General features: G+C 72.3%; 45 protein-coding genes and 3 pseudogenes. 18 read left to right on the top strand and 30 right to left on the bottom strand.

All coding sequences use genetic code 11. The features are described 5' to 3' along the window. The 5 genes from ACYVMZ_RS35785 to ACYVMZ_RS35765 form a co-directional block, all read right to left on the bottom strand. A partial coding sequence (locus ACYVMZ_RS35785; protein WP_461087055.1) for a helix-turn-helix domain-containing protein occupies positions 1-117 on the bottom strand: 117 nt, incomplete at its 3' end. A 13-nt stretch (positions 118-130) separates the two neighbouring features. After that, positions 131-1,276 carry an LLM class flavin-dependent oxidoreductase gene (locus tag ACYVMZ_RS35780; RefSeq protein WP_461087048.1) on the bottom strand — a complete coding sequence of 382 codons (1,146 nt, stop codon included), beginning with the start codon at positions 1,274-1,276 and terminating at the stop codon, positions 131-133. Positions 1,277-1,321: 45 nt separating this feature from the next. After that, entirely contained in the window at positions 1,322-1,876 is a 555-nt protein-coding gene (ssuE, locus tag ACYVMZ_RS35775; protein ID WP_461087047.1) for an NADPH-dependent FMN reductase, read from the bottom strand. 267 nt (positions 1,877-2,143) lie between these two features. Beyond that, the gene (locus ACYVMZ_RS35770; protein WP_461087054.1) at positions 2,144-2,221 is read right to left on the bottom strand and encodes a putative leader peptide; all 78 of its coding nucleotides are present in this window, start codon (positions 2,219-2,221) and stop codon (positions 2,144-2,146) included. Between the two features lie 148 nt (positions 2,222-2,369). Next, positions 2,370-2,537, bottom strand: a complete 168-nt coding sequence (locus tag ACYVMZ_RS35765) for a hypothetical protein (protein WP_381017570.1) — start codon at positions 2,535-2,537, stop codon at positions 2,370-2,372. A 254-nt stretch (positions 2,538-2,791) separates the two neighbouring features. Here ACYVMZ_RS35765 and ACYVMZ_RS35760 point away from each other — a divergent pair, with 254 nt between their 5' ends. Then, positions 2,792-3,232, top strand: coding sequence for an SPW repeat protein (locus ACYVMZ_RS35760; protein ID WP_461087046.1), 441 nt, complete (start codon positions 2,792-2,794; stop codon positions 3,230-3,232). Between the two features lie 116 nt (positions 3,233-3,348). Here the strand turns inward: ACYVMZ_RS35760 and ACYVMZ_RS35755 are convergent, their stop codons facing one another. Continuing rightward, a complete protein-coding gene (locus tag ACYVMZ_RS35755; protein ID WP_461087045.1) occupies positions 3,349-4,110 on the bottom strand; it encodes a phosphotransferase in 762 nt (253 codons plus the stop codon). A 213-nt stretch (positions 4,111-4,323) separates the two neighbouring features. On the opposite strand from ACYVMZ_RS35755, the gene ACYVMZ_RS35750 reads away from it, so the two are divergent. After that, positions 4,324-4,587 (top strand): GlsB/YeaQ/YmgE family stress response membrane protein, encoded by a 264-nt coding sequence (locus tag ACYVMZ_RS35750; protein WP_461087044.1) that lies wholly within the window; start codon positions 4,324-4,326, stop codon positions 4,585-4,587. Between the two features lie 108 nt (positions 4,588-4,695). On the opposite strand, the gene ACYVMZ_RS35745 is transcribed toward ACYVMZ_RS35750, so the two are convergent. Together ACYVMZ_RS35745 and ACYVMZ_RS35740 are read right to left on the bottom strand one after the other, a co-directional pair. Beyond that, positions 4,696-5,619, bottom strand: coding sequence for an NAD-dependent epimerase/dehydratase family protein (locus tag ACYVMZ_RS35745; RefSeq protein WP_461087053.1), 924 nt, complete (start codon positions 5,617-5,619; stop codon positions 4,696-4,698). A 97-nt stretch (positions 5,620-5,716) separates the two neighbouring features. After that, complete coding sequence (locus ACYVMZ_RS35740; protein ID WP_461087043.1) at positions 5,717-6,493, bottom strand: GNAT family N-acetyltransferase; 777 nt, start codon at positions 6,491-6,493, stop codon at positions 5,717-5,719. 123 nt (positions 6,494-6,616) lie between these two features. On the opposite strand from ACYVMZ_RS35740, the pseudogene ACYVMZ_RS35735 reads away from it, so the two are divergent. From ACYVMZ_RS35735 to ACYVMZ_RS35725, 3 genes and pseudogenes are all read left to right on the top strand, one after another. After that, positions 6,617-7,101: pseudogene (locus tag ACYVMZ_RS35735) on the top strand (nucleoside deaminase). A 134-nt stretch (positions 7,102-7,235) separates the two neighbouring features. After that, positions 7,236-7,673 carry a hypothetical protein gene (locus ACYVMZ_RS35730; RefSeq protein ID WP_461087042.1) on the top strand — a complete coding sequence of 146 codons (438 nt, stop codon included), beginning with the start codon at positions 7,236-7,238 and terminating at the stop codon, positions 7,671-7,673. 25 nt (positions 7,674-7,698) lie between these two features. After that, positions 7,699-8,436, top strand: a complete 738-nt coding sequence (locus tag ACYVMZ_RS35725) for a class I SAM-dependent methyltransferase (protein ID WP_461087052.1) — start codon at positions 7,699-7,701, stop codon at positions 8,434-8,436. Between the two features lie 94 nt (positions 8,437-8,530). Here ACYVMZ_RS35725 and ACYVMZ_RS35720 read toward each other — a convergent pair whose 3' ends face one another. After that, positions 8,531-9,220, bottom strand: coding sequence for a chaplin (locus ACYVMZ_RS35720; protein WP_461087041.1), 690 nt, complete (start codon positions 9,218-9,220; stop codon positions 8,531-8,533). A 274-nt stretch (positions 9,221-9,494) separates the two neighbouring features. On the opposite strand from ACYVMZ_RS35720, the gene ACYVMZ_RS35715 reads away from it, so the two are divergent. Beyond that, positions 9,495-11,066 (top strand): alpha/beta hydrolase, encoded by a 1,572-nt coding sequence (locus ACYVMZ_RS35715; RefSeq protein WP_461087040.1) that lies wholly within the window; start codon positions 9,495-9,497, stop codon positions 11,064-11,066. Positions 11,067-11,446: 380 nt separating this feature from the next. Here ACYVMZ_RS35715 and ACYVMZ_RS35710 read toward each other — a convergent pair whose 3' ends face one another. Next, complete coding sequence (locus tag ACYVMZ_RS35710) at positions 11,447-11,803, bottom strand: hypothetical protein (RefSeq protein ID WP_461087039.1); 357 nt, start codon at positions 11,801-11,803, stop codon at positions 11,447-11,449. Positions 11,804-11,930: 127 nt separating this feature from the next. On the opposite strand from ACYVMZ_RS35710, the gene ACYVMZ_RS35705 reads away from it, so the two are divergent. Beyond that, positions 11,931-13,025 (top strand): baeRF3 domain-containing protein, encoded by a 1,095-nt coding sequence (locus ACYVMZ_RS35705; protein WP_461087038.1) that lies wholly within the window; start codon positions 11,931-11,933, stop codon positions 13,023-13,025. Between the two features lie 297 nt (positions 13,026-13,322). Further along, complete coding sequence (locus tag ACYVMZ_RS35700) at positions 13,323-14,741, top strand: PP2C family protein-serine/threonine phosphatase (RefSeq protein WP_461087037.1); 1,419 nt, start codon at positions 13,323-13,325, stop codon at positions 14,739-14,741. Positions 14,742-14,847: 106 nt separating this feature from the next. Here the strand turns inward: ACYVMZ_RS35700 and ACYVMZ_RS35695 are convergent, their stop codons facing one another. Continuing rightward, a complete protein-coding gene (locus ACYVMZ_RS35695; RefSeq protein WP_461087036.1) occupies positions 14,848-16,344 on the bottom strand; it encodes a DNA-binding protein NsdB in 1,497 nt (498 codons plus the stop codon). A 234-nt stretch (positions 16,345-16,578) separates the two neighbouring features. On the opposite strand from ACYVMZ_RS35695, the gene ACYVMZ_RS35690 reads away from it, so the two are divergent. Continuing rightward, positions 16,579-17,718 (top strand): aminoglycoside phosphotransferase family protein, encoded by a 1,140-nt coding sequence (locus ACYVMZ_RS35690; RefSeq protein WP_461087035.1) that lies wholly within the window; start codon positions 16,579-16,581, stop codon positions 17,716-17,718. A gap of 111 nt (positions 17,719-17,829) precedes the next feature. Here ACYVMZ_RS35690 and ACYVMZ_RS35685 read toward each other — a convergent pair whose 3' ends face one another. From ACYVMZ_RS35685 to ACYVMZ_RS35645, 9 genes and pseudogenes are all read right to left on the bottom strand, one after another. Next, entirely contained in the window at positions 17,830-20,058 is a 2,229-nt protein-coding gene (locus tag ACYVMZ_RS35685; protein WP_461087051.1) for a glycoside hydrolase family 95 protein, read from the bottom strand. 282 nt (positions 20,059-20,340) lie between these two features. Next, on the bottom strand, positions 20,341-20,838 hold the full coding sequence (locus ACYVMZ_RS35680; protein ID WP_461087034.1) for a hypothetical protein: 498 nt from the start codon (positions 20,836-20,838) through the stop codon (positions 20,341-20,343). Between the two features lie 57 nt (positions 20,839-20,895). Further along, positions 20,896-21,177, bottom strand: a pseudogene (locus tag ACYVMZ_RS35675) (CGNR zinc finger domain-containing protein); the annotation flags it as partial. A gap of 260 nt (positions 21,178-21,437) precedes the next feature. Further along, entirely contained in the window at positions 21,438-22,340 is a 903-nt protein-coding gene (locus tag ACYVMZ_RS35670) for a universal stress protein (protein WP_461087033.1), read from the bottom strand. Positions 22,341-22,492: 152 nt separating this feature from the next. Further along, complete coding sequence (locus tag ACYVMZ_RS35665; RefSeq protein WP_461087032.1) at positions 22,493-22,735, bottom strand: DUF397 domain-containing protein; 243 nt, start codon at positions 22,733-22,735, stop codon at positions 22,493-22,495. Between the two features lie 108 nt (positions 22,736-22,843). Further along, the gene (locus ACYVMZ_RS35660) at positions 22,844-24,010 is read right to left on the bottom strand and encodes a thiolase domain-containing protein (RefSeq protein WP_461087031.1); all 1,167 of its coding nucleotides are present in this window, start codon (positions 24,008-24,010) and stop codon (positions 22,844-22,846) included. Further along, positions 24,007-25,056, bottom strand: a complete 1,050-nt coding sequence (locus ACYVMZ_RS35655) for a thiolase domain-containing protein (RefSeq protein ID WP_461087030.1) — start codon at positions 25,054-25,056, stop codon at positions 24,007-24,009. Before ACYVMZ_RS35655 ends, ACYVMZ_RS35660 begins: the two co-directional genes overlap by 4 nt. Continuing rightward, on the bottom strand, positions 25,053-25,994 hold the full coding sequence (locus ACYVMZ_RS35650) for a Zn-ribbon domain-containing OB-fold protein (RefSeq protein ID WP_461087050.1): 942 nt from the start codon (positions 25,992-25,994) through the stop codon (positions 25,053-25,055). The genes ACYVMZ_RS35655 and ACYVMZ_RS35650 overlap by 4 nt, the downstream gene beginning before the upstream one ends. Positions 25,995-26,063: 69 nt before the next feature. Beyond that, positions 26,064-26,864, bottom strand: coding sequence for a crotonase/enoyl-CoA hydratase family protein (locus ACYVMZ_RS35645; protein WP_461087029.1), 801 nt, complete (start codon positions 26,862-26,864; stop codon positions 26,064-26,066). Between the two features lie 174 nt (positions 26,865-27,038). Between ACYVMZ_RS35645 and ACYVMZ_RS35640 the strand changes: the two genes are divergently transcribed. Then, positions 27,039-28,664, top strand: a complete 1,626-nt coding sequence (locus ACYVMZ_RS35640; protein ID WP_461087028.1) for an acyl-CoA synthetase — start codon at positions 27,039-27,041, stop codon at positions 28,662-28,664. Between the two features lie 179 nt (positions 28,665-28,843). Next, on the top strand, positions 28,844-30,811 hold the full coding sequence (locus ACYVMZ_RS35635) for an alkaline phosphatase family protein (protein WP_461087027.1): 1,968 nt from the start codon (positions 28,844-28,846) through the stop codon (positions 30,809-30,811). A gap of 99 nt (positions 30,812-30,910) precedes the next feature. Here the strand turns inward: ACYVMZ_RS35635 and ACYVMZ_RS35630 are convergent, their stop codons facing one another. Beyond that, entirely contained in the window at positions 30,911-31,702 is a 792-nt protein-coding gene (locus tag ACYVMZ_RS35630; protein WP_461087026.1) for an alpha/beta fold hydrolase, read from the bottom strand. 186 nt (positions 31,703-31,888) lie between these two features. Here ACYVMZ_RS35630 and paaK point away from each other — a divergent pair, with 186 nt between their 5' ends. From paaK to ACYVMZ_RS35615, 3 genes and pseudogenes are all read left to right on the top strand, one after another. Then, positions 31,889-33,184, top strand: coding sequence for a phenylacetate--CoA ligase PaaK (paaK, locus tag ACYVMZ_RS35625; protein WP_461087025.1), 1,296 nt, complete (start codon positions 31,889-31,891; stop codon positions 33,182-33,184). 147 nt (positions 33,185-33,331) lie between these two features. Further along, positions 33,332-34,432, top strand: a complete 1,101-nt coding sequence (locus tag ACYVMZ_RS35620; RefSeq protein ID WP_461087024.1) for a serine hydrolase domain-containing protein — start codon at positions 33,332-33,334, stop codon at positions 34,430-34,432. 160 nt (positions 34,433-34,592) lie between these two features. After that, positions 34,593-34,829, top strand: a pseudogene (locus tag ACYVMZ_RS35615) (AMP-binding enzyme); the annotation flags it as partial. Here ACYVMZ_RS35615 and ACYVMZ_RS35610 read toward each other — a convergent pair. Further along, positions 34,819-35,037 carry a hypothetical protein gene (locus ACYVMZ_RS35610; RefSeq protein WP_461087023.1) on the bottom strand — a complete coding sequence of 73 codons (219 nt, stop codon included), beginning with the start codon at positions 35,035-35,037 and terminating at the stop codon, positions 34,819-34,821. The pseudogene ACYVMZ_RS35615 and the gene ACYVMZ_RS35610 sit on opposite strands and share 11 nt — an antisense overlap. 271 nt (positions 35,038-35,308) lie before the next feature. On the opposite strand from ACYVMZ_RS35610, the gene ACYVMZ_RS35605 reads away from it, so the two are divergent. Continuing rightward, positions 35,309-35,806 (top strand): MarR family transcriptional regulator, encoded by a 498-nt coding sequence (locus ACYVMZ_RS35605; protein ID WP_461087022.1) that lies wholly within the window; start codon positions 35,309-35,311, stop codon positions 35,804-35,806. Positions 35,807-36,078: 272 nt separating this feature from the next. Here ACYVMZ_RS35605 and ACYVMZ_RS35600 read toward each other — a convergent pair whose 3' ends face one another. Both ACYVMZ_RS35600 and ACYVMZ_RS35595 read right to left on the bottom strand, forming a co-directional pair. Continuing rightward, positions 36,079-37,632 (bottom strand): acyl-CoA synthetase, encoded by a 1,554-nt coding sequence (locus ACYVMZ_RS35600; protein WP_461087021.1) that lies wholly within the window; start codon positions 37,630-37,632, stop codon positions 36,079-36,081. Beyond that, positions 37,629-38,738 (bottom strand): NAD(P)H-dependent flavin oxidoreductase, encoded by a 1,110-nt coding sequence (locus ACYVMZ_RS35595; protein WP_461087020.1) that lies wholly within the window; start codon positions 38,736-38,738, stop codon positions 37,629-37,631. Before ACYVMZ_RS35595 ends, ACYVMZ_RS35600 begins: the two co-directional genes overlap by 4 nt. A 142-nt stretch (positions 38,739-38,880) precedes the next feature. Here ACYVMZ_RS35595 and ACYVMZ_RS35590 point away from each other — a divergent pair, with 142 nt between their 5' ends. Beyond that, entirely contained in the window at positions 38,881-40,671 is a 1,791-nt protein-coding gene (locus ACYVMZ_RS35590) for a serine hydrolase domain-containing protein (RefSeq protein WP_461087019.1), read from the top strand. 12 nt (positions 40,672-40,683) lie between these two features. On the opposite strand, the gene ACYVMZ_RS35585 is transcribed toward ACYVMZ_RS35590, so the two are convergent. From ACYVMZ_RS35585 to ACYVMZ_RS35570, 4 genes are all read right to left on the bottom strand, one after another. Continuing rightward, complete coding sequence (locus tag ACYVMZ_RS35585; protein ID WP_461087018.1) at positions 40,684-40,875, bottom strand: DUF2795 domain-containing protein; 192 nt, start codon at positions 40,873-40,875, stop codon at positions 40,684-40,686. 99 nt (positions 40,876-40,974) lie between these two features. Beyond that, entirely contained in the window at positions 40,975-42,552 is a 1,578-nt protein-coding gene (locus ACYVMZ_RS35580; RefSeq protein ID WP_461087017.1) for a phytoene desaturase family protein, read from the bottom strand. Between the two features lie 85 nt (positions 42,553-42,637). Next, positions 42,638-44,863, bottom strand: coding sequence for a serine/threonine-protein kinase (locus ACYVMZ_RS35575; RefSeq protein ID WP_461087016.1), 2,226 nt, complete (start codon positions 44,861-44,863; stop codon positions 42,638-42,640). After that, positions 44,845-45,774, bottom strand: coding sequence for an oxygenase MpaB family protein (locus ACYVMZ_RS35570; protein WP_461087015.1), 930 nt, complete (start codon positions 45,772-45,774; stop codon positions 44,845-44,847). Before ACYVMZ_RS35570 ends, ACYVMZ_RS35575 begins: the two co-directional genes overlap by 19 nt. 275 nt (positions 45,775-46,049) lie before the next feature. Between ACYVMZ_RS35570 and ACYVMZ_RS35565 the strand changes: the two genes are divergently transcribed. Together ACYVMZ_RS35565 and ACYVMZ_RS35560 are read left to right on the top strand one after the other, a co-directional pair. After that, complete coding sequence (locus ACYVMZ_RS35565) at positions 46,050-47,579, top strand: ABC transporter substrate-binding protein (RefSeq protein ID WP_461087049.1); 1,530 nt, start codon at positions 46,050-46,052, stop codon at positions 47,577-47,579. A gap of 6 nt (positions 47,580-47,585) precedes the next feature. Then, positions 47,586-49,355: an ABC transporter permease subunit gene (locus ACYVMZ_RS35560; RefSeq protein ID WP_461087014.1), complete on the top strand. Its 1,770-nt coding sequence runs from the start codon at positions 47,586-47,588 to the stop codon at positions 49,353-49,355. A gap of 38 nt (positions 49,356-49,393) precedes the next feature. Here ACYVMZ_RS35560 and ACYVMZ_RS35555 read toward each other — a convergent pair whose 3' ends face one another. Both ACYVMZ_RS35555 and ACYVMZ_RS35550 read right to left on the bottom strand, forming a co-directional pair. After that, the gene (locus ACYVMZ_RS35555; RefSeq protein ID WP_461087013.1) at positions 49,394-49,921 is read right to left on the bottom strand and encodes a PaaI family thioesterase; all 528 of its coding nucleotides are present in this window, start codon (positions 49,919-49,921) and stop codon (positions 49,394-49,396) included. Positions 49,922-50,004: 83 nt separating this feature from the next. After that, positions 50,005-52,937 (bottom strand): type I polyketide synthase (locus ACYVMZ_RS35550; RefSeq protein WP_461087012.1); only part of this gene is annotated, 2,933 nt, incomplete at its 5' end.

The raw sequence follows: 52,937 nt of genomic DNA, 5'->3' as shown, positions 1-52,937 counted from the left end.
TCTCGTCCGCCACCGGGCCACGGTCCCGCGGTCGGTGTCCAGCCGCGCGGCCACGGCGGTATTGCTCAGACCCCGGGCACACATCAGCACGATCCGCAACGTGGCGAAGCGAGACATCAAGACCGGCTCACTAGCTCGCGAACGGCACTGGTGCCGGCGCGGCCTCCCGTGTGGCGAACGGATGCCGCCACAGGCACTGCGCGGCAAGGCGCGGCAGCACGCCCTCGCCGAACCAGTACGCCTCCTCCAGGTGCGGATAGCCGGAGAGGATGAACTCGTCGATGCCGAGGGCGTGGTACTCCCGAATGCGCTCGGCGACCTCGTCGTGGCTGCCGATCAGGGCGGTGCCCGCGCCGCCGCGTACCAGGCCGATGCCGGCCCACAGGTTGGGGTGGATCTCCAGGCTGTCCCGGTTGCCGCCGCCGTGCAGGGCGAGCATGCGCCGCTGCCCCTCGGACTCGCTGCGGGCGAGCCCGTCCTGGATGGCCCTGACGCTCTCCGGGTCGAATCCGTCGAGGAGCCGGTCGGCCTCCGCCCAGGCCTGTGCGGCGGTGTCACGGGTGATGACGTGCAGCCGGATGCCGAAGCGCAGGGTGCGGCCCGCCCGGGCCGCCAGCGACCGGATCCAGGCGATCTTGTCGGCGACCTGCGCGGGCGGCTCGCCCCAGGTGAGGTACACGTCGGCATGGCGGGCCGCGACGTCTCCGGCGAGGGGCGAGGAGCCGCCGAAGTACACCTCGGGAACCGGATCGGGCACCCGGGCCAGCCTCGCGTCCGCCACCTGCAGGTGCTCGCCATGCCGGTCGACGGTCCGGCCCGCCCACAACTCCCGTACGATCCCCAGGAATTCGCCGGTACGGCGGTAGCGGGCGTCCTTGTCGAGGAAGTCGCCGTAGGCGCGCTGCTCGTGGCTCTCGCCGCCGGTGACGACGTTGAGCAGGAGCCGTCCGCCGGACTGCCGCTGGAAGGTGGCGGCCATCTGCGCGGCGAGCGTGGGCGAGACGAGGCCCGGCCGGAAGGCGACCAGGAACTTCAGGCGTTCGGTGTGCCGGCTGACCATCGCGGTGGTCAGCCAGGCGTCCTCGCACCAGGCGCCGGTCGGGGTGAGCGCGCCGGCGAAGCCGAGGTCCTCGGCGGCGCGGGCGATCTGGCTCAGGTAGGCGACCGTGGGCGGCCGGTCCTGTCCGAAGGCGGTGGCCGGGGTGCCGTGGCCGCCGCCGACGACGTGGCGGCTGTCGCCGTTGGTGGGCAGGAACCAGTGGAAGGTGAGGGGCACGGGGGTTCTCCGATCAGGGTGTCCGTGACGGGTGCGGGACGCCGGTCAGCTCGCCGCGGCCAGGACCGGGACGCCTCCCAGGGCCGCGGAGAACTGGTCGACCACCTGGGCGAGGGCCTCGGTGGCGGCGGGCGCGACGGTGAGGGAGCCGTCCTGGTGGAACGTGAGGTCCTGGTCGAGGGTGAACCAGCCCTGTACGACGTGGGCGGCGCCCATCGAGGTCAGGACCGGGCGGAGCGCGTAGTCGATGGCCAGCACATGGGCGGTGGTGCCGCCGGTGGCGAGCGGCAGGACGGTCTTGCCGGTCAGGGCGTACTGCGGCAGCAGGTCCAGGAGCGCCTTGAGGACACCCGAGTACGAGGCCTTGTAGACGGGGGTGCCGACGACGACGCCGTCGGCGCGGGCGAACAGTTCGGTGGCCTCGACGATCGCCGGGTGCCGGACGTCCGCGCCGAGCAGGGCCTCGGCGGGGATCGTACGGACATCGAGCGGGACCACCTCGTGGCCCTGTGCGATGAGCCGCTGGTCCAGGTGGCGCAGCAGGCGGTTGGTGCGGGAGGAGGCGGAGGGGCTGCCGGAGACGGACAGGACGGTGGCCATGGATCCTCTTTCGGAGAGGCGGGCGTCGGCGGGCGCTCCGAGCGGTGTGGAGAGCCAGGTGGGTTCAACCAGTGGGAGTCACCGGCAGGTTCGGCGCGGACGCGGGTGACTGGCAGGTGAGGACGCGTGAGTGGGTGACGGCCGGGGACGCCGGATGCGAACGGCGTGGCAGGGCGAAGCGCACTCAGGCGGTGAGACGAGAACGCGCGCACGACTGTCCGACGACAGATGCGGCGTGAGAAGAAAGACGCGGTGGGCCGGGGGGAATCAGGCCATGGTGCGACAGGATGCGCTGGAGACGCGCGCGAGGTCGACGTGGCGTCGCCGCGTGAGGTCCAGTCGCATGATCATGCCGTCGATCGTGGCAGCCACGGCTCGAAGCCGTCAAGGAAAACCCGGCCCATCTCGGATGACGGACCACCGAACTGACGCAGGCGGGCCGCCAGAACCCGGGAAGCGCAGGCGAGTTCGCCCGCTTTCCGCGGCGGGGCGGTCAGTCGTCGTCCTGTGACGGGACCACCACGAGGAACGCGTCCGACTTCAGGTCCATGACGACCGTCGCGGGCTCACCCTCGGCGCGGCGCGCCGCCGCGTACTCCTCCGCCGGCCACGATCCGCGCGGAGCTCCCGCAGGAAAACGCTCCAACACCTTCGCGCCCATAGCGGCAGACACCTCCAGAGTCGACATTCCACTCGAACCGATATCTCTCTCTCCTACCGTCCGGCTGCCCTCGATCGGCTCGAACATGCCAAGGGACGCGGGTGGCCCGCCGGCCGATCCCCTCCGTCACAGGGACTTCTTCAGCACCTCTGACCTCTACACATAAAGGAGAAATAAGCGCAAAATGAAGATACGCGGCGCTTACCGCAAACCGCACCAGACGCGGTCAGGCCTGCAGTCAAAGGAGACGAGTCATGGCCAACGTGCAGCCGACCAGAGGTGACATAACCAGCCACCCTGATGCCTACGAGATGCGGGAACGCTACGCCCGCGTGCTCGGCGGTCGCGATGTGGCGCTCGTGGACGGACCGGTGTTCCTGCTCGGTCTGTACTGCGCCGTATCCCCCTGGGTGGTCCACTACACGACGAGCCAGCCCGCCCTCGTGCCCCACAACCTCATCGTGGGCATCGCCATCGGGCTGCTGGCCCTCGGGTTCACGCGCGCCCCGGAGCGTATGTACGGCCTGAGCTGGGCCATGTGCGCCATGGGCGTGTGGATGATCATCTCGCCGTGGATCGTCGGCGAGGGCCCGGACGCCGGAGTGATCTGGAACAACGTCATCATCGGCGCCCTGGCCGTGGTCCTCGGGCTGGTGTGCGCCGGTACGGCGGCGAAGAGCGCCCCGAAGCCGTAGGAGGGACCTCAGGAAAGGACGAGAAGACACGCAGACCGGTCCGCGCTCCGCGGACCGGTCGTTTTGGTGGGGCCGGCCACCAGGCCGGGAACCGGGCCCGGCTCCGGCCCTGGACGTCACCGCAGGCAGGCGCCCAGCTCGCGGCGGTGGGCGGCCACCCAGGCGTGGGCGGCCCGCACCTCGTCCACGACCCCGCGTGCCCGCAGCCGGACCATGGCCGCCTCACCGCGTCGCGCGCCGGCGTCGATGCCCCGCCAGCACCGGTCCTGCCACCACAGCACCGTGTCGAGCAGCCGGTCGCGCCCGGTCAGCCCGTACGCCTCGCAGATGAGCCCGATCCGCCGCGCGGCCTCCGGCACGTCGGCCACGCCCGGCCCCAGGTCCAGGTACTGCCAGCACACATGGGCGACGTCGTGGACGCGTTCTCCCGGGGCGGCGATGTCCCAGTCGATGAAGACCAGCGGCCGCCACCCGGCGCCGTCCGCACCGTCGACGGCGTACACGGTGTTCTTCGGGGAGAGGTCGTTGTGGCACACGACGTCCTGGCCCCGCGCCAGCGGCGTCCCGTGGGTCAGGTCGTGGAACTCGCGGACGAGCCGGGCGACGCGCACGAGGGCCGCGTCGGTCCGGGCGGCGGCCCGCTCCGCCGGGCTCAGGGCCGCCCGGCCCTCGACGTGGTCGAGCACCTCCCGGCCCCGCTCGTCGGTCCCGAGGAATCGCGGCGCGCCCTGCCACCCGCGCTGCTCGAACCACGCGAGCAGCTGTCGTACGTAACCCGACCGCCGCGACGGTGTCCGCCGCACTGTGGCGCCGACGCGCACGACCTCGCCGACCGCTCCCCCCTCCAGAACCGACTCCGCTCCCGCCGACTCCTCCACCCTGTCCGCCTCCGTCCCGCCGTCCCGCCGCGCCTGTCCGATCGGATCAGCGCAGCACACGGAATCGGGGAGCGCAAAAGGATTTCGGGCTGCCGACCCGCTTCGTCGACGGGTGCGCCGCGCCGGTCCGGCCAGTGGTGGCACGGGGACGGACTGTCCCCGTCTCCAGCGGGCACACGCACTGGCACGGGGTCACGAGAAAGAGGGGCGGAGATGGAGATCGACGGCATCATCAGTGCCATCGTGATCGGCATCGTCATCGGCGTTCTGGGCCGCCTGGTCATCCCGGGCCGCCAGCGCATCGGCGTCCTGTGGACGATCGCCGTCGGCATCATTGCCGCGCTGATCGGCTCCGCGATCGCCGGCGCGTTCGACGTGGCCGACACCAAGGGCGTCGACTGGATCGAGTGGCTCATCCAGATCGGCCTCGCCGCGCTCGGCGTCGCAGCGCTGGACCGCTCGCGGGCACGCCGCTGACATACAGCGCCATACGGCACGGTGACCGGGGTGCCCGTCCGGCACGCCGGTCACCGTGCTGCCGTGGCCGTGCCGCCCGCGAGAACCGGCCGCCCTGTCGTACGGCCCTCAGCGGGCGGCCGCCCGCATCGCGGCGAGGCCCGCACGGCTGGACGCGTACACCGGCACCCACCCCAGCTCCCGCCCCGCCTTCGCCGTGGACACCCGCAGCGCGGTCGACATCACCGTGTGCAAGTACGGCATCGGCCTCATCAGCCACAGCGGTACGGTCATGGGCTTGGGCACCCCGAACTCCTCCGCCACGCAGAGGACGTGGGCGCGGAAGCCCAGCGGGGTGCGGTCCGCGATGTTGTACGCCTGGCCGGGGCGTCCGCGCTCCACGGCGGCGACCACCGCGCGGGCGGCGTCGGTGAGCTCCACCCACGGCAGAACCCGGCCGCGGTCGCCGGGCACGGGCAGTTGCCGCTTGCGCAGCAGGGGCAGCACGGCGTCGGTGCCGCCGGGGCCGTAGAAGAGGCCGAAGCGGAGGGCGACGCCCTCCAGGCCCGGTGTTGCCAAGGTGAGCCGCTCCTTGGTGCGCATGGCCGCGATGTGCCGCTCCAGCTCCGGGGTGGTGCCGGGTGGGCCGAAGGGGTCGTCCTCGGTGAGGTCACGGTCGCCGTGGTCTCCGTAGCCGTAGCCGAAGACCATCGACTCCGCCACGAAGCGGCGCGCCCCGGTGAGCTGGGCGGCCTCGACGAGGTGGGCCGTGCCGTCGGTGCGCAGCGCGTCGGTGGCGTGCATGTCGCGGTGCCGCAGGGGCGGCTTGCGCAGGGCGGTCGCGGCGTGGATCACCGTGTCGAAGTGGTGTCCGTCGACGGCACGCAGCAGCGCGTCGCGGTCCATCAGGTCGGCCCGGATACCGTTCTGCCTGCCCCGGCCGAGCCCGGTGACCTTGTGGCCCGCCTCGGTCAGGGCGCGGCTGACATGCCGGCCGAGGACTCCGCTCGCGCCGGCGAGGAGGATGCTCTGGCTCTTGTGCGTCGTGGTCATACCCATGCGACGGATCGGGCGGCCACGGATGTGACATCCCGGTGCGGGTGACGTGCGTCAGGCGCGGCCGAGCCAGGCCTGGGCCAGAAGGGGGCGCCTACGGCACGTACGCGTACGGCGTCGTCGTGGTCAGCGGTGCGAAGCCGAGGTGTTCGAGGATGGGGCGGCTCTGGCTGGAGGCGTCGACCTGGAGGTAGCGGTAGCCGCGTGCCGCCGCGGCCCGGGCCCGGTGGGCCACCAGGGCGCGGTAGATGCCCCGGCCGCGCCAGGCCTCGACGGTGCCGCCGCCCCACAGCCCGGCGAATTGCGTGCCGGGCACGAGTTCCATGCGGGCCGCGCTGACCGGCTCCTCCCCGGCGAGGGCCACGACCGCGACCACGGTGCCCGGGGCGGCCGTGAGCCGGGCGAGGAGCTGGTGGCGCAGCCATGAGCTGTCGGCGCCGAACGCCTTCTCGTGCACGTCGGCCATGAGGTCGACGCCCGCCCGGTCCGTGACGGGCAGGACGCGGACGCCCTCGGGCGGCTCCGCGTCGAGGGTCAGGGCGGCGACCTCGCCGATCATCAGCGTCTCCTCCGGCCCCGGCGTGAAACCGGCCGCGCCGAGCCGCTGCCCGAGGTCCACCGGCAGGTCGTGCCCGTACAGCTTCCACTCGAAGTCGAGGCCGAGCCCGGTGTAGTACGCGATCTGCTCGGCGATCGCCGCGTCCGCGTCCGCCGCGTCCAGGGCGGACCACACGACCCCGTTCCAGCCCTGCGCGGAGGCGACCTGACGCACCACGTCGCCCGTCCGCTCGACACGGGTGTCGGGGCCGTCGGGCCGGGCTCCCTCACGCACGTCGCGGTCGAAGAGGGCGAGCACCGTTGCATGATCCATGGGCTCACTCCAGCATGTGCGGGTCGGGGAGACAACGGGTTTCCGGCGCGGCCGGATCCCCCATGCCCATCAGTGACCACCACGTTCGTGCGGGGTCACACGTCACGAGGAAGGCCGTACGCCATGGTCGTGAAGGACACCGAACTGCCCTACCTGCGCCGCTGCGTGGAGCTGGCGGCCGAGGCTCTGGAGGCGGGTGACGAGCCGTTCGGGTCGGTCCTGGTGGGCGGGGACGGCACGGTGCTCGGCGAGGACCACAACCGGGTGGCCTCGGGCGACCGGACCAGGCACCCCGAGTTCGAGCTGGCCCGCTTCTCGGCCGCCCGTCTGACGCCCGGGGAGAGGGCGGCGGCGACGGTGTACACGTCGGGCGAGCACTGCCCGATGTGCGCGGCGGCACATGCCTGGGTGGGCCTGGGACGCATCGTGTACGTCGCCTCCTCCGCGCAGCTCGCCTCCCGGCTCGCCGAGTGGGGGTGCCCGAGCCGCCGGTGCGGACGCTGCCCGTGCACGAGGTGGCACCCGGCGTGGTCGTGGAGGGACCGGTGCCCGAGCTGACGGAGCAGGTCCGTCGGCTGCACGTCCGGTTCCATCGCGGGCGCGGCTGACCGACGGCCGGGGCGGCCGGCCCACCCGGCTGCGGGCCGCTCGAGATGCAGGGCCGAACGGGCGGTGCCTACGATCGAGAAAGACCCGGACCAGGGTTCGCCCCGGTCTCCCCAGCGGGGGGAGGCGCATACCCGTGCGGCCCGCACGCCGGCTGATGGCCGCTCATACAGCACTGGTCAGCGTCGCCGCGGTCGTCTGCATGACGGCCACCGCGACCCGCACCCCCCTGTGGGCCGTCATCGGCCTCGCCGGTGTCGGCGCCGTGCTGACCGGCACCGTCCTGGACCACTTCGACGCGCTGGGAGTGAGCCCCCTCGACACGGACCGGCCGCCCATCGTGGAGACCCCCCTGGCGCACGCCGCCGATCTCGAGGCGGTGGCCGCGTTCCGGTGGGAGGAGGGCATCCGCATGACGCTGGTCCCCTGCCCGCTCGTACCGCGCGACCGGGTGGGTTTCCGCGTGCAGGTCACGGCGCTCGACTCCGACGACGACATCGACATCGACATCGACCGGCTGACCGGTGTGCTGTCCCGGCTGTTCGAGCGCTTTGCGCTGCGGCCGATGGCCTGACACGGCTTGGAGGGCTGAGATGGCCATGACGACGCACAACGACGACGTGGACTGGGACCGCTGGCCGGTCGCGGACTACCTCGCGGAGAACTACCGCGAGGTGCACCCCTCGGACGCGGCGGTCATCGCGCACCACTCCGCCTTCTACCGGCGCCTCGCGCCCGGCAGCCTCGCCCACTCCGTGGAGTTCGGCGCCGGGCCGAACCTCTATCCGCTGATCCTGATGTCCGCCGTGAGCCGCCGGATCGACGCCGTGGAGGCGGGGTCCGGCAACGTCGCCTATCTCGAGGAGCAGATCCTGCACCGGATCGACGCGAGCTGGCTGCCGTTCCACGCCCTGTGCCGGCGGCTCAACCCGGCCGTCCCCGCGACCCTGGCCAAGGCGCTGGCGCCGGTGAACGTCGTCCACGCCGACGTCCGTACGCTGCCGCCGGGGACGTACGACCTGGCGTCCATGCACTTCGTCGCCGAGGGCGCCACCGAGGACTTCGCGGAGTTCGCCGACTTCTGCCGTGTGTTCGTCCGCAGTGTCGTGCCGGGCGGGTACCTGGTGGCGGCCTTCATGGAGAACATGCCGACGCATCGCATCGGGCCGGCGTCGCGCTGGCCGGGCTGCCCGGTCAGTCCTCAGGCCGTGCGGAAGGTGTTCGCGCCGCTGACCCGGGAGCTGGAGGTGACCCACATCGACGCCGATCCGACGCTGCCGGGCTACAGGGACTCCGGGATGGTGCTGCTGACGGGGCTGGCCGGGCCGGGTGCCTGAGGACATCGCGAGGACACGGCGAGGACATCGCGCACGAGAGGATCGAGGCCCCACCGGTGACGCACGCGCGGCCGGTGGGGCCTTCGGGGATCGGTCAGCTGTCCGCCCGCGGCCGGAAACGCCGGCGAAGGACCACACCTCCGGCCACGAGCGCCGCGCCCGCCGCGAGGGCCGGGAGGACCTGGTCCGTGCCCGTGCGGGCCAGGGAGTCCGTGGCCGCAGCCGCGTGGTGCGGGGCCGGCTTCGGTGCCGGGTGGTGCGGGGCCGGCTTCGGTGCCGGGTGGTTCCTGGGCGGTGCGGACGGCTCCGGGTCCGGCCGCTCCGGGCGGGGTTGCGCTCCGGGGCGGTCGCCGGGCGTGTTCACGGAGTCGTTGCCGTCGGAGGCGTTGCCGATGCCGACCACGTTCACGGTGTTGCCGCTGACGTTCACCGGGACATGGACGGGCAGTTGCACCCCGTTGCCGGAGCCCACACCGGGTGAATCCTTTCCGCCGCCCTCGGCGGCCGCCCCGCCGGAGCCGCCGGACGTACCGCGCGCGTCGCCGTCCTCGTTCGCGCACGTGTTTCCCGCGGCGGAGTTGAGGAGTCCCACCCCGTTCACGGTGTTCCCGCACACGTTCACCGGGACGTGCACCGGGAGCTGGATGGTGTTGCCGGAGATCAGCCCGGGCGAACCGGCCGCGGAGCCGGCCGCTGAGGAGTCGGCGTACGCGGGCACTGCCACGGCCATCGCGCCCGACGCGGCGGCGACGGCGATCACACCGTTTCGGGTAACCCGTCTCATAGGTTCCCTGCCTTCCAGACATGGTCGCGGGCGCTCGCCCGCACCGGGTAGAACGCGGGCGCGCCATCCGAGTTATGGCTTATCGGCCTTTCACTCCATCGAGCGGCACGGTTGTCGAACTAACGGTAAAAACCGTCGCATGTGCGGGCAGGGCGCACAGAGTACGGCAGGTGGCACGGTCCCGCTCGCCCGACAGGCGCGGTCCGCGGGGTCCACTTATGGTGATCGAGGACGCCGGTTCCCGGCCCGCTGTGGGGCGTCCCTGGAGGCATCGATGCTGGCCAAGCTGTCGACGCGACCCTCGGTGGGGCGCTGTGCGGTCACCGGTGCGGTCGGGCTGGCCCTGCTCGGCGCGGGGCTGTCGGCCGCCGACGAAACGCGGCCCGACCTGACCCGGTTCTACCGCCAGAAGGTCAGGTGGTCCGCGTGCGAGGGCGCGGACATGCCGAAGGATCTCCAGTGCGGGAAGGTCACCGTCCCGCTCGACTACGCCCGCCCCGAGCAGGGCACCCTCGACCTGGCGCTCGCCCGGTACCGGGCGACGGGCACCTCACGCGGCTCGGTGCTGCTGAACTTCGGCGGACCGGGCGGCTCGGGCGTGAGCGGACTGGCCATCGGTGGCGAGGACTTCATGGGCCTGACGGACGGCTACGACGTGGTGGCGTTCGACCCGCGCGGTGTCGGCCGGTCGTCCCCGGTCAGCTGCGGCGACGCCTCCGACGCGGCCCTGGAGGCCACCGACGGCGACGCCGGGACAGCCGATCCGCAGGCCGCGCTCGGCACGTTGCGCAAGGCGGCCGCGGAGTGCGCCGAGCACTCGGGCCCCGTCCTGCCGCACATCGGCACGGTGAACGCCTCCCGCGACATGGACGTGATGCGCCAGGCCCTCGGCGACGACAAGCTCAACTACCTCGGTTTCTCCTACGGGACCCGGCTCGGCGCGGTGTACGCGGCCCAGTTCCCCGACAAGGTGGGCAGGTTCGCGCTGGACGGCGTGGACACGCTGACGGAACCGCTGTCCGAGCAGGGGGTGGCGAGCGCGCAGGGCCAGCAGACCGCGCTGGAGAACTTCCTCACCTGGTGCACGAAGGACATCGCCTGCCCGTTCGGGCAGGATCCGCGCGACGCCCGCGAGCAGGTCGTCCGGCTGGTCGGCTCCCTCGACGAGGACCCGGTGCCGACGGACTTCGGCAACGAGTTCTCCGGCCAGGACCTCGCGGGCGCCATCGGACAGGCGCTGTACAGCCGGGAGTTGTGGCCCTCGCTGGAGCGGGCGCTCGCGCAACTGCTGGAGGACGGCGACACCAGCCGGGTGGAGGCCTTCGCGTCCGGCGGCGTGACCGTCCCGGTGCGGAAGGGGCCCCACAGCGGGCTCGTCGACGAGGAGGACGTGCCGCTGGACAACCTGCCGGCGGCGCTGATGGCGGTCAACTGCGCGGACGATCCCGACCGCCCTACCGCCGCACAGGTCGAGCGGGACCTCGGCCGGCTGCGCGCCAGGTACGAGAAGGCGTCGCCGGTCTTCGGCCGGTACCGGCTCACCCAGGTGCTGATGTGCTACGGCCGCCCCAAGGGCACCGACTTCATCCGGGAGAAGGTGAAGGACGTCGACACGCCGAAGATGCTGCTGGTCGGCACCCGCGGCGACCCGGCGACGCCGTACCGCTGGACCGTCGAGACGGCCGAGCGGCTCGGCTCCTCGGCGGTGGTGCTCGACAACCGGGGCGAGGGTCATACCGGATACGCGTCCTCGGAGTGCGTGCGCCGCAAGATCGACGACTTCCTGCTGTACGGCTCCCTGCCGCGCGACGGCAGTTCCTGCGGCTCCGAGCACGACGACGAGTGAGGCGCGGCGCGCCTGGCTTCACCGTGGGGTGGCCGAGGGGGTCCCCGTGCGCGGCCGCGCGGCGCCGTCGCCTACCGCGGGCTGCGGCTGCGTCCTGCCGCTGTTCGACATACGTACCTGCTGTGTCCGGTCCGCCGGTGGAGGCGCCCGTCACCTGCGGTTTCCCGTGGGGACGCCACCCTCGGCGAACTAGTTGCATAGGACATCTATATGGCGAGCGTGCGACATGCGCCGAGGACGGGTCAACACGCCCGTAGCGCGGACGCCCGGCACCACCCCCTCACTTTCGGCCGGACTTTGCGAACGCAATACCTGGCGGCCGCGCCGCATCGGGGGCTCGGCACCGGAAATCGGCCACGGGCAAAAACTTCCCCAACGGGTCAGGCCCCGGCCTGCCGGCGCAACCGCTCGGCGGCCCGTTCGGCGTCGGGTACGGAGACGGCGAGACGGGCGTACGGCACCGGCCGCCACAGCTCCACCGTCACGACGGGCACCCCCGCACGGACCGCGGCGAAGTCCCGGCCGGAGGGATGCCACCGCTCGCCCACGCAGTACCGGCCGGAACGGCAGCGGCCCGTGAGCTGCGTGCCGCGCAGGGCACGCCACCAGTCCGGCTCGACCCGCACCCCCTTCACGTCCGCCAACGGCACCCGCACCTCGCGGCACCGCGCCAGAAGCCGCTCCCGCCACGACAGCCGGACGACGACGTCCTCCCCGTCCACGGCCAGGCGCGCCATCGGCAGTCACCTCCTCCACCAGCCTGCACCGCCACCGCACCGGCCGGCACTCCACCGAGCCAGTACTCCACCCGGGCGGTGAATTGCCCCAAATGCCCTACCGGCGAATCAGTCCTATGGTGCTGTCATGGAGCACGATCTGAGTCCCACGACCCTCGCCGAGCTGCGCCGCCCGCGCCCCTACCCCGCGGTGTCCGTGCTGACGCCGACGCACCGCCGCGAGCCCTACCACGCCCAGGACCAGGTCCGGCTGCGCAATGTGGTGGCCGAGGCCAAGAAGCAGCTGGAGGCCGATCCCGCGGTCACCCGGGAACGGCGTACCGAGGTCGCCCGGGAACTCGACCGGGCCCTGACCGAGGTCGACCTGACGCACGCCGAGGACGGCCTGGCGATCTTCGCCGCTCCGGGTGAGCACCAGGTGTGGTCGCTGGCCCGATCCGTGCCCGAGCGTGTGGTGCTCTCCGACACGTTCCTGACCCGCAACCTCGTCTCCGCGCAGACCGCCGAGCGGCCGTTCTGGGCGCTCTCGCTCGCCGCGGACCGCGTCACGCTGTGGAACGGCGGGGCGGGCCACGTCGTGGAGGAACGCACCGGCGGCTTCCCGGTGACCAGGCGGGTGGAGAACTTCGACCCCGAGCGGCTGGAGCGCGTCGGTGATCCGCCGAGCGCGTTCCGGGACGAGCGCACCCGCCAGTTCCTGCGCGAGGCCGACACCGCGATGGGCGCGATCCTGCGCGACCACCCGCGGCCGGTGTACGTCACCGGCGAGCCGGCCGCCCTGTCCCTGCTGGAGGAGGTCGGCGGTGTCGCCAAGCGCGCGGTGCACGTCCCGCGCGGCGGGCTCGCGCACGCCACTCCGGAGGCCGTGTGGCAGGCCCTGCGGCCGGTGATCGAGGCCGAGGAGCGCAGGAACACCGAGGCCGTGACCCAGGCACTGGAATCGGCCCGCAGCCGCCGGGAGTTCGCGGCGGGTGTCGACGAACTGTGGCACAGCGCCCGGGAGGGCCGCGTCCGACTCCTGGCCGTCGAGGAGAACTACCGGGTGACGGTGGTCGACGCCGGCGACCATCTGGTGCCCGCCGAGAGCGGCGACCCCGACGCCCGCGAGGACATCGTGGACGAGATCGTCGAGAAGTGCCTCGAGACCGGCGCCGACGTCCGGTTCGTACCCGACGGGACGCTGGGGGACGCGGACGGGATCGCGGGAGTGCTGCGGTACTGACGCCCTCGCCGTCGACCTCACCATCGACAAGGGAACACCAGCCCGTCGAACACGCGAATGAGCGCGACACCACCACCCACTGCGGTCCCTCAACTCACGTACGATGCCTACGACTTGACCCATCCAAGGGGGTACTCCGAACGGACCCCGGAGTCACTCCGTGAAGACTGTGGCATATGCCAGAAGCACCACCGTATCGTGTGGTGCCAAATCCCTTACAGGGCGTCGCGGGCTGTGCCACAGTCGAAACGGTCCCTCCCTTCGCCTTGGTCGTACCGTCCCGCATCGGAGTGCGTCATGCCGTCCCATCTCTCCGCGGACCGCCCAGCCGCCCAGCCGCCAGGACGCGGCTCGGTGGACGCGCTCATCTCGCAGACGCGGCGGCTCAAGGGCGACGTCGACGCCGTACGGCGCGACGCGCAGGGCGACGGATCGGACCCGCAGGAACGCTGGCAGCGCGCACTGTGCGACCTGGCGCTGCACCAACTCAACGACCTGGACGCTCACTTGGCGCAGCTGCGGGACGGCCCGCTGCCCGCGCCCGAGGATGCCGGAGCCGAAGCGCCGCCCGCCGTCCCCCGGCACGGCTCGCTGCTCAGCCGGGTCGGCAGCGCGGAGTGGAACCTGCTGACCGACGAGGCCGACTGGTCCGGGGAGCTCTACCGGATTCTGGGCCGCGACCCCGCCACCGCCCCGCTCACCCTCGACGAGCTGCCCTCGCTGGTGCTCGACGAGGACCGCGCGAAACTGACGGCGATGGTCACGGACTGCCTCGTCGACGCCCGGCCCATCGACGGGGAGTTCCGCATCCTGCGGCCCGACGGAGACGTACGGACCGTGCACATGATGGGCGAACCGGTACTCGACACTGACGGCAGCACGGCCTCGATGTGGGCCGTGCTGCGCGACGTCAGCGAGCTGCGGCGCAGCCAGCGGGAGGTGAGCGAGACCCGTGACTCGCTCGCCCGCCGGCGGCACGTCGCACAGACCGAGCACCGGCTCGCGGTCGAGCTGCAGGAGGCCGTGCTGCCACCGTGGCGCGGCTCCCTGCGGCTCCCGCACCGCGGCCCGCGCACCCTGGACCTCGCGGCCCACTACCTGCCGTCGTCGGTGAGCACGCTCATCGGCGGCGACTGGTACGACGCGCTCGAACTGACCGACGGCGAGACGCTGCTCAGCGTCGGCGACCTGACCGGACACGGCGTCGGCGTCGCGTCGGGCATGGCGATGCTGCTGGGCGCCGTCCGCGGCATGGCGATGGCGGGCACCCAGCCCGGGCAGCTGCTGGCCTGGCTCAACCAGTTAGTGGACGCCACCGCGGAGCCGGCCCTCGGCAGCGCCGTCTGCTGCCGCTACCGGCCCGACACCCGCACACTGGTGTGGGCCCAGGCGGGACACCCCGCCCCGCTGCTGTTCCGCGACGGGACGGGGCGCGCGCTGAACGCACCGGACGGCGTCCTGCTCGGCGCCACCACCGGCGCCACCTACGGGCAGGCCGAAGAGACCCTCGAGGTGGGCGACCTGCTGCTCCTGCACACCGACGGACTGGTGTCCGGGCGCAGCGGAACGGGGGCCGCGAGCCTCCTGATCGACCTGGCTCCACGCTTCGCCGAGGGCCGTACCGCACAGGACTGCCTGCGGACGGTCGTCGAGGAGTTCGGCGGGAGCGAACGCGAGGACGACGCCTGCGTGCTCATCGCCAGGGTGGCGTCATAGCTCCCCGCCGGGGTGGCGTGCCAGGTCCCCGCCGGGGTGACGTGCTGTCTCCGCGCCGGGGTGACGTGATGAGAGGTGAGGTGACGAGAGGCAGCGCGCAGTCGTTTTACGTCTGTGCGCTGGTGCCGCTCTTGCCGTTCCTCGCCTTCGGCAGGGCGAGCCTGATCTCCTCCCGCAGCTCCTCGATCTTCGGATAGCCGGCGTACTCGGCGGTGAGCCGGTACATCTGACGCAGCCGGTCCCAGGTGCGGTGCGAGGAGTTGGACCCCATCGACATCAGGGCCAGCCGTGCGTACCGGTCCGCCTGTTCGGGATCGTCCGCGATGAAGCAGGCCGAGGCCATGGACAGGTAGTCGAAGATCTTCGACCGCTGCCGGGCGTCGGTCCGCAGGGCCAGGGCCTTCTCCGCGTAGTGCTGCGCGTGCGCGGCCGCACCGGGCTCGAACTCAGCCAGCGTGCGGTAGGCCAGGGCCTGCATGCCGTAGAGGTCCTCCTCCGTGAACAGCTGCATCCAGTCCGGCGGCGGCACGTCGGCCTTGTCGGAGACGAAGAGGTCCTCCGCCTGTCCGAGGGTGCGGCGCATCGCCTGGCCCTTGCCCATGGAGGCCTGTGCCCAGGCCTCGACGGTGTGGAGCATGGCCTTGGTGCGGGGCAGGACCTCGTCGCCGGAGCCGGACTTGGCGAGCTTCATGAGGTCGAGGGCGTCATCGGGGCGGCCCAGGTGCACCATCTGACGGGCCGCCCGCGACAGGGCCTCGCCGGCGCGTGGCCGGTCGCCGCCCTCTCTTGCCGCGTGGGCGGCGATGATGAAGTACTTCTGGGCCGTGGGTTCGAGGCCGACGTCGTGGGACATCCAGCCCGCGAGGACGGCGAGGTTGGCGGCGACGCCCCACAGGCGCCGCTGGAGATGGGGTGGGTGTCGGTAGGCGAGCATGCCGCCCACCTCGTTGAGCTGGCCCACCACGGCCTTGCGCTGGAGCCCGCCGCCGCGGGCCGCGTCCCAGGCGCGGAACACCTCGACCGAACGCTCCAGTTCCTCGATCTCCTGCGACCCGATGGGGGCGGCCTCATAGCGGTCGAACCCGGCGGTGTCGGCGTGCAGGGGATTGTGGAGGTCGGGAGCGTCGGCAGCCAGGGCAGGGTCGGTGTGCAGCCAGTCGTGCATGGCGCTGCTGAGTGCGGATCCCGCGGCGAGCGCGGCGCCCGCGCCCACCAAGCCGCGTCGGTTGAGCATGAGGTCCATTCCCGTGAATTCGGTGAGGACCGCGGCGGTCCGCTCGGGCGCCCACGGCACTGAGTCGGGATGCTCCGCACTCCCGCCGCCCTGCCGTTTCCCCGCACGCCCGTGCCGGACCAGACCGAGGTCCTCAATGGTCACGACACGGCCGAGACGCTCGGTGAACAGAGCCGCCAGCACACGCGGCACCGGATCGCGCGGGATCTCTCCCATGTCGATCCACCGCCGCACCCGGGAGGTGTCGGTCGCCAGCTGGGGGTGGCCCATGGCCGCCGCCTGCTTGTTGACCAGCCTCGCGAGTTCGCCCTTGGACCAGCCGGCCAGGCCGAACAGGTCCGCGAGCCGGGTGTTGGGTTGTCCGCTCACGTCAAGCCCCCAGGTTCTCGGCTGAGTTGACAGTAGCCCGGCCAGACTTGCCGGGCGACTATTCGCCAGGGTTCGCCAGGGTGCGCCAGATGGTGTGCCACGGGGCATCGGGTGTCAGGTAGGAACGCGCCACCCCGACCCGGTCGCCCCAGGGACATTCCCCAGGGTGCGCCTGGGCGGCCGGGCCGGGTGGGCGTATGACGTCGCAGGCACACGAAGGGATCTGTATCGCCCATGTACGCAGCATCGTCCTCCGTGTCCGCCCCGCCCCGGTCGCTGCGCCCCCGTCCCACGGACAGCGGCCCCTACCTCGCCCCCGCGCGCCCGGCGGCGCCCGTGCTCGGCGCGGGCAGGCCGCGGCGCGCCGCGGGTCCCGGCACCCAACCCCTCAGCGGGAGACTCGACTTGTCCGGCCCTCAGGGCGCCCAGCTGCGCACGGCGATCGCGTCGGTGCACCGGATCTGCCCGGAGTTCGCTCCGGTGCAGGTGCTGCGCCGCAGTGGACGCTCCGTGCTCCTGGTCGGTACGACCGGACGCAGCACGGCGGTCGCCAAGTGTTTACTGGACCACTCCCCCGCGTGGGCCGAGCGGATCCGCCACGAGATAGCGGCCTACCGCACGTTCGTCCGGCACCGCCCGCCCGTGCGGGCGCCCCGGCTGATCGCGGCGGACCCGGACAACTGCACGCTGGTCATCGAGCGGATGCCCGGACGGGTGGCGGCACTGCAGCGCCACCCGGCGGAGGCGCCGCAGCGGGCGGACATCAGGGCGGCACTCGGCGCGATCTGCCGGCTGAACTCCTGGCGGCCGCCGGCGGGCACGTTCGACGCCCCGCTGGACTACGCGGCGCGGATCTCCCGGTACCACGAGCTGGGCCTGCTCACCGACCGGGACATGGGCGACCTGCAGAAACTGCTGCACGGCATCGCGCAGGCGGCCGGGCGGCAGGGCATGGGCCAGTTCTGCCACGGCGACGCACTCCTGTCGAACATCCTGCTCTCACCGGCTGGTCCAGTGCTGGTGGACTGGGAGCACGCGGGCTGGTACCTGCCGGGGTACGACCTGGCGACGCTGTGGTCGGTGCTCGGGGACGCACCGGTGGCACGCCGTCAGATCAGTCAGATCGCCCAGTCGGCGGGCCCGGCCTCACGGGACGCGTTCCTGGTGAACCTGATGCTCGTGCTGACCCGTGAGATCCGGACCTACGAGACGGCCGTGCAGCGTTCGATGCACGACACGACCCCGGCGGCACCGGGAGCGGCCCACCCTGGTGCTGCGCCGACGGGCGAGGAACAGCGGCTGCTGCTGCGGCGGCTGCACGACGACTGCCAGATGGCCCGGCGGGCCGTGCGCGCGGCGGTCGGCACTCGCTGACGGGGACGGCGGTCCGCGGTGCGCCTGGACAGGGGCGCACCGCGGGCCTTCGTGTGTGCGGGCGGTGCTCTCAAGGCCGCCCGGCCCTCGGTGTGCGCGCTCAGTGCCAGCTCAGTGCCCCCAGACGTACCGCCGTCCGGCGATCGCCTTGAACATCACCTCTCCGCCCTTCAACAGGTCGCTGCGGAGGGTGAGTTCGCGGGTCCGTACGGCGGTCAGCGCGATGCGGGTGGCCCTGCCCCGCGACCAGTCGACGTCGATGGTGGCTCCGCCCCGGGCGCGCAGGCCGCGCACCGAGCCGTCGGGCCAGGCGGCGGGGAGAGCGGGCAGGATCTCGATGACACCGTGCTGGCTCTGCAGGAGCATCTCCACCATCCCGGAGGTGGCGCCGAAGTTGCCGTCGATCTGGAACGGCGGGTGGGTGTCCCACAGGTTGGGCAGGGTGGAGGACTTCAGCTGTTCGCCGAGCATCTTGTGGGCGTGGTCGCCGTCGCGCAGCCGCGCCCAGAAGTTGATCTTCCAGGCCTTGGACCAGCCGGTGCCGCCGTCGCCGCGTGCGGTGAGGGAGACCTTGGCGGCCTCGGCCCAGGGGCTGCCGGGCCGGATCTGCCGGCCCGGGTGCAGGGCGAACAGGTGGGAGACGTGCCGGTGGGTGTCGGTGGGGTCGTCCAGGTCGGCCTTCCACTCCTGGAGCTGGCCCCAGGAGCCGATGCGCAGGCCCGGGTCCAGCCGGTCCAGTGCCTGCTCCAGCTCCGTCCGGAAGGCCGGGGAGTCGCCCAGGATCCGCGCCGCTTCCAGGGTGTTGGTGAACAGGTCGTGCACGATCTGCTGGGACATGGCCGCGCCCGCCGTGAAGTCGCCGTGCTCGGGCGAGTAGCTGGGCGTGACGACCAGCGTCCCGTCGCGCGGGTCGGTGCGCAGGTTGTCGAGCCAGAACTCGGCGGCCTCCTTCATCACCGGGTAGGCGGTGGTGCGCAGGTAGTCGGTGGAGCCGCCGAAGAGGTAGTGCTCGTAGAGCTGCTGGGTGAGCCAGGCCGCCGCCTCGGGGAACCAGAACGCGGTCGGCCAGTCGTGGACGCCTGTGAAGCCGTAGGGGTTGGTCTCGTTGTGCACGACCCAGCCGCGCGAGCCGAACATCTCCCGCGCCGTGCGGCGGCCCGGGGCGCGCAGGGCCTCGACGAAACGGTCGTACGGGGCGGTCGTCTCGGCGAGGCCCGCGGCCTCGGCGAGCCAGTAGTTCATCTGCAGGTTGATGTTGACGTGGTAGTCCGCCGACCACGGGGGCCTGGTGCTGTGGTTCCAGACGCCCTGGAGGTTGGCGGGCAGCGATCCGGGGCGGGACGAGGCGATGAGCAGATAGCGGCCGTACTGGAAGAAGAGGGCTTCCAGGGCGCGGTCGGCCTGGTTCGAGCCGCCGGTGTAGGAGGCGAGGAGCCGGTCGGTGGGGACGTCCGGCGGGAGGGACTGGCCGATGTCCAGTACGACGCGGTGGAAGAGGGCGCGGTGGTCGCGGACGTGGCGGACCAGGAGGGACTCGTAGCGGTCGCCGGCCCGTTCGACGGCGCGGGTGACGGCGGCGTGCGGGTCTTCGCCGCGGTAGTCGGGGTAGGTGTCGGCGTAGTCCGTGCCGACGGCCAGCACGAAGCAGGCGCTGTCGGCTCCGGTGACCGTGATCGTGCCGTCGGCGTGCGAAGAGACGGTCCCGCCCTTGCTGCGTACCCGGATCCGCGTCTCGAAGCGCAGGCCGTTGTCCTTGAGGGCGCCGCGCACGGTGAGCGTGCCGCCCGCCGCGGCGGCCTCGTAGTCGCTGCGCGGTGAGGTGTAGCGCAGGGTGAACGTGACGTTGCCCGGCCGGTCGGCGCTGATCCGCCCGACGATCACACCGTCCGGGTGGGAGGCGAAGAAGTCCCTTTGGTGGCGCACCTGTCGGTGGGTGTGGACGACCGAGGCGACGCCGTTGTCGAGGTCGAGTTCGCGGCGGTAGGTGGCGGGGGTCGTGGCCGGTGCGTCGGGGAAGTCGAGGTGCAGGTCGCCGAAGGTCTGGTGGGCGCCGTAGCCCACGCGCGGCTGGCCGAGCCGGGCGGCGACGTCGTCGGGGTCGAGCCGGGTCCGTGTGTCGAGGTCGTCCTGGACGGCGGTGAGGGCTCCGGGGCGGGGCGCACGCCAGTTGCCGAAGTCGTAGCCCTGGGCCGAACCGGGGCCGCCGGTCCACAGCGTCTTCTCGTTGAGCTGCAGCCGCTCGGAGGCGACAGTGCCGAACACCATGGCACCCAGGGCGCCGTTGCCGATGGGCAGGGCCTCGCGTTCCCAGTCGGTGGCCGGGGCGGCGTACCAGAGCACCGAGGCCCCCACCGACACATCGGATGACTCCACGGCTGACTCCACGGCGACAGCCTCTTCGGAACTCAGCGCGAGGCCGCTCAGGGCAAGGCCACCCGCCCCGGCTACGGCAGCTTTGAGGGTGCTTCTTCGGGAGATGTCATGCGGCTCATGCGACATGACCCTCGACGCTAATGGTCCGATGACTCAAGCGACAAGGGTCATGACAGAACGTGCGAAGGACCGAACGAGACCAGAAGCGACCGCAGGGGGCCGCGAGGGTTCACAGCGGCCCGCCGGGGCTCAGCCCTGCTGGAACAGCTCCGCCGGGAGGGGCTTCAGGAGGGCGTACAGGTCGTCGGTGATGGGGCGGTCCCAGGCGGCGATGGTGACGAGGACGCCGTCGCTGCGGTCGAACTGCACGCAGGAGATCCGGCTCTCGGAGAGCTTGACGCGGCGCACGATCAGCAGGTTGTCGCCCTGCATCACCGGCACGTCCTCGGTCCCGACGACGGTCACCTCCTCGTCGTTCTCCATGGCCAGCAGCAGCTGGGCGACCTCGAAGGGGACCTGTCCCTCGGGGACGTCACGGGCCGGGGAGCCCTCCGGCAGGTTGCCGATGATCATCGCGGGGCCGCGGCCGCCGAACAGGTCGTAACGCAGGAAGACGCCCTGGCAGGTGCCGTCGGGGGCGGGCAGCAGCCCGGCGCCCAGATTGCCGGGCCAGTCGCCCGGGTCCATGGCCAGTACGTCGAAGTCGGGCCCGGCGGGAGTGGCGCTGCGGCGGCGGAGGAACGACATGTCGCCATGGTACGTGCCCGGGCGTGCCGCGTGTCGGGGGGGCGGCACTCGTGACCCCTACGCGGTCCGGCGATGCCGTTCGTGGTGGCGGGCCACCCGGGCCCGGTTGCCGCAGGACGGCTCGCACCACTCCTGGCGCGGGTGCTCCTTGAGGAAGTACCGGGCGCAGCGCGGTGCGTGGCAGGCGCGCAGCCGCTCCCGGTCCGGGCTCGCGAGGAAGGCGATCGCGGCCTGGGCGAGCGCGGCCGTCAGGTCGTCCGCGCCGCGCACGGGCCGCCGGTCCAGGACGGGTTCGGCGTTCTCCGCCCAGCTCAGGACGGGAACGGTCGGCGTGCGGGCGGGCGTCCCTGCTGGTCGAGTCCCGCATGGGCTGATGATAGGGCTGCCGGTATCCATTAAGCGGCGCGGCCAGTCCGCCCGTGACCGGCGCGGTCGTCCTCCGGTGACCGGCCTCGTCAGTACTCCAGTGACCGGCCCGGTCAGTCCTCCAGTGACCGGCCTCGTCGGTACTCCAGTGACCGGCCCGGTCAGTCCTCCAGTGACCGGCCCGGTCAGTCCTCCAGTGACCGGAGCGGTCAGTCCTCCTCCGACCGGCTTGCTCAGTCCTCCGGTGGGGTCGGCGGGACCACCGCCACGGGGCTGGCCGCGTGCAGCAGGACAGCCTGGGTGACGGAACCCATCATGCGGGCGGGTGCCAGCAGGCGCCGCCGGTGGCGGCCCACGACGACCAGCTCGGCGTCCTTCGAGGCCGCCACGAGGTGCCCGGCCGCGTCGCCGGGAGCCACGTAGGCCTCGGCCCGGACGTCGGGGTGCCGTGCGCGGTGCGGGGCGAGGAAGCCCTCGGTGAGGGTGCGGGTGTCGTTCTCGACGGCGTCCTGGTCGATCATCGGCGGGGGCAGCTCGGCGGGCAGAATCCAGGCCTGTGCGGGCCACGGATAGGCGGCGACCACCTGGAGGCGGGCGCCCCGCAGGGCGGCCTCGGCGAAGGCGAAGGCGAGCGTGGCCTCGTCGGGGCTGTCGACCTGCAGGCCGACGACCACCCGGGGGCCGGGCCCGGCCGGTGCTTCGCCGTGGACCTCGCGCCCGGGCCGGGGCACCACCACGACGGGGCACTCGGCGTCGCGGGCGCAGGCCATGCCGTTGGAGCCGAGCAGCAGGCTGGCGAAGCCGCCCCGGCCCCGGGAGCCGAGCACCAACAGCTGGGCGGAGGCGCCCAGTTCCGGCAGCACGGCGCTCGGCGCGCCCTCCAGGCCGAGGTACTCCACCACCGGCAGGTCGGTGCGACCCGCCAGACGGGCGCGGACCTGGTCGAGCACCGGGTCGTCCTCCGGGACCGGCGGCGCGACGGCCAGCGCCTCGGGCAGCACCCAGGGGGCGTACTGCCGTACGTGCACCACCCGCAGCGGCGCCGCACGCCGGCGGGCGGCGTCCAGGGCCCACTCCAGGGCGCGCAGGCTGTCGTCCGAACCGTCGACCGCCGCGATGACCGGCAGGGCGCTCATGGGTTCCTCACCTCCGGAGTACGACCGTTCCCCTCCCGGGGCCAGCCTGGCTCAGGCGTCGGCCCCGGGTGGGTGCCGCAGGTCGCGTGTCCGGAAAAACGGGCGGAACACCCCCGGTCGGATCAGGTGAGGTCAGGTGAGAACAGGTGGCATCAGGTGAGGTCGAACTCCCCTTCCCGTGCTCCCGACACGAAGGCGCCCCATTCGGCGGGTGTGAAGATCAGCGAGGGGCTTTCCGGGCGGGCACTGTTCCGCATGGCGATGAACCCCTCCACGAAGGCGATCTGGACATCCCCCAGGCCGCGGCTGCTGGACTGCCACTGCGCGTTGCTGAGGTCCAGCTCCGGCTTGTCCCAGCCCGTGAGCGGGCGCTGTTGGGTGGTGGTCTCGGCCACGTCCGTGCTCCTCCCGATTCGTCGTCCGCGGCCAGCCTAGCGATCGGCTCCTGACCTCAACAGGCCACGTGAAGAGGACGTTGTCCCGGGCCTCAGGAGTGCGGCCCCTCAGGCGTCCGGAGGCTGGGATCCCACGAGCCACATGGAGAAGAACTGGGATCCGCCGCCGTAGGCGTGGCCGAGCACCCTGCGCGCGCCGTCCACCTGGTGTTCCCCGGCCTGTCCGCGCACCTGGAGCGCCGCCTCCGCGAAGCGGATCATGCCGGAGGCGCCGATGGGGTTGGTGGACAGCACGCCGCCCGACATGTTGACCGGCAGGTCCCCGTCCAGCTCGGTCACCCCGGCCTCGGTGAGTTTCCAGCCCTCGCCCTCCGCGGCGAAGCCGAGGTTCTCCAGCCACATGGGTTCGTACCAGGAGAACGGCACGTAGATCTCGGCGGCGTCGATCTCGCGGCGCGGGTCGGTGATCCCCGCCTGCCGGTAGACGTCGGCCGCGCAGTCCCGGCCGGCCCGGGGCGAGACGAAGTCCTTGCCGGCGAAGAGGGTCGGTTCGCTGCGCATCGCGCCGCCGAGCAGCCAGGCGGGCGGGCGCGGTGCCCGGGCGGCCCCGGCGCGGTCGGTGAGGACCATGGCGCAGGCGCCGTCGGAGGAGGGGCAGGTCTCCGAGTAGCGGATCGGGTCCCACAGCATGGGCGAGGCCATGACCTTCTCGAGGGTGATGTCCCGCTCGTGGAGGTGGGCGTAGGGGTTCTTCAGCGCGTTGCGCCGGTCCTTGTAGGCGACCAGGGCGCCGATCGTGTCGGGCGCGCCGCTGCGTCGCAGGTACGCGCGCACGTGCGGGGCGAAGAAGCCGCCGGCCCCGGCCAGGAGGGGCTGCTGGAAGGGGATCGGCAGGGACAGGCCCCACATGGCGTTGGACTCGGACTGCTTTTCGAAGGCGAGGGTCAGGACGGTGCCGTGGACGCGGGCCGCGACGAGGCTGGCGGCGACGAGCGCGGTGGATCCGCCGACGGAGCCGGCCGTGTGCACCCGCAGCATCGGTTTTCCGACCGCGCCGAGCGCGTCGGCGAGGTAGAGCTCGGGCATCATGACGCCCTCGAAGAAGTCGGGCGCCTTGCCGATCACGACGGCCTCGATGTCGGACCAGGTCAGGTCGGCGTCGGTGAGGGCCCGCCCGGCGGCCTCCCGTACGAGCCCGGCGATGGAGACGTCCCGGCGTGCCGCGACGTGTTTTGTCTGGCCGACGCCGACGACGGCCACGGGCTCCTTGCTCATCGGGGATCCCCTTCGAGGACGGCGACCAGGTTCTGCTGCAGGCAGGGACCGGACGTGGCGTGGGCGAGCGCGCGGTCGGAGGCGCCCTCGTGGATGCGGGCGGCGGCCTCTCCGATGCGGATCAGACCGGCTGCCATGATCGGGTGGGCGGCGAGTGCACCGCCGGAGGGATTGACGCACACGGTGTCGCCGAGCCGGAGGACCTTGCGCAGGATGACCTCCTGCGCGGTGAAGGGTGCGTGCAACTCGGCGGTGTCGACGGGCCGTTCGAAGGCACCGGCCTTGTCGGCGGCCAGCCGGGTGGACGGCGAGTCGGTCAGGTCGCGCACGCCGAGGCCGTGTGCCTCGATGCGGTGGTCGATGCCCCGGATCCAGGCGGGCCGGGCGCACAGGTCCCGGGCCCGCTCCCCCGCCGCGAGGATCACGGCGGCGGCGCCGTCGCCGATGGGCGGGCAGTCGCCCGTGCGCAGGGGCCGTACGAGGTACTCCCCGTGCGGTACCGAACCCCTCAGCTGGGCATGGGAGTTGGTGGCCGCCGCCTCCCGGTTGCGAGCGGCGACGGCGGCGAGCGCGGGCTCGTCCGTCTCGCCCGCGTCGATGAGCGCCTGCGCCTGAAGGGCGGCCAGGGCCACCGAGTCGGGCCACAGGGGAGCGACGTAGTACGGGTCGAGCTGCCGGGTCAGGACGTCGCGTACGGAGCCGGGCGAGGACTTGCCGTAGGCGTACACGAGCGCGGTGTCGGCGTCGCCGGTCAGCAGCTTGGTCCACGCCTCGTACAGCGCCCACGCCCCGTCCATCTCGACGTGCGACTCGGAGATCGGCGGCCAGGCGCCCACGCCGTCGAGGGCGAGGGTGAAGGAGAAGGCACGCCCGGCGAGGTAGTCGCTGGAGCCGGAGCAGGCGAAGTCGATGTCGGCGGTCTTCAGGCCGGTCCGGTCGAGCACCTCGTGCAGCACCGGCATGAGCATCTCGACCTCGGAGGACTCCTCGCTGCTGCGCCGGTGGCCGGTCTGGGCGAAGGCGACGACGGCGATCTCGCGGGTCACAGCAGCTCCTTGTAAGTGTCGTACTCCGCGTCGGGTTCGCCGGTGGGCCTGTAGTGGTCGGGGTAGCGGGCGCCCTCCGTCCACACGGGCTCGACGCGCAGCCCCATCCGCACCTGGTCGTACGGGATCCCGCCGATGCGCCCGTGCAGGGCGAGGTCGGCGCCGTCGAGGGCGATGTGGGCGTAGACGTACGGCACGTCTATGTCGAGGTTCTTCGCCTTGATGTTGACGATGCAGAAGGTGGTCACTGTGCCGCGCGGCCCCACCTCGACCTGTTCCGCTGTGGCCACCCCACATGTGGGGCACGCACCCCTCGGCGGGACGTACACCTTGCGGCAGGACGGGCAGCGTTCGCCGACGGTGCGGCGCCCGGCGAGGGCGTGGATGTAGGCGGACTGGGCGCGACCGGGCGAGTAGGTGTAGTCGAGGCGGGCGGGGGCGACGATGCCGGTGACCGGGTCCTCGAACTCGCCGGTGTGGCCGGGGGGTCGGGCCGGTTCGCCGTCGTACGGCTCGAAGCAGGCGATGTCCGTGATGGCGCCGGAGCGCTCCTCGGCCCAGCGGACGCGGACCCGCATGCCGGTGTGCACGGCGTCGGGGCCGGGGGCGTCGAGGGCGTGCAGGAGGGCGGTGTCGGCGCCGTCGAGACGGACGAGGGCCCAGGCGAAGGGCGTGGTCAGGGGCTGGCCGCGGCGGGGGGCGTGGTTCCAGGCCCAGGTGGTGACCGTGCCGGTGGGGGCGATCTCGACGAGGTCGCGGATCTCCTCGGCGGTGACGGGGTCGTACTCGACGGGTGGGACGAGAGTACGGCCGTCGCTGGTGCGCACCCCCAGGACGACGCGTTCGCGCAGGCCGGTGAGGAAGGCGCTCTGGACGGGGCCGAGGGAGCGGGTGAAGGGGAACTCGACGACGAGGGGAGCTCTGAGGACGTCGGGCACGGGACCTTTGAGGACGTCGGCCATGGGGCGCTGCCTCCTTCGGAGGGTCGGGCGCGCGATCGGTGCGGCTCAGGCGCGCTTGTAGACGGGCGGTCGCTTCTCCGCGAAGGCGCGGGCGCCCTCCTTGGCGTCGGCGGTGTCGAAGATGGGCCGGCCACGGGCGAGTTCGGCGGCGAGGCCCTCGGCCTCGGTCATCTCCGCCGTCTCGTACACCGACGCCTTGACCGCCTCGACGGCCAGCGGGCCGCAGGCGTTGATCTGCTCGGCGATCTGAAGGGCCTTGGTGAGGGCGGTGCCGTCGGGGACGACGTGCCCGATCAGGCCGATGGCGGCGGCCTCGTGGGCGCTGTAGGGGCGGCCGGTGAGCAGCATCTCCAGGGCGTGGGTGCGCGGGATCTGGCGTTGCAGCCGGACCGTGGAGCCGCCGATCGGGAACAGCCCGCGTTTCACCTCGAACAGCCCGAAGGTCGCGGACTCGCCCGCGACGCGGATGTCGGTGCCCTGGAGGATCTCCGTGCCGCCCGCGACGCAGTGCCCCTCGACGGCGGCGATGACGGGCTTGCGGGGGCGGTGGTGGCGCAGCATCGCCTTCCAGTGCAGGTCCGGGTCGGTCTTGAGGCGGTCCCGGTACTGCTGCCCCGCCATGCCGTTCCCGGCGAGGGCCTTGAGGTCCATGCCCGCGCAGAACGCGCCGCCGGCGCCGGTCAGCACGATCGAGCGGACCTCGTCGTCCTCGTCGGCCTCGACCCAGCCGTCGTACAGGCCGACGAGCATGGGCAGCGAGAGCGCGTTCCTCGCGTCCGGCCTGTTGAGCGTGAGCACCAGTGTGGCGCCCTCGCGCTGCACGGTGAGGTGTTCGGTGCCACCCATCGCCGTCTCCCCTCTGCAGGAACGAGAACAGGTTGCAGGAGGCGGGGAAGCACTTCAAGGGATTTCTGACAGTCAGTCAGATTTCTTCTGCGCGGGCTCTTCACAGTTGTGGGGCCCTTTGCTCTGATGACCGCGAACCGGTGCGACCCGGACCCTCGAAGGTCAGGAGGAGCGGTGGAGTACAACCTTGCCGACCTGTTCGAGTCGGTCGTCGACGTGGTGCCGGACCGCGAGGCGCTCGTGTACGTCGACCACCCCGGCACGGGCGCGGAGCGCCGGATGACGTACGCCGAGCTGGACGCGGCGGCCAACCGCATCGGTCACCACCTGCTCGACAGCGGGATCCGGCCCGGGGAGCACGTCGGGCTCCACCTCTACAACGGGGTGGAGTACTTACAGACGGTCCTGGGCTGCCTGAAGGCGCGACTCGTCCCGGTCAACGTCAACTACCGCTACGTCGAAGAGGAGTTGGTGTACCTCTACCGGGATGCGGACCTGGTGGCGCTGGCCTTCGACGCCGAGTTCACGGACCGGGTGGCGGCCGCGCTGCCGCGGGCGGAGAAGCTGCGGCACCTGATACGGGTGGGGCCGCCGGCCCCGGGGGTGACCGCCCCGGGGGTGCCCGCCCTGGGCTTCCGGGACGCCGAGGCCGCCGGGTCGCCGGAGCGGGGCTTCCCTCGGCGTTCGGGCGACGACCGGTTCATCATCTACACCGGCGGCACGACCGGCATGCCCAAGGGCGTGATGTGGCGCCATGAGGACCTGTTCTTCGCGGGACTCGGCGGCGGCGCCCCGACCGGCGAGCCGGTCAAGGAGCCCGAGGAACTGGCCGAACGCGTCGCGGCGGGCGGCGACGGGATCACCTTCTTCCCCACCGCCCCGCTGATGCACGGCACCTCCACGCTGACGGCGTTCATCGGCTTCGGCTTCGGCCAACGCGTCGTGATCCACCGCAGGTTCGTGCCCGAGGAGGTGCTGCGGACCGTCGAGAAGGAGAAGGTCACCAGCATCTCGCTGGTGGGCGACGCGATGCTGCGGCCGCTCGTGGACGCGCTCGGCGGACCGATGAAGGGCACGGACTGCTCGTCGCTGTTCAGCGTGTCGTCGTCCGGCGCGATCATGTCGGAGACGGTGCGCCGCCAGTTCCAGGCCCTGGTGCCGAACGCGCTGCTGCTCAACAACTTCGGCTCCTCGGAGTCCGGCTTCAACGGCACGGCGACCGAGGACGCGGGCCCCGAGCGGGGCTTCAGGATCCGCGTCCACTCCCGCACGCAGGTGGTGGACCCGGCCACGCGCGAGCCGGTCGCGGCCGGGGAGGTGGGCCGGATCGCCCAGTGCGGGCACGTGCCGCTCGGCTACTACAACGACCCGGCGAAGACCGCCGAGACCTTCTTCGAGAAGGACGGCGAGCGGTGGGTGCTGCTCGGCGACATGGCCACCGTCGACGAGGAGGGCGTGGTCACCGTCCTCGGCCGCGGCTCCCAGTGCATCAACACCGGCGGCGAGAAGGTGTACCCGGAGGAGGTCGAGCAGGCCCTCAAGTCCCACCCGGACGTGTACGACGCACTGGTGGCCGGGGTGCCGGACGCCCGCTGGGGCCAGCACGTCGCGGCCGTCGTACAACTGCGCGAGGGTGCGGCCCGGCCGTCCCTGGAGGACATCCAGACCCACTGCCGGGCCCGGCTGGCCGGTTACAAGATCCCGCGCCGGCTGGTGATCACGGACGCCATCCAGCGGTCGCCGAGCGGCAAGGCGGACTACCGGTGGGCGCGGGAGGTGGCCGTGGCGGTGGACGGGTGAATCCGGGCCGGTGCGAGGGAACCGAGGTTCCAGCGCGATTGAACCGAGGTCCAGTGTGATGGGACCGAGGTCCAGTCTGATTGAACCGAAGGTGACGTGCGGACGTACTGGTGGTGGCAGGCTCGGTCACCGGGCCTTGTTTGCCATGCCATTGCACGACCGCACGGAAGGACCTCCGGGTGTCGCTCTTCACTCGCTCTCGTCAGCTGCCGGACACCACCGAGGGCGAGGCGGGCACGGATGGCGACAGGGTTGTAGCGGAGGGGGACGGTGAGAGGGGTGCAGGGGGGCCGGACGGTGAGACCGCTGTAGCGGAAGCAGGCGGCGACAGCGTCGCAGCAGGAGCGGACGGCGACACCGCCGCAGCGGGGACAGACGGCGATCGCGCCGCAGCGGAAGCAGACGGCGACAGCGTCGCAACGCAAGCAGACCGCGGCACCGGCGCAGAAGAAGCTGTGCGGGCAGCAGGTGCCCAGGAGGCGCCGGGTTCCCAGCCCCCCGGCTGGTTCGGCTGGCGGCGCCGCTACCCCCGTACGGCGCGCGGTGTCACCGTGGGGACGACCGTTCTGGCCGGCGCGCTCGTGCTCTTCGCGCTGCTCGTGCCGAACCGCCTCGAACGGCTCACCGTCGACGCGTTCCTCCGTATTCCCGCCGAAGGCATTCTGCTCGCGGGCCTGCTGCTCGCGCTGCCGCCGCTGCTCCGGCGGATCACAGCCGTGGTCTCGGGCGTGTTCCTCGGTCTGCTCACGGTCCTGAAGTTCGTCGACATGGGCTTCTACCAGGTGCTGGCCCGGCCCTTCGATCTGGTCCTGGACTGGATCCTGATCGGCCACGCGACGGACTTCCTCCGGGAGACGTTCGGCCGCACCGGCCAGGTGCTCGCCGTGGTCGGGGTGATCGTCCTGTTCGTCGCCGTGCTCGTGCTCATGACGCTCGCGACGGTGCGGCTGACGAACCTGATGGTCCGCCACCGTCCCGTCGCGACCCGTACGACGCTGATCCTCGGGACCACGTGGATCACCTGTATGACGCTGGGCGTGCAGGTCACCAGCGTCCCCGTGGCCACCAAGGGCAACGCCGAGTTCCTCGGCAACCGTGTGGAGCAGGTGCGCGCGGGAATCAGGGACGCGAAGGTCTTCGAGAAGCAGGCCGCCGTGGACGCCTTCGCGGACACCCCGCCCGACCAGTTGCTGACCGGGTTGCGCGGCAAGGACGTCCTGTTCACCTTCATCGAGAGCTACGGCCGTGTCGCGATCGACGACCCGGCGATGGCCGATCAGGTCGACGCGGTCCTGAAGGACGGCACGAGTTCGTTGAAGGCGGCCGGTTTCGAGTCGCGCAGCGGCTGGCTCACCTCACCGGTGACGGGTGCCGGCAGCTGGCTGGCGCACTCCACCTTCCTGTCCGGCCTGTGGATCAAGAACCAGCAGCGGTACCGCAGCCTGACCACCAGCGACCGCATGACCCTCACCAAGTACTTCGGCAAGACGGGTGCCTGGCGGACCGTCGGCATCGTGCCGGGCGTGCGGCGGGCCTGGCCGGAGGGCAAGTTCTTCGGCCTCGACCACATCTACGACTCGGAGCACCTCGGCTACCACGGCCCGTACTTCAGCTGGACGCCGGTGCCCGACCAGTTCAGCCTGGAGGCCTTCGAACGCCTGGAGCACGGCAAGAAGGACCGCGAGCCGATCATGGCGGAGATCATCCTCGCCTCCAGCCACAACCCCTGGTCGCCCATCGCCCGCATGATCGACTGGGAGGACCTCGGCGACGGCTCGGTGTTCCATCGGATCAAGAAGGAGGGCACGGACCCCAAGGAGGTCTGGAAGGACCCGGAGAAGGTGCGCACCGAGTACCGGCGCGCCATCGAGTACTCGCTGCGCAGCCTGATCGAGTGGGTCGAGCGGTACGGCGACGAGGACACGGTCCTCGTCTTCCTCGGCGACCACCAGCCGGTGCCCACCGTCACCGCCGGGAACACCGGCAAGGACGTGCCCGTCACGATCGTCGCCCACGACAAGAAGGTGCTGGACCGGGTCGCCGACTGGGGCTGGACCGACGGGCTCAAGCCGGCCGAGAACGCTCCGCGGTGGGGCATGGACAAGTTCCGCGACCGGTTCATGACGGCGTACGGGCCGAGCGCGTAACGGCGCGTACACCGGCGGGGCCCGGCGGCGAGCGCGGGCGTGATTCCCGCCCCACGAGGCCTGCGGAGGATGTGGGCGCTCTGCCGACGGCAGAGCAGCTCACCGTGCTCCGGAGAGGAAGTCCGCGACAGGCCGTACGAACCACTCCGGGTCGTCCAGCCACGGGTAGTGCCCCGCCCCCGGCTGCACGGCGAACTCGGCCGCGGGGAAGGCGTCGGCGGCGCGGCGGGCGAGGTCGGGGCGCGGACCACCGTCGAGTTCGCCCGCGAGCACGAGCACGGGGGCGGTGAGGCGGGCGAGCGCGGCCCGGGTCGCGGGCGGGTCGTAGGCGCCCGGGGAGCCGTAGCGGCCGGCCGCCTCCTCGTTGGTCTCCTCCTCGTCGCGTTCCGCGTGGGCTCGGGCCCGCTCGTCCCAACACCCGTAGAAGAAGGGGAGGAAGGCGGGGTCGAAGTCCCCGGTGCCCGCCAGCCAGGCCTCGAACGCCGGGAAGGTGTCCGCGAACCACGGCTCGTCCTCGCGCAGCCGGGCCGCGGCGAGCCGGTCCTCGGGCGTGGCCGGGAGCCCCAGGGCCCACGGGGTGGCGGTGACCAGGGCCAGCCGCCGCACCCGCTCCGGGTACCGGGCCGCGTACAGCATGGCGAGGCTCCCGCCCGCCGAGTGCGCGAACACGTCCATCCGGTCGACACCCAGGTGGCCGCGCAGCGCCTCGACGTCCTCGACCCCGGCGACGCACCGCTGCGACCGTAGCCGACGACGGGCGCTCAGCCCGCCCAGGTCCCCGAGATACGCGGAGGCCCGCATGGGCCCGCCGGGCAGTACGACCAGGGGTTCACCGTCACCCCGGACGTGACAAGCGAGTTGGGTCCCGTCCCAGGCGTTGAAGATCGACATGCCGCCGATCCTCACGTGCCGCGGCGCCGGGCCGCAACGCGGTTCTCTCAGAGTGACTCTGCGACTCGGCGAAATCGTGCAGGCCGGGCCCTTGCCTGGGAGCCGTTCTCCTGGATTACTGATCTCCAGAAGAACGACCGAATGATCGGTCGCCCGGATTGGCACGGTTGGTGAGGGAGGCTCCTCATGGCGGAGGCGGCGGACCTGCTGGACTCGGGGGAACGGCTCGACGTGGAGGCGCTGCGGTCACTCCAGCTCGAGCGGCTGCGGGCCTCCCTGCGGCACGCGTACGAGAACGTGCCGTTCTACCGTCAGTCCTTCGACAAGGCGGGCGTACGCCCGGACGACTGCCGTTCGCTCGCCGACCTGGCCCGGTTCCCGTTCACCACCAAGGCGGACCTGCGCGAGACCTATCCGTACGGCATGTTCGCCGTGCCGCGGGACCGTGTGCGCCGCATCCATGCCTCCAGTGGCACCACCGGACGCCCCACGGTGGTCGGCTACACAGAGAACGACCTGTCCATGTGGGCGGACATGGTGGCCCGCTCGATCCGGGCGGCGGGTGGCCGAGCTGGGGACACGGTGCATGTGGCGTACGGCTATGGCCTGTTCACCGGTGGTCTGGGCGCCCATTACGGTGCGGAACGGCTCGGCTGTACGGTCGTTCCCGCGTCCGGCGGCATGACAGCCCGTCAGGTGCAGTTGATCCAGGACCTGGAGCCGACGGTGATCATGGTGACGCCGTCGTACCTGCTCACGCTCCTCGACGAGTTCGAGCGGCAGGGCGTCGATCCGCGCGGAACCTCCTTGCGGGTCGGGATCTTCGGTGCCGAGCCGTGGACCGAGGAGATGCGGCGCGAGATCGAGGAGCGGCTCGCGATCGACGCGGTCGACATATACGGGCTGTCGGAGGTGATCGGCCCGGGAGTCGCGCAGGAGTGCGTGGAGACCAAGGACGGGCTGCACATCTGGGAGGACCACTTCTTCCCGGAAGTCGTCGACCCGGTCACCGGGGAGGTGCTGCCGGAGGGCGTGGAGGGCGAGTTGGTCTTCACCTCGCTCACCAAGGAGGCCATGCCGGTGATCAGGTACCGGACGCGGGACCTGACCCGGCTGCTGCCGGGCACGGCCCGGGTGTTCCGGCGGATGGAGAAGATCACCGGCCGCAGCGACGACATGGTGATCCTGCGCGGGGTGAACCTCTTCCCCACCCAGATCGAGGAGATCGTGCTGCGCACGCCCGGTGTCGCGCCCCACTTCCAGCTGCGCCTGACCCGCGAGGGCCGCCTCGACGCCCTGACCGTGCGGGCGGAGGCCCGTCCCGACGCGGGGTGGGAGGTCCGGGAGGCGGCCGCGCGGTCCATCCGGGCGGCCGTGAAGGACGGTATCGGGGTGTCCATCGACGTCGAGATCGTCGATCCGGAGTCGCTGGAGCGGTCGGTGGGCAAGATCCGGCGGATCGTGGATCTGCGTCCGCGTTAGGCCAAGCCGGGTCTCGTAGAGGGTTCGGGCGGGCCGGGACGCGTGGGGTTCGGGCCACCTGCCGGGTTCCGTAGGGGTTCGGGTCCGGGCTGGTGTCCGGGAGATCCCGGATGGGACGGGTGTGGCTGCGTTGACAGCATGAGCGTCATGACATCCCCGTGGATCTCCCGACGTTCTGTGGTCGGTGGCCTCGCGGCCGCCGGCGCGCTCCTGGCCGTGCAGGGGCATACCGGCGCCCACGCGACAGCGCGGACCGCCCGGTCCGCCGAGGCCGCCGGCAGGACCGGCACTGCCGGCACCGTTTCCTTCCCGCCCGAGAAGGCTCAGGCTCTGCACACCGCGATCTCCGATCTGTCCCATCCACCGGCCGTCTGCGCTCAGTTACACGTCGTCCGTGACGGCGCCCGGTGGTACGGCACCGCGGGAACGGCGGATCTGGCGACCGGGCGTGCCGTGCGCGCGGACGACCGGATCCGCGCGGGCAGCATCACCAAGGTGTTCGTGGCGACCGTCGTCCTGCAGCTGTGGGCACAGGGCCGTGTGGGGCTCACCGATCCGATCGGGCGGCATCTTCCGGGCCTGCTGCCGTCCGCGTTCGCGCGCATCACACCGGCGCAGTTGCTGAACCACACCAGTGGGTTGCCCGACCATCGCGGCCTGCCGGATCTGAGCACTCCGGAAGCCGTCCTGCGCCACCGGTTCGACCGCTGGACGCCGCGGGAGTGGGCACGGACGGTGACGCACGACCCGCTCAAGTTCGCGCCGGGCACCCGGCAGGAGTACCGCGGCATCAACTACGTCCTGCTCGCCCTGCTCGTCGAAAAACTGACCGGCCGGGCATACGGCGAGGCGATCGTGTCCCGCATCCTGCGTCCCCTCGGCCTGCGCCGGACGCTCCTGCCGGGCGGCGACCCGCGGCTGCACGGCTCGCATGTGCACGGCTATCTGCGCATGACCGACGGATCGCTGCGGGACGTCACCGTTCACGAGCAGACCAGTTCCTGGGGCGAGGGCGAACTGGTCTCGACCGTCGACGATCTCGTGCGTTTCCAGCAGGCCCTCTTCTCCGGCGCGCTGCTGCCCCCGCAGGCGATGGACCGGCTCTTCGAGCTGCCGCCGGACGGCGTGCGCACGCCGACGATGGTCACGATGGTCTGCTTGCGGATGTTCTCGCCGAGCACCCGGGCCAGCGCGTCGGTCGTGGCGGTGACCAGGCGGGCGGGGGCGTCCGGCACCTCGGGCAGGTGATAGGCGGCCTCCCGCATGCTGAGGGTGACCTGCGGGTTGTCGTCGTCGGTCGGGACACCGCCGACGCCCCGGCGGTGCTGGGGTACTCCGATCAGGTCGACGCCGACCAGCCGGCGGAACTCGGGACCGTAGACGGCGCCGACCGCGTCGGCCAGGGCCGCACGAGGCCGTCGCCGAGGCCGCCGTGATCGGGTTGCCCGACGAACGGTGGATCGAGGCGGTCACGGCCGTCGTCGTCCCGCGCGGCGAGGTCACCGAGGTCGAACTGATCGCCCACGCCCGCGAGAAACTGGCCCCTTTCAAGGCGCCGAAGCGGGTGGTGTTCGTGGCCGAACTGCCCCGCAACGCCAGCGGGAAGATCCTGAAACGGGAGTTGCGGGACCGCTTCACGAGGTGAGGACCGCGACGACCCGGTCGGTCATCTGCTCGGCCGACTCCAGCGGCGTCGGGGTGTAGGACAGCACGAACCGGAGCCGCTGGTCCCGGGTGGCGATCATGCGGGTGCGGTAGCCGTGCGTCTGGCCGGTCTTCCCCCAGAGCGTCACGCCGTTCATCGTGGCCCGTTGCAGCCCCATGCTGTAGCGGGCGGGGCTGCCGTCCAGCATGATCCCGCCATGCCCCATTTCACCGTCCACATCCGCGAAGAGGCCCTCGACGGAACCGTCGAAGCACAGCTGATCAGCGTGCCCGCCGGACGTACGGGAGTCGCGGGTGAGGTGGCGTGAGGCGCCGGGAGCGGGCGCGACGTCGGAAATGATGCGGCAGGCGTGGCCGGTTAGGCTCCGTTCGCGCCGGTGCGTACCATGGCGGACAGTTCCAGTTCCTAAAACAAGCAAAGCATCTTTGACGACAAAGGTAAATCCCGAGGGGTGCGTGATGTCAACGCCTGGGGCGCGCGGCGCCGGGGAGAACAGCGGAAACGAGCCGGACGGCGTCGACGACTCCATCCGCGCCCTGCTGCTGCTCATGCCGCGGTTGGTGGGACGCGCCAAGAGGATCCCGGTACCCGAGGCGCTGAGCTCCTTCTCGCTGGCACCGCGTCACCTGTCGCTGCTGGCCTGCCTGTTGTTCGACGGCCCGATGACCGTGAACGAGCTGGCGGCCCGGCTGGAGGTGGCGCCGACGACGGTGAGCCTGCTCATCGGCGACCTGAGCCGGAAGGGGATTCTCGAGCGCCGGGAGGACGAGGCGGACCGGCGGCGGCGGATCATCGCCATCGCGCCCGCCCACGAGCCCGCGATCAGCGCCTGGCTGGCCCCCGGCGCGGCCGCCTGGCGCACGGCGCTGGCTCCCCTGACGCCGCATCAGCGACAGATGTTCGTCGACACGTTGCTCGCGTACGAGGCCGCCGTCGGCGGCGAGGAACCCGGCTGAGGCAGCCTCCCCGCTGCCTCCCCACCACCCTCCGCCGCGCCTCTCCGCACTTCTCCACCGCCTCTCCGAGATCAGGGGCGAGCGCCCGTCCCCCGGCCGCCCGTTCCCCGGCCGCACGGCCCCGCGCCGCAGCGGCCCTTCCTTGGTCGCGATCGTCACGAGCCGACGCTGGGAAGGCGATGTCCGGCCGGACATCGGCCGGAGGGTGAGCGAGGCCCGGCGAAAGGATGACGTCGGCCCTCGCTCCGCGCGACCGAAGCCGCACCTCCGCCTCACACCGGCCGGGTCCGGCCCTGCCAGTACGGCTCCCGCAGCCGCCGCTTGTACAGCTTGCCGTTGGGGTCGCGCGGCATCTCGGTGATGAAGTCGACGCTCTTCGGGCGCTTGTATCCGGCGAGTCGGCGGGCGCAGTGGTCGAGGAGGCCGGCCGCGAGGGCGGGGCCGGGTTCGTGGCCGGGGGCCGGTTCGACGACCGCCTTGACCTCCTCGCCCCAGTCGTCGTGCGGGATGCCGAAGACGGCGGCGTCGGCGACGGCGGGATGGGCGAGCAGGACGGATTCGATCTCGGCGGGGTAGATGTTGACGCCGCCGGAGATGATCAGGTCGATCTTGCGGTCGCGGAGGAAGAGGTAGCCGTCCTCGTCGAGGTAGCCGAGGTCGCCGACGGTGAAGAAGTCACCGATGCGGTTCTTGCGGGTCTTGGTCTCGTCCTTGTGGTAGGAGAAGCCGCCCGTGGTCATCTTCATGTAGACGGTGCCGAGTTCGCCGGGCGGCAGCCGGTTGCCGTCGTCGTCGAAGATCGCGAGTTCGCTGATGGGCCAGGCCTTGCCGACGGTGCCGGGCTTCTTCAGCCAGTCCTCGGCGGTGGCGAAGGCGCCGCCGCCCTCGCTGGCGGCGTAGTACTCCTCCACGCAGGGGCCCCACCAGTCGAGCATGGCCCGTTTCACGTGGTCGGGGCAGGGGGCGGCGCCGTGGATGGCGTGCCGCATGGAGGAGACGTCATAGCGGGCCTTCACCTCGTCGGGCAGGGCCAGCAGACGGTGGAACTGGGTGGGGACCATATGGGTGTGGGTGCACTGGTGGCGGTCGATGAGGCGGAGCATCTCCTCGGGGGTCCACTTGTCCATCAGCACGAGCCGGTGCCCGATGTGCAGGGACGCGCCCGCGAACTGGAGCACGGCCGTGTGGTAGAGCGGCGAGCAGACGAGGTGCACGTTGTCGTCGAACGGCCGGATGCCGAAGATGCCGAGGAAGCCTCCGAGGTAGGCCTCCTCCGGGGGCTTGCCGGGCAGCGGGCGGCGGATGCCGCGGGGGCGGCCGGTGGTGCCGGAGGTGTAGTTCATGACCCAGCCGAGGGTGCGGTCCGCGGGCGGGGACTCCGGTTGCCCGTCGAGGAGTTCGGCATACGGCCGGAAGCCCTCGACCGCGCCGACGGCGTACCGGTGTGTGGGCGGGAGGCCGGCCTCGTCGGCGGCTGCGCGGGCGGGCTCGGCGAACCGCTCGTGGGCGAGGAGCACCTTGGCGCCGGAGTCGGCGACGATCCAGGCGATCTCGGGCCCGACGAGGTGGTGGTTGACGGGAACGAGGTAGAAACCGGCCTGGGTGGCGGCCAGGTAGGCGGTGAGGAACTCGACGCCGTTGGGCAGCACGACCGCGAAGGCGTCGCCGCGGTCCAGCCCCGCGGCACGCAGCCCGTGGACCAGCCGGTTGGCGGCGGCGTGCAGGCGTCCGGCGGTCCACTCCTCGCCGTCGGGAGCGACCAGGACCGTGCGGCCGGGGTCGGCGGTGGCCTGGGCCCAGAAGCCCGCGGGAGGGGTGTTCGTCACTGGCCGCTCCTTCCGGCGATGCGGTTGACGCGGTCGACGGCCTCCTCGAAGCCGCGGGTCAGGTCGTCGAAGACGGCCCGGACGCTGCGTTCGCTGTTCATCCGGCCGACGATCTGACCGACGGGCGTGCCGAGCAGCGGTTCGACCTCGTACGTCTGGATGCGGGAGACGGCCTCGGCGACCAGCAGGCCCTGCAGCGGCATGGGCAGGGGGCCGGGCCCGGCCGGGTCGTCCCAGGCGTCGGTCCACTCGGTGCGCAGCTGACGGGCGGGTTTCCCGGTCAGCGCGCGGGAGCGGACGGTGTCACCCGATCCGGCCGCGAGCAGCTTGCGGGTCAGGGCGGGCGAGTGGAGGTCGGCTTCTGTGGTGGTCAGCCATATGGAGCCCAGCCACACACCCTGGGCTCCCAGACTGAGGGCGGCAGCCACCTGCCGGCCGCTGCCGATGCCGCCGGCGGCCAGGACGGGCAGCGGGGCGACGGCGTCGACGACCTCGGGGGTGAGCACCATGGAGGCGATCTCGCCGGTGTGGCCGCCGGCCTCGTAGCCCTGCGCCACCACGATGTCGATGCCGGCGTCCTTGTGCTTGAGCGCGTGACGGGCGCTGCCCGCGAGCGCGGCGACGAGCACGCCCCGGTCGTGGGCGCGCTCGACGACGTCGGCGGGCGGGGAGCCGAGCGCGTTGGCGAGCAGCTTGATCGGGTAGTCGAAGGCGACGTCGAGCTGGGTGCGGGCGACCTGCTCCATCCACCCCGTGATGCGCCACCCGGACGCCTCCCCTTCGGCGAGTTCGGGCACGCCGTACTTGGCGAGGGTGTCCTTGACGAACTGCCGGTGCCCCTCGGGGATCATCGCCTCGACGTCCGCCTCGCTGACGCCTTCCACCTTCTTCGCGGGCATGACGACGTCCAGACCGTACGGCCTGCCCTCGGCGTGCGCCTCGATCCAGTCCAGGTCGCGTCTGAGCTCGTCGGGCGCCGTGTAGCGGACCGCGCCGAGCACGCCGAAGCCGCCGACCCGGCTGATGGCCGCGGCGACGGCGGGGAACGGCGTGAAGCCGAAGACGGCGTGCTCGACTCCCAGTTGCTTGCTCAGCTCCGTCTGCATGCGCGCAGAATGCCGGAGTCCTCGGGAGGACGGAAGACCTTTCCTGATGCTCCGTCAGATTCATGCTCCGCCAGATGTATGGGCGCCGCACGGTGGACATACTGTCGGGGACGTCCGGGCGGCTCGGCGGAAGGACTTGACGGTGACCGAAGGCGCGGCAGACAGAGCGACGACGACCGGCACGTTCACGCGCCGTCAACTCGGCAGGGACGCTCTGGCCCTGGGCGGCGCCCTGGCCCTGGCCCCCTTCCCGGCCGGGCCGGCCGCCGCCGCGGACAGGGCCGGAAAACCCACCCTCCGGTACGGCAGCGCCGAACGCGCCGGGCTGCTCCCCGCCCACCTCCGCCGTCTGGTCACCGACGCCGAGGCGTTCCTCGGCCCCTCCCCCAAGCACCCCTGGTACGCGGGGGCCGTGCTGCTCGCCGGCCGGGGCGGCACCGTGGCACTGCACCACCCCATCGGCATGGCGGTGCGTTACCGGGCGTACGACGAGAAGACCGACACCGGCGTCGAGTTCCCGCCCGACGAGCAGATCCCGATGGCAGAGGACACCGTCTTCGACCTGGCCTCGGTGTCGAAGCTGTTCACCTCGATCCTCGCCGTGCAGCAGATGGAGCGCGGCGCGCTGGAGCTGGAGGCGCCGGTCGTCTCGTATTTGCCGGACTTCGGCCGCGCGGGCAAGCAGGACATCACGATCCGTCAGCTGCTCACGCACACCTCGGGTTTCCGCGCCTGGATCCCGCTGTACACCGCGCCGACGTACCAGGAGAAGATCCAGCGCGTCTTCGACGAGGCGCCGGTCAGCCCGCCGGGCACCGCGTACCTGTACTCGGACCTCAACCTCATCTCGCTCCAGCTGGTCCTGGAACGGGTCACGGGCCGCACCCTGGACACCCTCCTGCACGACGAGATCACCGGCCCGCTCGGCCTGCGCCGCACCCGCTACAACCCGCCCGCCTCCTGGAAGCCGGGGATCGCGGCGACCGAGGACGCGCGCCGACCGTGGTCCGGGCTGGACCGGGGCCTGGTGTGGGGCGAGGTCCACGACGAGAACGCCTACAGCCTCGGCGGGGTCGCGGGCCACGCGGGCGTGTTCTCCTGCGCGTGGGACCTCGCGGTCCTCGGCCGGACGCTGCTCAACGGCGGCGTCCACGGCCGGGCACGCATCCTGACACCGGAGTCCGTGGAGCTGATGTTCACCGACTTCAACACCGCGTTCCCCGGTGACGAGCACGGTCTCGGCTTCGAGCTCTACCAGCACTGGTACATGGGCGCGATGGCCACCCCGCGCGCCGCCGGGCACACCGGCTTCACGGGTACGTCGCTGGTCCTGGACCCGACGACCGACTCGTTCCTGGTCGTGCTCGGCAACTCCGTCCATCCGGTGCGCGGTTGGCGGTCGGGCTCCGCGCCGCGGGTCGCCGCCGCGAACAACCTGGCGCGTGCCGTACCGGTGCGCCCGGTGCGGGGACGTACGGCCTGGTTCTCCGGGATGGCGAACACCACCACCGCGACGCTCGCGCTGCCCGCGCTGGACACGTCGTCGGGCGGGGCACGGCTGCGCTGCGCGCTGTGGTGGGACACCGAGCCGCGCTCCGACATGCTCACCCTGGAGGCCACCACGGACGGCGGCACGACCTGGCAGCCCGTGCCGTTCACGACGCAGCGCCGGCGCGAGGAGCCTCGGCCGCACCCGTCGGGCTCGCTCACCGGCTTCTCGGGCCGCGTCTGGCACCGGCTCACGGCGGACCTGCCCGCCGCGCGGCAGCTCACGCTGCGCTGGCGGTACGCCACGGACCGGCTGTACGTCGGCCGTGGCGCCTATGTCGACGGGTTGCGGGTGGAGGCGGCCGACGGCGTCCTCTTCGACGAGGCGCGCCCGGCGGACGCAGCGCGCGTCCACGCCGTGGGGTGGGCGCCGTCGGCCGACTAGGGAAGGGAAGCCCTACTGGTTGAAGACGGCCTTCTGCACCTCGTTCGGTCCGTCGAAGCGGTCCTGCTTCAGACTGTCGAGGCGGCTGACGACCTTCTCGTCGGCCTTGTTCTTGCGGGCCTGCTCCACCAGGTGCTTCTTGTCCGTCGGGTAGTCCATGCCGCTGAGGGCCTTCTGGAGGTCGATCGGGCTGAGGTCGGCCATGGCAGCCTCCCGTGGGGGGTGTACGGCCGTCCACGGAGGGCGGCCGGATCGTACGGATAACCTTCGCTCTGTCTAAGTGCCCCACCCGGCGGCAGCCATTCAGTCGCCCTGTGCCTCCAGTACCGCCATCGCCGCATTGTGCCCGGGCACCCCGCTGACCCCGCCGCCGCGCACCGCGCCCGCCCCGCACAGCAGCACGTTCGCGTGCGGCGTCTCCACGCCCCAGCGGCCGGTGCTCTCCTGGGCGTACGGCCAGGTCAGGTCGCGGTGGAAGATGTTGCCGCGGGGCAGCCGCAGGTCCCGCTCCAGGTCCAGCGGGGTCTTCGCCTCGATGCAGGGCCGCCCCTTTGCGTCGGTCGCCAGACAGCCGGCGAGCGGCTCGGCCAGATGGGCGTCGAGCTGGGCGAGCGTCGACTTCAGCAGTTCCTCGCGTACGGCGTCGTTGTCACGTTCGAACAGCCGGGCGGGGGTGTGCAGGCCGAAGAGGGTGAGCGTCTGGTAGCCCTGTTCGGCCAGGTCGGGGCCGAGGATCGTCGGGTCGGTGAGCGAGTGGCAGTAGATCTCGGAGGGCGGCGCGACGGGCAGCTCACCGGCGGCGGCCTGGGCGTGCGCGGCGGCCAGCTGCTCGTAGCCCTCGGCGACGTGGAAGGTGCCGGCGAAGGCCTGGCGCGGGTCGACCGCGTGGTCGCGCAGCCTGGGCAGCCGCCTGAGCAGCATGTTCACCTTCAGCTGGGCGCCCTCGGCGGGTGGCGGGGGCGCGTCGCCGGTCAGGGCCGCCAGCTCCTGCGGCGAGGCGTTGACCAGGACGTGGCGTGCTGTGGCGGTCCCCTCACCCTCGGCCGTGCGGTAGGTGACCTCGGCCGTCCGGCCGTCGGTGGCGATCCGTAGCGCCTCGTGGCCGGTGGCGAGCACGGCGCCCGCACCGCGTGCCGTGGCGGCCAGTGCGTCGGTGAGGGCTCCCATGCCGCCGACCGGCACGTCCCAGGCGCCGGTGCCGCCGCCGATCACGTGGTAGAGGAAGCAGCGGTTCTGCTTGAGCGAGGGGTCGTGGGCGTCGGCGAAGGTGCCGATCAGGGCGTCGGTGAGGACCACGCCGCGCACCAGGTCGTCGGCGAAGTGCTCCTCGATCGTGACGCCGATCGGCTCCTCGAACAGGGCCCGCCAGGCGTCCTCGTCCTCGACGCGGCGGCGCAGCTCGTCGCGGGTCGGCAGCGGCTCCGTGAGCGTGGGAAAGACCCGCTGGGCGACGCGGCCGGTCATGCCGTAGAAGCGCTGCCAGGCCGCGTACTCGCGGTCGGAGCCGGTGAGCCGGGCGAACGCCTCCCTCGTCCGCCGTTCGCCGCCGCCGACGAGCAGGCCGGTGGGCCGTCCGTCGCGCTCGGTGGGCGTGTAGGAGGAGACGTTCCGGGTGCGCACCCGGAAGTGCAGGTCCAGGTCCCGGACGATCTTCCGGGGCAGCAGGCTGACCAGGTACGAGTACCGGGACAGCCGTGCGTCGACCCCGGTGAAGGGCCGCGTCGACACCGCCGCGCCGCCGGTGTGGTCCAGCCGCTCCAGCACCAGCACCGAGCGCCCGGCGCGGGCCAGGTAGGCGGCGGCGACCAGGCCGTTGTGGCCTCCGCCGACGACGACGGCGTCGTACGTGCGGTCTGTCCGGGGTCCCTCGTGTGCGGTCATGGTTCTTGGTAACACGGGGTGATCGAGGTCAGCCAGAGGTGGTTCCTGCCGGCGGCGGCCGCGGGAGCCGGACGGCCGGCCGCGGTCAGTGACCGCCCGGCACCCGCTGCTGCCGCAGCTCGGCCACCCTGCGGTACAGCTCGGCGGCCTCCGCGGCGCGGCCGAGCTGTTCCAGGCAGTGGGCCTCGTCGTTGCGGCTGGCGAGGGTGTCGGGGTGGTCCGGGCCGAGGACGCGTTCGCGGGCGGCGGCCACGCGCCGGTACTCGGTCAGCGCGTCCGCCCAGCGGCCGAGCCAGCCGAGGCCGACGGCGACCTCGCGGCGGCTGACCAGGGTGTCCGGGTGGTCGGGGCCGAGGACGCGCGCGCGGATCGCGCACACGTCGCGGGACTCGGCGAGGGCCTCCTCCCAGCGGCCGAGCCGCCCGAGGTTGACGCCGAGGCCGTGCCGGACGCGCAGGGTCTCGGGGTGGGTGGGGCCCTGGACGCGGGTGCGGTCCTCGACCAGGTCGCGGTAGAGCGTCAGGGCCTCACCGCTGCGGCCGAGGCGGCCCAGGCTGATGCCGATCTCGTAGCGGGCCGCGAGGGTGTCCGGGTGGTCCGGGCCGAGGGCGCGGGAGCGGGCCTCGGCGACCTCCCGGTAGGTCCGCAGGGCCTCATCCCAGCGGCCCAACTGTCCGAGGGCGTAAGCGACTTCGTAGCGGGTGACCAGGGTGTCGGGGTGGTCGGCGCCGAGCACCCGGGCGCGGGCGGCGGCCACCTCGCACGCCATGCGGTACGAGTCCTCCAGGCGGCCGAGCCGGCTGAGGTTGAAGGCGAGGTTGTGGCGGCAGCGCAGGGTGTCGGGGTGATCGGGGCCCATGGCGCGTTCCCGGGCGGCGAGCACCGAGGTGTAGACCTGATGGGCGTCGAAGGGGCGGCCCAACTGCCCCATCACGTAGGCCATTTCCTGGCGGGCGGCGAGCGTGTCGGGGTGGTCGGCGCCCAGGGCCCGGATCCGGGCCTCGGCCACGTGTTTGTACTCGCGCAGCGCGTCGGCGGCCCGGCCGGTGCGGCTGAGGGTGAAGGCGACCTCGTAGCGGCTGGCGAGGGTGTCGGGGTGGTCCGGGCCGAGGAGGTGCTCGCGTTCGGCGGCGACCGCGCGGTGCACCTCCCCCGCCTCCGCCCAGCGGCCGAGCCGCCCCAGGCTCAGGCCCGCGTTGTGCCGGCCGGCCAGGGCGGTCAGGACCTCCGGCGGCGGAGTGGGCCGCTCGTCCGGTACGGGCTCCTGCGGCCGGCTGGCCGTGGGCCGCGCGATCCACTCGCCGGACAGGCCGGCCGCCGGGTCCGGGGATGTGGTGCTCAGCCCGGCGCCGGCCGCCTTGCGGCCCGTGGTCATGCCCCGTGTCCAGGACGGCAGCCGCGCCCCGCGTACCGCCGTCTCGGGGCCGGGCCGGGGCGCCGCCACGGTCGGCACGTACGCCGGCGCGGCGCGGTGCGCGCTGATCCGGCGGGCCAACTCGCGGGCGTCGCCCGGGCGTTGCTCCGGTTCCTTGGCCAGCAGGTCCAGAATGATCCGCTCGAGGTACTCGGGCAGCTCCGGGCGGTGGTCGCGCGGCGGCCGGGGCGGGGTGTCGCGGTGGCCGACGAGGATCGCCCACGCGTCGTCGAGGTCGAACGGCGGTACGCCGGTGGCGATCTCGTACAGCACGCACCCGAACGAGTACAGGTCGCTGCGCTGGTCGACCTCGGTGCCGCTGATCTGCTCCGGGGACATGTAGTGCGGGGTGCCCATCGCGATGCCGGTGCCGGTCAGCCGGGAGGTGAAGCCGATGTCGTGGCCGAGGCGGGCGATGCCGAAGTCGCAGATCTTCACCGTGCCGTCGCCGAGCCGCACGATATTCGCGGGCTTCAAGTCCCGGTGCACGATGCTCTGTTCATGGCAGTAGGCGAGGGCGGCAGCGACCTGTTCGGCGATCTCGACGACGTCGTCGACCGGCAGCGGGTGGGCCTTGTTGTCCTCCAGCAACTGGCTGAGGTTGCGGCCCTCCAGCAGCTCCATCACCAGATAGAGGACACCGTCGGACTCCCCGAAGTCGTGCACGACGGTGATCCCGCGGTGCTGGAGCGCGGCGGCCACGCGGGCCTCGCGCCGGAACCGCTCCCGCAGGACGCGGGTGAAGGAGTGGTCGTGCGGGCCGAGCGGCTTGAGGCACTTGACGGCGACGTGGCGGCCCAGGGACTCGTCCCGTGCCCGCCACACCTCGCCCATGCCGCCGCGCCCGATCAGGTCGAGCAGCCGGTACCGGCCGTGGATCAGCCTGCTGTCCCCCATCTCCTGCGCCCGCCCCCGTCGCTGTCCGCCGCGCCCTCCCCTGGCTCGTCCAGTATGGCGACCTCTCGCCCGAGTTTGTACGGTGCCGGACGCGCGCCCGGGCCGAGCCGCGCCATGGCGCGCAGGATGTGTTTGGGCGGGAGTTGCCAGCGCAGACGTGCGGGAATGCCGCGCAGCAGGATGCCGGTGAGACGCAGTCGCCGGGTGACGACGGGGGGTGCGGGGGCCGGTCTGCCGTACAACTCGTGGGCGTACGGCGGCAGGGAGGCGTACGCCAGGTCCGCCACGCGCCGCCACAACACCTCGCGCACCGGGACCAGCAGCGGATGCGTCGGCGGGCGGAGCAGGAAGTCGTCCACCTCACGTGCCTCGGGTCCGGCGGCCAGTTCGGGGCGCACCTTCGCGAAGTAGGAGGCCAGCTCGGCCCGGTTCGCGGGTACGGCAGCGGGGTCGAGGCCCACCAGGCGGGCGCTTTCCCGGTGTTCGGCGATGTAGCGGTCGGCCTCGGCGTCGGTGAGCCGGAACCCTGAGCGGCGCAGGACGTGCAGGTAGGAGTCGATCTCGGCGCAGTGAACCCAGAGGAGCAGACCGGGTTCGTCGACGCCGTAGCGCTCGCCGGTGTCCGGGTCGGTCGCCGTCAGCATGCCGTGGATCTTCCGGACGCGGGCGCCCGCCTGCTCGGCGGCCTCGGTGGTGCCGTACGTCGTCGTGCCGACGAAGTTCGCGGTGCGCATCAGGCGACCCCAGGCGTCACGGCGGAAGTCGGAATTCTGCATGACGCCGCGCACCGCGCGCGGGTGCAGGGCCTGGAGGTAGAGCGCCCGGATGCCGGCGATCCACATCATGGGATCACCGTGCATCTGCCAGGTCACCGAAGAGGGCCCGAACAGTCCGGGGTCCGCACCGGTCATGCGACTCAGCTCCCTCCGCCCGTCCGATCGTCCGTCAGACCGCACGTCCGCCCGTCCGCCCGTGCGCCCGTCCACCGTCCACCGTCCGACACGATGGCACAGCTCGAACAACCGGTCGACAGTGCCGGGCCCGCGTTCCGTCCGAACCGTCCAGTCGTTGAGATTTCACCCACCCGATGAAGGTTCGGTAAGGCTGCCCTTATATGCTGGCGCCCCTCCGGTCCGTCCCTCAGGGGGCGTTGGAAGCCGACGTGACATCGCACGACAGGATCGACATGCGCACCACCTCCCGAGGTCTCATCGCGGCACTCGCCCTCACCCCCTTGCTGGCCGGCTGCTTCGCCCCGAGCGACAGCGGCAGCGGCGGGGACTCGGGCAACGGAGCGGGATCGGGCGGGCGGCTGCGGATCGCCCTGGCCGTGCCGCCGGCGCAGGCCCTGTCCCCCTACAGCAACGACGCCACCGTGCTCAGCAAGCTGTCGGTCGCCGAGGGCCTCACCGCCCTCGACAAGAACGGCGTCGCCGCGCCCGCGCTGGCCAGGTCCTGGAAGCGGAACGGCGACACGACCTGGACCTTCGAACTGCGCAAGGCCGAGTTCCAGGACGGCACCGCCGTCACCGCCGAGGCCGTGGTCAACGCGCTCGACCACGCGGGCAGGGCCACGCCCAAGCCCCGCGTCCTGAGCGACGTGACCCTCACCGCCAAGGCCGAGGACGCCGACACCGTCACCCTCACCACCAAGACCCCCGACCCGGTGCTGCCGCTGCGGCTGGCCAGCCCCGCGCTCGCCGTGCTGTCGGCGAAGGCGTACGCCAAGGACGGCACCGTCAGCCCGGTCGGCACCGGCACCGGCCCCTTCCAGATCACCCGGCTGAGCGGCAAGACCAAGGCCGCCCTCAGCCGCTTCGACGGCTACTGGGGCGGCAAGGCCAAGGCCTCCGGCATCGACGTCACCTGGATCGCGGACGGCACCGCCCGCGCCAACGCGCTGCGCGGCGGCGACGTCGACATCGCCGAGTGGATCCCCACCGCCCAGGCGAAGCTGCTCGATGCGGACACCCGCCACGAGGTGCCCTCCGTACGCACCGACAGCCTGGTCCTCAACACCCGCAGCGGCCTCCTCGCCGACTCGGGCCTGCGCGCCGCCGTCCGGGAGGCCGTCGACGGCTCCGCCCTCGTCGACTCCGTCTTCGGCGGGTACGCCGACCCCGCGCAGGGCCTGTTCGGACCCGCCGTCCCCTGGGCCGCCGACCAGCGCGTCAAGGTGACCGGCGCCGCCAAGGCGGCAACCGCCGCACAGGTCAAGGCCGAGACGAAGGGCAGGACGCTGCGCCTGGCCACGTACACCAACCGTGCCGAACTGCCGGAGGCGGCGACCGTCCTCCAGCAGCAGCTGGAGAAGGCCGGGTTCAGGGTCGAGCAGGACGTGCGCGAGTACACGCAGATGGAGACCGACCTCCTCGCCGGGAAGTACGACGCCCTCGTCTTCTCCCGGGTCACGCTCCTCGACACCGGCGACGCGGTCGACTACCTCGCCAGCGACTTCACGAGCAACGGCGTCTACAACATCGCCGGGCTGAAGGACCCCGCCGTCGACAAGGCGATCCGGGCCGCCGCCGGGGAGGCCGACCCTCAGCGGCGGCAGGAGAAGGTCATGCGGGCCGAGGCGGAGATCCTGCGCACCGACGCCGTCGTGCCGCTGGTCCACGAGAAGGCCGTGCAGGGCATCGCCACGGACGTCGAGGGTGTGATCCTCGACCCGCGCGAGCGCTCCCTGGTCGATGTCGGCACGCGCCTGAAGTAACCCCGAATGAGCGTCACACACGCCCCTTCCGCCGCTCGCCCGTACCGCTGGCGGGCGGCGGTCGGCCGCGTTGTCGCCGGGGCAGGGCTGCTGGCGGCGGTGGCCCTGCTGCCGTGGCTGTCCGGCACCGACCCGGCGCGCACGGTGCTGCGGGCCCGCTCCGCCGACCAGAATCCGACGCCCGCCGAACTGGCCGCCGTTCGCGAGGAGTTGGGCCTGGACGAGGGGCCTCTCGCGCATCTCGCGCACTGGCTGGGCGGGCTGCCGCGCGGGGACGGGGGCGTCTCGTGGGTGTCGGGCGAGCCGGTGCTGCCCCAGGTGGTCACCGCTGTGTCGGTCTCCCTGACGCTGATGCTGGGCGCGCTGGTGGTCACCGCCTCGGTGGCGGCCCTGGTCTGCGCCCGCACCGTCCGCCTCGGTGCGCGGCGGCGGCTGCGGCAGGACCGGGCGGGTACGGGGGCGGCCGTCCTGGCCGCGCTGCCGAAGTTCCTGTTGGCCTCGCTGCTGGCCACGGTGTGCGGGGTGTGGTGGGGCTGGTTCCCGTCCAGCGGCTGGGAGGGGCCGCAGTGGATGGTGCTGCCGTCGCTGGCCCTCGGCATCCCGTCGGGCGCGATGATCGGCGGGCTGCTCGACCAGTCGCTGCCCGCCGCCTTCCACGAACCGTGGGCGCGCACCGCGTACGCCGTCGGGCTGCCGCCCCGTCACATCGCCCGCGACGCGCTGCGCCGCACCCTGCCGGGCGTCCTGCCGCAACTGCTGCCGACCGTCGTGGCCCTGGTCGGCGGGGCGGTGGCGGTGGAGAAGATCTTCAACATCCCGGGGCTCGGCCGGCTCGCCCTGGACGCCGCCGTCGCGCAGGACCTTCCGGTGCTGCAGACCGCGACGCTGGCGCTCGTCCTGCTCGGCGTGGGCGCCGGCGTGCTGATCCGGGCCCTGCGCCACGCGCTCCTCGGCCGGCCGCTCAGGGACGGCGCCCTGCCCGCCCTGCACCGGCCCCGCCTCACCCCGCCACGCGCCCTGCGCTGGATCGCGGCGACGTGCGCCGTCGCCCTGCTCGCCCTCGTCACGGTGGGGCTGCTGCGCGACCCCTTGCAGGTCGACACGGCGGCGCGGCTGCTGGCGCCCTCCCTCGAACACCCCCTCGGCACGGACGCGCTGGGCCGTGACCTGCTGGCCCGGCTGGGCCACGGGGCGCTGCGCACGGCGGGCGTGGCGCTCGCGGTGACGGTGGTCAGCGCCGTCACCGGGCTCCTGCTCGGCATGGTGCCGCGGGCGAGCGCCGGTCCGACCGAGGTCGTGGCGACGCTGCCCGCCGTCCTCGCGGGACTGCTGGTGGCCGGCGTGACCGGGCCGTCGGTGTGGGGTGCGGCGGGCGCGGTGTGCGTGGTCGGCTGGAGCCCGTACGCCGCCCAGACCGCCGCGCTGCTCGAACAGGAGCGCGCGAGCGGTCACCTCGCCGCCGCCGTGGCGCTGGGCGCCGGACGACTGCACCTGATGCGCCGTCACCTGCTGCCCGCGGTCGTACCTGCCCTGCTGCGCAACGCCCTGCTGCGGCTGCCCACGACCGTCCTGGTGCTGGCCTCGCTGGGCTTCCTCGGCCTGGGCGAGCAGCCGCCCACACCCGAGTGGGGACGGCTGCTGTCGGAGAACCAGCCGTACGCCGAGCTCGCGCCCTGGACCGTGCTGGGTCCTGCCGGTGCGCTCGTGCTGCTTTCCGTGCTGGCGGTGTCGGGGAGCGCGGTGGGGCGGGGGAAGGGCACGCACGCGTCGCGATGATCACGTGCGCGCCCTCGGCGTCCGGCGCAACGCCACGGTCACTCCGGGCCGCCCATGCGCAGGAAGCTGGCGGTGGCCTGCGCATATCGCCGTCCCGTCGCGTCCTCCAGCCAGGATTCGGCGGTCGCGGTCGACCGGCCCACGTGGAGCGCCTGGGCCACCGCGCGCACGGTTCCCGTTTCCCTGGACAGCCGGCGCATGAAGTTCAGGCTCATGCTCACGGTGCTAACCACCGACTTGTCCTCGAGCGACGCCTGGACGGCGATCCACATCGCGGCGTCCAGGATGGTTCCCGCGACCCCGCCGGCCACCACGCCGATGATGTTCTCGTGCCGCTCGTCCGGCTGGAGTTCGATGACCGCCCGGCCGGGCTCGGCCTCCGCGACCCTGAAGTTCAGCAACTGGCCGATGGGAGGATTCGGCAGATCCCCGGAGACCATGCTCTTCAGCAGCTCCTCGCGCGACATCTGGAACGCGCGCATGGCCGCCACCTGGGGATCGGTCCAGCTGACTTCGAGCCTCCTCGCGTCATCGTCTGTTCCCGCCGGAGCATTCTTTTCCGTCATCTCACAGCCTTCTCTTTCGGAGGAAATCTCTGTCGCCGATCAGGAGGTCGGGGATCACGAGGTCGGGGATCAGAGGTCGACGATCACGAGAGAGTCTTTTCGATCAGGGCGACGATCTCGTCGGCCGTGGCCGATTCGACCGCGGCTGCCGTGACCTCCACGGTGGAGTCACGCTCCTCCAGCACTTCGGCGACGAGCGCGCGGATCTGCCGTGCCAGGCGCGCCTTCTCCGAACCGGACGTGATCCCCGAGAGCACCGACCTCAGCGACTCGACGTGGTGTTCGACGGACTTGTCCGGTCCACCGTCCTCGAGGCGCGACAGCAGCAGCTTCGCCACCGCCGCCGTGGTCGGATGGTCGAACACCAGGGTCGACGGCAACGACAGGCCGGTCGCCTTCGCCAGCCGGTTGCGGAACTCGACCCCGCCCAGCGAGTCGAACCCGAGCTCCGTGAACGGCGCTTCGGCGGGAATCGCCTCACCGGACGCATGACCGAGCACGGCCGCGGCCTGATCGCGGACGAAGTCCACGACGACGGCTTCCCGTTCGTCCTGCGGCGTCGAAGCGAGCCTCCCCGCCAGCTCCTCGGCACCGCCCGCCTGCTGCGCGGCCGCGGGCACGAGCCCCTGCAGGACGGTCGGCAGCAGCCCGTCGCGGGCTTGCACCGCCAGTCGCGCCCGGCTGAACCGCATCGCGGCGACGACCGGCTGACCCGCACCGACCGCCAGGTCGAACAGTGCCAGCCCTTCCTCGTGGCCGAGCGCGTTCAGACCCAGTCGCTCCAACCGCGACAGCCCCGCTTCGCCCAGTCCGCTGGTCATGCCCGAGTCCTGCTGCCACGGGCCCCACGCCACCGACACGGCGGGCAGACCGTCGGCGGTCCGGCGGCGGGCGAGGGCGTCGAGGAAGCTGTTGGCCGCCACGTAGTTGCCCTGTCCCGGTGAGCCGAGCAGAGCCGCCGCCGAGGAGAACAACACGAACGCCGACAGGTCGTGGTCCCGGGTCAACTCGTGCAGGTTCAGCGCCGCGTCGACCTTCGGCGTCAGTACCCGGTCCACCTGCTCCGCGGTCAGGGTCTCCACCGTGCCGTCGTCCAGGACACCGGCCGCGTGGACGACCGCGGTCAGCGGGCGCTCGTCGGGCAACGCGGCGAGGAGGTCACGCAGTGCCGTGCGGTCACTGGCATCACACGCCGCCACCTCCACGTCGGCACCCGCCTCGCGCAGCACGGCCACCAGTTCGGCAGCACCGTCGGCGGCCATACCGCGCCGCGACACCAGCAGCAACCGCCGCACACCGTGTGCTTCGGCGAGGTGCCGGGCCACCACCGCACCCAGGCCACCTGTGCCGCCGGTGATCAGCACGGTGCCGGACCCGAACGACACCTCTCCGGCGGCTCCGCCGGTCCGGGCCAGCCGCGGCGCGAGCAGTCGCCCTCCACGGACCAGCAGCTCGGGCTCTTCGGCACCCAGCACCCGCGTCACCGTATCGGTGGAGAGTTCTGCGCCGTCGTGATCAAGGAGGGTGATGCGGCCCGGGTGCTCGGACTGCGCGCTGCGCACGAGCCCCGCCACCGCGGCCGCGGCCGGATTGGGCATCTCACCGGGCAACGCTGACGCACACCGGGTGGTCACCACCAGCCGCACCCCGAGGAACCTGCTCTCGGCCAGCCACTCCCGAAGCACACGCAAGGCCGCCTGCACGGCTGCGCGCACGGTCCCGGCGGTCTCGTCACCCTCGGGGCACACCGCGTCGGCACTCCACACCACCGCGCCCGGAACGGACTCCGCCGCTGTGAGTTCCGCCTGATCGGAGAACCGTTCCGCGCCCCTGACCGCCGTCGCCGGCCCGAGCACGGCAACCGACACCTGCGGGGCACGGTCAGCGCCGGCTTCGACCCATTCCACTCCCAGCATCGACCCGCTGACGCGTTGCGCCGTGCCACCGAGCGCGTGTGCCTCGACCGGGCGTGCGCGCAGCGACTCGACGGTCAGCACCGGCGCCCCGGTCTCGTCGACCAGCTCGATCCGGGCCTCGTCACCACTCGTGCGGACGATACGGGCCCGTACGGCCGACGCGCCGGTGCGGTGCAGCCGGACCCCGGCGAAGGAGAACGGCAGCGGCAGTCGTCCGGGCGGCATCGCCTGGGCGAGACCGTCGATCACGGCGTGCAGCACGGCGTCGAACAGTGCCGGGTGGAGGGCGAAGCCCGCCGCCGAGGCGAGGGCGGTGTCGTCCAACGCCACCTCGGCGAACGTCTCGTCTCCGCGCTGCCACGCCACCGACACCCGCTGGAACGCCGTTCCGTACTCGAAACCGAGATCCGCGAGGCGGCCGTACAGGTACTCACCGTCGAGTCGCTCGGCGTCGACGGGTGGCCAGGTCCCGGCCGGGGCCCTGGTCGTGTCGGCGGGTGCCAGCACACCGCTGGCGTGCAGCAGCCACTCGTCATCGGTGTCCAGATCTGCGGTCGCCGATTCCCGCCTGGAGTGCACCGAGAACTCACGACGTCCGGACGCGTTCACCGGACCGACGCTCAGCTGCACGTCCACGGCGGTGTCGGCGTCCAACAGCAGCGGGGATTCCAGCAGCAGTTCCTCGACCATCCCCGTACCGACGCGGGCGCCGGCGCTCAGGGCCATCTCCACGAACCCGGTGCCCGGCAGCAGCACCGACCCGAACACCGCGTGATCGGCGATCCACGGGTGGGTGCGCAGGGACAGCCGGCCGGTGAACAACCACTCGTCCCGGCCCGCCACCCGCACCGCCGCCGTCAGGAACGGGTGATCGAGCGAGGCCAACCCGGCACGGCTCACGTCTCCGGTCGCGGACAGGTCGGCTTCGAGCCAGTACCGCTGGTGCTGGAACGCGTAGGTGGGCAACGAGACCCGCGAGACCGCGCGTCCGGCGAACAGCGGGCTCCAGTCCACTGCGACACCGGCGGCGTGCGCCTGCGCGAGCATCGTCACGAACTGTTCGGCCTCGTCATGATCCCGCCGTGCCGCCGCAGCCACCA

Source organism: Streptomyces deserti (assembly GCF_054782695.1).
The sequence above is the reverse complement of the archived record's forward strand: the minus strand, read 5'-3'. Positions and strand labels throughout refer to the sequence as shown.

Bases quoted from the DNA above. Each gene is read 5' to 3' on its own strand.
- ssuE (WP_461087047.1), bottom strand. From the start codon at position 1,876: ATGGCCACCGTCCTGTCCGTCTCCGGCAGCCCCTCCGCCTCCTCCCGC.
- ACYVMZ_RS35770 (WP_461087054.1), bottom strand. From the start codon at position 2,221: ATGCGACTGGACCTCACGCGGCGACGCCACGTCGACCTCGCGCGCGTC.
- ACYVMZ_RS35765 (WP_381017570.1), bottom strand. From the start codon at position 2,537: ATGGGCGCGAAGGTGTTGGAGCGTTTTCCTGCGGGAGCTCCGCGCGGA.
- ACYVMZ_RS35760 (WP_461087046.1), top strand. From the start codon at position 2,792: ATGGCCAACGTGCAGCCGACCAGAGGTGACATAACCAGCCACCCTGAT.
- ACYVMZ_RS35750 (WP_461087044.1), top strand. From the start codon at position 4,324: ATGGAGATCGACGGCATCATCAGTGCCATCGTGATCGGCATCGTCATC.
- ACYVMZ_RS35745 (WP_461087053.1), bottom strand. From the start codon at position 5,619: ATGACCACGACGCACAAGAGCCAGAGCATCCTCCTCGCCGGCGCGAGC.
- ACYVMZ_RS35740 (WP_461087043.1), bottom strand. From the start codon at position 6,493: ATGGATCATGCAACGGTGCTCGCCCTCTTCGACCGCGACGTGCGTGAG.
- ACYVMZ_RS35725 (WP_461087052.1), top strand. From the start codon at position 7,699: ATGACGACGCACAACGACGACGTGGACTGGGACCGCTGGCCGGTCGCG.
- ACYVMZ_RS35720 (WP_461087041.1), bottom strand. From the start codon at position 9,220: ATGAGACGGGTTACCCGAAACGGTGTGATCGCCGTCGCCGCCGCGTCG.
- ACYVMZ_RS35715 (WP_461087040.1), top strand. From the start codon at position 9,495: ATGCTGGCCAAGCTGTCGACGCGACCCTCGGTGGGGCGCTGTGCGGTC.
- ACYVMZ_RS35710 (WP_461087039.1), bottom strand. From the start codon at position 11,803: ATGGCGCGCCTGGCCGTGGACGGGGAGGACGTCGTCGTCCGGCTGTCG.
- ACYVMZ_RS35705 (WP_461087038.1), top strand. From the start codon at position 11,931: ATGGAGCACGATCTGAGTCCCACGACCCTCGCCGAGCTGCGCCGCCCG.
- ACYVMZ_RS35700 (WP_461087037.1), top strand. From the start codon at position 13,323: ATGCCGTCCCATCTCTCCGCGGACCGCCCAGCCGCCCAGCCGCCAGGA.
- ACYVMZ_RS35690 (WP_461087035.1), top strand. From the start codon at position 16,579: ATGTACGCAGCATCGTCCTCCGTGTCCGCCCCGCCCCGGTCGCTGCGC.
- ACYVMZ_RS35680 (WP_461087034.1), bottom strand. From the start codon at position 20,838: ATGTCGTTCCTCCGCCGCCGCAGCGCCACTCCCGCCGGGCCCGACTTC.
- ACYVMZ_RS35670 (WP_461087033.1), bottom strand. From the start codon at position 22,340: ATGAGCGCCCTGCCGGTCATCGCGGCGGTCGACGGTTCGGACGACAGC.
- ACYVMZ_RS35660 (WP_461087031.1), bottom strand. From the start codon at position 24,010: ATGAGCAAGGAGCCCGTGGCCGTCGTCGGCGTCGGCCAGACAAAACAC.
- ACYVMZ_RS35645 (WP_461087029.1), bottom strand. From the start codon at position 26,864: ATGGGTGGCACCGAACACCTCACCGTGCAGCGCGAGGGCGCCACACTG.
- ACYVMZ_RS35630 (WP_461087026.1), bottom strand. From the start codon at position 31,702: ATGTCGATCTTCAACGCCTGGGACGGGACCCAACTCGCTTGTCACGTC.
- paaK (WP_461087025.1), top strand. From the start codon at position 31,889: ATGGCGGAGGCGGCGGACCTGCTGGACTCGGGGGAACGGCTCGACGTG.
- ACYVMZ_RS35620 (WP_461087024.1), top strand. From the start codon at position 33,332: ATGACATCCCCGTGGATCTCCCGACGTTCTGTGGTCGGTGGCCTCGCG.
- ACYVMZ_RS35610 (WP_461087023.1), bottom strand. From the start codon at position 35,037: ATGCTGGACGGCAGCCCCGCCCGCTACAGCATGGGGCTGCAACGGGCC.
- ACYVMZ_RS35605 (WP_461087022.1), top strand. From the start codon at position 35,309: ATGTCAACGCCTGGGGCGCGCGGCGCCGGGGAGAACAGCGGAAACGAG.
- ACYVMZ_RS35595 (WP_461087020.1), bottom strand. From the start codon at position 38,738: ATGCAGACGGAGCTGAGCAAGCAACTGGGAGTCGAGCACGCCGTCTTC.
- ACYVMZ_RS35585 (WP_461087018.1), bottom strand. From the start codon at position 40,875: ATGGCCGACCTCAGCCCGATCGACCTCCAGAAGGCCCTCAGCGGCATG.
- ACYVMZ_RS35580 (WP_461087017.1), bottom strand. From the start codon at position 42,552: ATGACCGCACACGAGGGACCCCGGACAGACCGCACGTACGACGCCGTC.
- ACYVMZ_RS35575 (WP_461087016.1), bottom strand. From the start codon at position 44,863: ATGGGGGACAGCAGGCTGATCCACGGCCGGTACCGGCTGCTCGACCTG.
- ACYVMZ_RS35570 (WP_461087015.1), bottom strand. From the start codon at position 45,774: ATGACCGGTGCGGACCCCGGACTGTTCGGGCCCTCTTCGGTGACCTGG.
- ACYVMZ_RS35565 (WP_461087049.1), top strand. From the start codon at position 46,050: ATGCGCACCACCTCCCGAGGTCTCATCGCGGCACTCGCCCTCACCCCC.
- ACYVMZ_RS35560 (WP_461087014.1), top strand. From the start codon at position 47,586: ATGAGCGTCACACACGCCCCTTCCGCCGCTCGCCCGTACCGCTGGCGG.
- ACYVMZ_RS35555 (WP_461087013.1), bottom strand. From the start codon at position 49,921: ATGACGGAAAAGAATGCTCCGGCGGGAACAGACGATGACGCGAGGAGG.